The sequence below is a fragment of the Streptomyces sp. NPDC059010 genome, from assembly GCF_042740355.1.
GTDB lineage: Bacteria > Actinomycetota > Actinomycetes > Streptomycetales > Streptomycetaceae > Streptomyces.
Genome location: NZ_JBHYJA010000006.1, coordinates 97811 through 155481, shown reverse-complemented (window position 1 = coordinate 155481; position 57671 = coordinate 97811). Strand labels below are relative to the sequence as shown.

Here is a 57671-nt window from a genome sequence, read left to right as displayed (position 1 = left end):
CCAGGGCGATGCCGGGGAGGCGGAGCAGGGCGTGGCGGGTGACGGGTGGCAGTACCGCGGGCAGCAGTTCGTGGCGCAGGAGGTACCAGGGGCCGGCGCCCAGGGCTCGGGTCGCGGTCAGGTGGAGGGCGGCGCGTTCCTGGCGTAGCAGCGCGGAGGTGTGGGCGGCCAGCGGTGTCCAGGCGACGGTGGCCACGGCGAGCGCGGGTGTGGTGGTTCCGCTGCCGACGACCGCGGTGACGAGCAGGGCGACGAGGACCGGCGGCAGCGCGGTGACCGTGTCCACGAGCGGGCCGGACAGGCGGGGCAGCAGGCCGAGCGCGACGCCGGTGAGCAGGGTGGCGGCGGTGATGGCGAGGGCGAGGAGCAGGGTGTCCAGGGCGCCGTGCGCCACGCGGGCGAGCATGTCCCTGCCGAGGGCGTCGGTGCCGAAGGGATGCTGCAGGGAGGGGGCGGCGAGTCGCTCGGCGGTGTCGAGGGCCAGCGGGTCGCGGGGGAGGCCGAAGGCGATGACGGTGGTCAGCAGGCTGCCGTAGGCGAGGGGCAGGAGCCTGTGTGCGGGGGCCGGACGGCGGTGCAGTGTCGGCAGTGCGCCGTCCCGCAGGGCCGGGCCGATCAGCAGGCGGGTGAGGAGGTGGGCCAGTGCGGCGGCGGCTGCGGCGAGCAGGACGAGGGCGAGGGTGCCGGCCTGGAGGACAGGCAGGTCCTGGGCGAGGGCGGCCTGGAGGGTGGTGCGGCCGAGGCCGGGTATGTCGTAGATCTGCTCGACGGTGACCGCTGCGCCGGTCAGTCCTACGACGAACAGGCCGGTGTTGGGGAGCAGGCCGGGCAGGCTGCGGCGCAGGGCCTGGCGGGCGACCGTGCGGCCGGGCAGTCCGCGCGCGGTGGCGGCGAGCGCCCAGGGCTCGGCGAAGGCGCCGGGGAGCAGGTCGTCCAGGAGGCGGCCCAGGACGGCGCCGGCGGGCAGGCCGAGGGCGAGGGCGGGCAGGATCGTCCACTGGAAGCCGTACCAGCCGAGGGCCGGAAGCCAGCCCAACTGCACACCTACGACGGTGGCGAGCACGGACGCGGTGAGGAATTCGGGCAGTGCGGCGAGTACGGCGGAGCCGGTGCCTCCCGCGCGCCGTCCGTCGAGTCGCCGCCGCGCGCCGAGCCACAGGGTGCGGGCGCAGATCAGCGCGGCGGTGAGGGCGGCTACCGCCAGGGCCACCGCCATCAGCAGCAGGGACACGCCGAGCGCCTGGAGCACGGCGGGCGTGACCTCGCTGCCGGATATCCAGGACCGTCCGGCGTCCCCGCGCCACAGGCCGCCCAGCCAGTCGCCGAGGAGGTGGAACGGGCCGCGGTCCAGGCCGAGTTGGGCGCGGATGTCCGCCAGCACCTCGGGGGTCGGGTCGCGGTCCGCCGAGCGGGCCTTGAGGACGGTGAGCGCCGGGTCGGTGTGCGAGAGCCAGGGCAGCACGCCGATGGCACACACCAGGGCGGCCGCGATCCCCGCACGCCACAGCAGCGTGACTGCCTGCCGCCGCACGGGTCAGCGCCGCGTGCCGACACCGACGAGGGTGCGCTCGTACGGGTCGAGGAGCGCGCCCCGGATGTGGGTGCCGACGCCGGTGATGATGCGCTGGTGGACCAGCGGTACGACGGCGTCCGTGCCGAGGATGCGGGCCTCGGCTGCCATCGCCGTGTCCTGCCGCTCGGCGGTGTCGGCGGTGCCCTCGGCCTTGGCGACGGCCCGGTCGACGTCCTTGTCGCAGAGCCGGGCGATGTTGTAGCCGCCGTCGCAGGTGTAGTCGCTCGCGAGGACGGAGACGGGGTCGCCGGTGTCGACGAGGGTGTTGCGGGCGAGGACGAACGCGTCGAACTTGCCGGCCAGCGCGTCGCTCTCCAGCCGCGAGTACTCGCGCACCTCCAGCGTGACGTCGAACCCGGCCTTCTCCAGCTGCTGTTTCAGCACCTGGGCGACCTCGGGGAGTTCGGGCCGGTTGTCGTACGTGGCGAGCGTGAACCGTGCCCCGTCGGCCTTGGCCGCCTTCGCGCGCCCGACCGGCTCGGTCCGCTTGCCTGCGGCCCAGGTGACGGCGGGCCCGTAGATACCTGTGCCGGCGTCGGCGTATCCCTCGTAGACGCCCTTGGCGAGCGCGGAGGTGTCGACGGACTGCCGGGCGGTGGCCCGCAGCGCGGCGTCCTTGAAGGGGCCCTTCCGGGTGTTGAGGAGCAGGCTCGTGGTGCGGGTCGTGGCGGTCGCCTTGCGGGTGGCCTTGTCGAGGGTGGCGGCCTGGGAGACGGGGACGGCCTCGGCGAGGTCGACCTGGTCGGTGCGCAGGGCGCTGGCGCGGGCGGTGCCGTCGGCGACGAACTTGACGTCGATGCCGGGGGCCTGGGCGCGCCCGCCCCAGTAGTCGTCGTAGCGGTCGAGGGTGGCGGCGGTCGTGCCCATCACCTTGGTCAGCTCGAAGGGCCCGGTGGCGGTGCCGACCGGGTCCACCTCGCCCTGCTTGCTGTACGCCTTGTCGGCGAGCACGGCGAGGGAGGGGCTCGACAGACGCAGCGGCAGGATGGGGTCGGGGGACCCGGTGGTGATCCGTACGCCGGTGCCGCCGTCGGCCTTCGCCGTGAGGGTGACACCGACGAGGGCGGCCGGGACGGGCTTGGCCTGTGTGGCGTGGGTGAGGGCGGCGGCGACCGCGGCCGGGGTGACGGTGGAGCCGTCCTGGAAGGTGGCCTCGCGCAGGGTGAACAGCCAGGTGCGGTCGTTCTCCTGGCGCCACGAGGAGGCGAGGGCGGGTGCGGCGGCGCCGTTGGCGTCCAGTGCGGTCAGGCCCTCGGTGACACCGAGGCGGCTGAGGATGGTGGAGTCGGCGCCGTACGGCGAGAGGTTCTCGGCGGGCGGGAAGGCGAGGGCGACCCGGAGGCGGGATCCGGCGTCGGCGCCCTCGGCGGAGTCGGTGCCGCCACCGGAGGCGAAGCAGCCGGCGAGGAGGGGGGCCAGCGCGAGGGCGGCGAGGAACGGGCGGGTTCGGCGTCGCACGGTGGTCTATCGCTCCATCGGTATCTCGAAGTGGACGACGCCGTTGCCGCCGCCCGTGTCCTCACGTTCGTCGTGCACGACCTTGCCGAGCGAGCGCCAGAAGCCCTCGGCGCCCGGCACCTTCGGGTCGGTGTGCAGATATACGGCGCGGTAGCCGCCGTCCGCGGCCGCGAAGGCGAGCAGGTCCGCGACGAGCCGCCGGGCCAGACCGCGCCTGCGGTGCTCGGCGCGGACATAGACGCGGCGCAGCTGCGCGGTCTCGCCGGAGGGATAGCGCTCGGCGAGGTCGCGCGGGTTCGGCGGGTGGGCCGGGCCGCGGGAGTCCAGGGCGGCGGTGGCCACGACAGCGTTGTCGCGCGGGTCGAGCGCGACGAGGAGGGTGTGGCGGGGCGGGGCGAGGTAGGCGGCGGCCGGGTCGATGATGTCCGCATGCCAGCGGGGCACATAGCCGGTGCCGAAGTCGTGGTAGACGGTGTCGAGCATCAGGGCTCGCGCACCGTCGAGGTCGTCCGGGCTCGCCGCCCTGATGCTGTAGTCGCGCACTTGCACATCATATGCATTAAGCAAAAGGGGTGATCACCACAGCCCCCTTGATCCTCACAACCCCCTTACGGCCCAAGCGATTTGACAGCGATCATGAGCCGCGGTCAACCTGGCCACATGACATCCATTTTCAACAAGGGTACCCTGGTCCCGAAGGCGGTTCGCTGATGCGTATCGCCTTCGTCGGCAAGGGCGGCAGCGGCAAGACGACGCTGTCGGCGCTCTTCTCCCGCCACCTGGCCCGCTCCGGCGCCCCCGTGCTGGCCATCGACGGCGACATCAACCAGCACCTCGCCGAGGCGCTCGGCCATGACGGGGAGCCACTGGACGCCCCGCCCCTCGGCGCCCATGTGCGGGACATCAAGGAGTTCCTGCGCGGCACCAACCCGCGCATCCCCTCCGCCGACGCCATGATGAAGACCACCCCGCCCGGCCGCGGCTCCCGTCTCCTGACCCTCCTCGGCGACGACGAACTGCACACGCGACACGTCCGGCGCGTGGGCGAGGTGCCCCTGATGGTGACCGGCGAGTTCGACGAGAGCGACCTCGGAGTGGCCTGCTACCACTCCAAGCTCGGCGGCGTGGAGCTCTACCTGAGCCACCTGGTCGACGGCCCCGGCGAGTACGTCGTGGTCGACATGACGGCAGGCGCGGACGCCTTCGCGTCGGGCCTGTTCACCCGCTTCGACATGACCTTCCTGGTGGCCGAGCCGACCCGGAAGGGCGTCTCGGTCTACCGCCAGTACCGGGACCACGCCCGCGAGTTCGGCATCCGCATCGCCGTCATCGGCAATAAGGTGACGGGCGAGGACGACCTGCTCTTCCTCAAGGAGGAGGTGGGCGACGACCTCCTCACCCACCTGCACCACTCCTCCTGGATCCGCGCGGCCGAACAGGGCCGGGGACAGGGCGAGTTGGAATCCGAGAACGTCCACGCCCTGAACATCCTGCGCGAGACGGTCGACGGACTGCCGAAGGACTGGGCCACCATGCACGCCCACGCCGTCGAGTTCCATCTGCGCAACGCCCACGCCTGGGCGGACGACCGCACGGGCGGCGACCTGGCCGCCCAGGTCGACCCGGACTTCGTACCGGGCCCCGCGGCACTGGCCTGACCTCCCCCCTCTCCCCTACGCCCCCCCGATCCCTGGACAGGAAGCCCCGCATGTCTCTCGACGTCTCCCCGAAGCTCCTCGCCGAGGCCGAACACGGTGACATCCGCGAGGAGGACTTCGTGGACACGGTCCGCACCTCGCTGCCGTACGCCTACGACCTCATCGCCTCCCTCGCGACCGAACTGCGCGGGGGCACTGCCGAGTTCACCGACAACCAGACCCCTCCCCCGTCGGAGCAGGAACGCGGCCAGCTCCTGCGCGCCCTGGCCAGCGACGCCATCCGGGGCAGCCTGGAGCAGCACTTCGGCGTGACCCTCGCCTTCCAGAACTGCCACCGGGTGGCGGCGTTCCGGCCGGAGGCGCGGGGTGGGGAGACGTATGGGCGGTTCACTTCTGTGCGGTCGCAGGTGTTGAACCAGTCGCCGGAGTTCCGGGACTGCTGAACTGACGCATCCCCATGCATGGCCGGTCTACTCGACGCCGGTCGCGTCGAGTAGACGAATCAGGTCCTCGCGGCCGTAGCCGAGCAGTGCGGCACGATGAACGGCCATCAGGAGCAGGTGGGCCACGATCTTCGCTCCGTATCCGTCCTTTCCGTCGCCGAACCACTCGTCGGGCTTCTCGATGCCGAGGCTGTTCATCACCAGTCCGTGCTGCCGGCGGATCTCGGCGACGGTATCGGCCACGGCCTCCAGGAGCGTCCTTCCTGGACGCTCGCACTGCAGGGCAAAGGAGCCCCAGTCGACGGGAGTACAGCCGTTCGGCGGGTTCTGACGCAGGCTCGCGTACCGCTCATCGTCAAAGCCTCCGTGACCGAACCAGTCGTCCACCAGCGCGAATCGGTGGTACCCCGGCGGCACGGAGGGTGGCGGAGGCGTGTAGTCCCAACCAGCGTCTTCGTACAGGCGCCGCTTGACCTCTTCCTCGTCGGTGTCCGTCACCGTGAAGCCGGTATCGGTGTTGCGGCCGGTGGTCGTGCCATCGGGGTTGCGGTGGAAGGACAGGCTCATGTGCACCTCGTCGTCTGCGCGGGGCGGTGACCATCAACGGTGGTTCCCCGGAAGACCGTAGGCACCGGGGAACCACAACCCACGACAGGTGAGAGACGTGTCATCCCTACGCGTGACGATCTCGCCTGGACGGCACCGTTCGACGCGGCCCCTCGCCCGTCAGCACACCGGCTGATCCTCGACAGTCGGGATGTCGACCACAGCCACCTCGATTCCGTGAGCGCGCAGTGCCCGAGCGGCCTGCAAGAGGGACATCTGCGCGAACGTGAAGAGGTTCTGCGTCGTCAGCGGCTTCCCGCTCTTCAGGGAGATCGCGTACACGACCTTGGTCGGAACGAAGTCGTCGCCGATGGAGTGAACGGGGTTCTCCTCGCGCACGCGTCGGACGAACTCGGCTCTCGCCTCGCTGTCGAACCGCAGGGCGTCGGCCGACACCCGCCCCTGGGCGAAGAGGTGGCTGAGCGGTGCCGAGGACTCGGCGCGCTTCACATGGACAAGAGTGCCGTCCGCAGCCACGAGATCCGCGGCCTCGATCCCGTAGGGATGCTGCGCGGTTCGGATGAGCTTGCGGTCCAGGCAGGCGTAACCGTGCTTGCGCGCCTCCTCGTTGTAGTGCTTCTCCTCCTTGAATTCGGAGGTCCAGTTGAAGAGCGTGATTCCCGCCGGTGCCGCCAGGAGGGACTCGACCTCGCTCCGTACGCCGTCCAGGTACTGGTCGCCGATCTCGAACCATCGGCCCTCGTGGTGGAAGTATCGACTGGAGCCGAGGGGAATCTCGGCCGCGAGCCACTTGTGGGCCTTCACCTGGCTGCTGATCGGGGATCTTCCCTGGTCGTCGTTGTGCATCTGTATGTACCCGTCCGTCAGCGCAGGGAGTCGCTTCCCGGACGGCACGTCCTCCAACAGATCGAGCACGTCGCTGAGTTCGAGCGAGGGGAACAACTCTCGGTGACCGCCGACCTTCACTCGGTACGACGAGGCGCCGTCCTCCTGATCCAGACAGGCCGCTGGCACCGCGAGTGCGAGGCTCCCGGCATCCGGCCCCGCGCCGAGGAGGTCGTCCAGCTTCTCCTCCAACGTCGCGCGTCGCGGGTCACCGGTCTTGAGCGGACGCACCCGGGCGATGGCCTCGAAGTCCGGCGCCGGAGACTTCCGCGAGAGGATGCCCTGGATCCCCCGGAGGTCCTGGAGGAGGTCTTCGGGCTCTGATCCCAGATGGATCTTCAACGAGTCGTTACCGGCGATCTGGACCGTCCGCCGACTCGCTCGGCTGATGGTCAGCTCGGTCTCCCCGATGATCCCGACCAGGCGACTGACCACCTCGCCGTACTCCTCGATGGGGAAGGCACGGATGTGCTGTCCCTGCGCGGCCGAGCTCCGGTCGGTGCGCCCCCGGGCGTCCATGAGGCTGTGAGTGACCTGGCGGATGGCGTCGGGCTGCGCGGCTCGTAGGACGAAGTTGAATCCGAATCCCGGGGAGATGCGGGCCTGTTCGAGGAGCAGCTGCCCCATGCCGAAGGTGAGCGCGAAGACCTCTCCGTCAACGGGGAGGAGGAGAGCGCAGGCCGACGTGCGGTTCTCCACCTGGGGCTTACGCCCGGTCAGGGCGTCAACGGCGGCGGTCCAGTCGGGCGGGCGGTGACGGCCGATGACGCCGTGGCAAAGGAGACCGGGCGCACCTCCGGTCGCGACCTCCTCCACCACGAAACCGTGGTCGCGCTCGTATCTGAGATTGAGGGCGGCCCGGAGATCGGCGGACGTGGTCCCCGTGTCCTGCAGGAGGTAGAGGGTGCTACGGCGGGTGCGGACGGCGCCGGCTGTGGGCTGGGCGATGTTCTGTATGAGCGTCACGGTGGTGATTGCCTTCCTGTTTCTTGAGGCGTCCGCCTGGTTGTTGTGAGTGCCGGCGCCTCCGGGCGCGAGCACCGGAGCGATCGCGGCATGAGGCAGCGGCGCACCGATTGCGGCCGAAGCCCCAATCGGAAGCAACTCCAGAGAAGCATGTCCATGAAAGCATCGTCAAACACATTGACAGATTTGACGACCGTTGTAGGGTGTTTACTGTTCACTACCGAGAGGCCAAGGACCCGCCATGCGCCAGCCATCCGCCCAGGTGACAGCCGCCGAGATCTCCCGCATCGCGGGGGTCACGCGCGCCACCGTCAGCAACTGGCGCCGTCGGCACGTCGACTTCCCGGCCCCGTCCGGCGGCACGGAGAGCAGCCCGCTGTACGACTTGGAGACGGTTCGCGCTTGGCTCGCCTCACGCGGTCAGGCATCCGCGGCCAACCCGAGAGAGGAACTGCGCACGACCCTGCGCCTTCACGCACAGGGCAGCGAGGGTGGCGGCGTGGCGACACTGCTCCCTTTGGTGCCGGCCGCAGCCCGCCGCACGACGGATGAGCTGACGGAACTGATGGAGCTGACGGACGCGGACCTTATCGCCCGTGCGGACAGGGCAGCGGCGGACCTCTCGGACACGGTCCCGGGCGCGGAGGCCGTGCACTTCACGGCTGCCGATGTCCCCGCGCTGCGTGCTCTGCTTCTCTGTGTACGCGACGAGGGCGGGCAGGCCGCGCTCGGCGTGCTCGCGGAGCGCGAACTTGAGGACAGCGCGGCCAGTGGCACCTATCAGACGCCGGCGCCTCTGGCCGACATCATGGCGCGCCTCGTCCCTGGTGGCCCGGCAGCCGTCTTCGACCCGGCCTGCGGAAGCGGCACCCTGCTGGCGGCTGCCGCCCGGCTCGGGGCGGGTGAGCTGTATGGCCAGGACACTCTGCCCGTGCAGGCCCAGCGCAGCGCTGTGAGCCTGATGCTGACAGCGCCGGACGCGGCGGTCAGCATCCGCACGGGCGACAGCCTGCGGGCCGATGCCTTCTCCGGCCTGACCGTCGATGCTGTGCTGTGCAACCCGCCGTACGGTGACCGCGACTGGGGCCACGACGAATTGGCTTACGACCCGAGGTGGGCGTACGGCGTCCCGGCCCGGGCCGAGTCGGAGCTGGCCTGGGTCCAGCACGCGCTTGCCCACCTTGCTCCCGGCGGTTACGCGGTGCTGGTCCTCCCGCCCGCGACCGCGTCGCGCGCGTCGGGGCGGCGTGTGCGCGCCGAGCTGGTGCGGAGCGGGGCACTGCGTGCGGTGGTCGCGCTGCCTGTGGGTGCGTCGGCGCCGCTGCACATCGGGCTTCAGATCTGGGTGCTGCAACGGCCTGAACCGGGTGGGGCGGAGCGGAAGTCGGTTCTGTTCCTCGATACGACGGAGACAGCGACGGCGCCGGCGACAGGGCGAAGCGGACCGGCTCAGTCCCGTACGCGGGGTGGAGGACGTGTCGCTCTGGACTGGGATGGGCTGACGCGACGCGTGCTGAACGCGATGGAGGCGTTCACGGCAGATCCGGACACATTCACGGACGATCCCGGGACGGCACGTGCGGTCCCTGTGGTCGACCTGCTCGACGATGTCGTCGACCTCAGTCCCGCCCGGCAGGTGCGTGTATCGCAGTCCAGCATCGACCCGACGGAGCTGGCCACACTTGTGGACGCGGCTCGGCTGGATCTCGTACTGGCAGCGAAGTCGCTGGGCGATGCGGCTGATTACAACGACTGGAGCGCGGCAGGGACTTCATCGCGTGAGTGGCGTACGGCGACGGCCTCGGACCTGACGAGGGGCGGGGCTCTGACCTTGCTCCGTACGGCGCCGGAGGGGAGGGAGCCGCGCGGTGATCGAGACTCGGATGTGGACTCGGAGGCGCGGGCGGTGCTGACGGGGGCGGACATCGCCCGGGGCACGGCCCCTTCCGGCGATCCGACGGAAGTTCGGAGCGACCTGGCCCCAGTCATCGCCGCGGGTGATGTTCTCGTACGCGCGGTGGCAGCCGGCTCGGGACCCATGGCCCGCGTGGCGAACGAGGACGACGTCGGCGCGCTGCTCGGCACACATGTCCACCTCTTCCGCCCGGATCCGGCTCGCCTGGACCCATGGTTCCTGGCCGGGTTCCTGGGGGCCGAGGACAACATCGCGGGTGCTTCGACGGGTAGCACGGTGCTGCATGTCAGCCCGGGGCGACTGCGGGTTCCGTTGCTGCCGCTGGAGGAGCAACGGGGGTATGGGGAGGCGTTCCGGCGGGTGCAGGAACTTCGGCTTCAGGCGAGTCGCGCGGCGCGCCTCGCTGAGGAAACGGCGAGGCTGTTGGGGGGTGGGCTGACGGGTGGGGGCTTGGTTCCGGGTGAGCCCGCTCGCACGGCAGGCGGCGCCTACTCGACGTCGGGCAAGGCTGACTCGCGTTCGGCCTGAACCGCCCTTGGATCTTCAAACATCGACCAGACTTGTCTCTGCTTCCGCTCGGGGCGGGCGGGACGTACGGAAGGAACTCGGGGAACCTCTTGAACAGCAGCAAGCACACGGAACTGGCGAACCACGCGTGGTCCGTCGCGGATCTTCTGCGCGGTGACTACAAGCAGTCGGACTACGGCAAGGTGATCCTGCCGTTCACAGTGCTGCGCCGCCTGGAGTGCGTCCTGGAGCCCACGCGGGAGAAGGTCACGGCGGTGGCCGAGCAGTACAAGGACAGCGAGATCGACCCAGACGACTGGCTGCGCCGCGCCTCAGGCCACTCCTTCTACAACAAGTCGAACCTAACCCTGAAGAAGATCGCGGCGGACCCACAGAACGCGGCGAAGAATCTCCAGGTGTATGTGGGGGCGTTCTCGGACAACGCGCGGGGGGTTCTGGACCGCTTCGAGTTCGCGCAGCAGGTGAAGCGGCTGGACAGTGCCGGTCTGCTCTACAAGGTCATCGGCAGGTTCACGGACCTGGCCCTGCATCCCGAGGTCGTGCCCAACCACAACATGGGCTACATCTTCGAGGAGCTGATCCGGCGGTTCGCGGAGCAGTCGAACGAGACGGCCGGTGAGCACTTCACGCCGCGTGAGGTCATCAAGCTGATGGTGAACCTGCTGATCGCGCCGGACGGGGATGCGCTGACGGTCCCGGGTACGGTCCGCAAGGTCATGGACCCCGCGTGCGGTACGGGCGGAATGTTGTCGGCGGCCGAGGATCACATCCTGTCGCTGAACCCGGATGCCGTGGTGGAGGTGTACGGGCAGGAGCTGAACCCCGAGTCGTGGGCGATCTGCCGGTCGGACCTGATGATCAAGGGGCAGGACCCGGAGAACATCGCTTTCGGCAACTCCTTCTCGGACGACGGGCATGCGCGGCGGAAGTTCGATTACCTACTCGCCAACCCTCCCTTCGGCGTGGAGTGGAAGAAGGTGAAGGAGGAGGTCGAGTACGAGCACAAGTCGCTGGGAGAGGCGGGTCGGTTCGGGGCGGGGCTGCCGCGTATCAATGACGGCTCGCTGCTGTTCTTGCAGCACATGCTCTCGAAGATGAAGCCGGTGGATGTCAACGGCGGTGGCGGGTCACGGGTGGCGATCGTCTTCAACGGCTCGCCTCTGTTCACGGGTGCGGCAGGTTCGGGTGAGTCGGAGATCCGGCGCTGGATCCTGGAGAACGACTGGCTGGAGGGCATCGTTGCTTTGCCGGACCAGCTCTTCTACAACACCGGTATCTCCACGTACTTCTGGATCCTCACGAACCGGAAGAGCCCTGAGCTGAAGCGTAAGGTCGTGCTGCTGGACGCGCGCGACCAGTGGCAGAAGATGCGCAAGTCCTTGGGCGACAAGCGCAAGGAGCTCGGCAAGGACCACATCGCGACGATCACGCGCCTGTACGGCGAAGCCGTCGCCGCCGCCGAGAACCCTGAGCACCCGCAGCACGCGAAGGTGAAGATCTTCGCCAACACGGACTTCGGGTACCAGCGGATCACTGTCGAGCGGCCGTTGAAGCTTCGGTTCGAGGTGACGGAGGAGACGCTGGCCGCGCTAGCCGCGTCCAAGCCTGTGCAGAAGCTGGAGTCAAGCGAGGAGTTCGTGGCGGCGGTGCGTACGCTGCTGGGCTCGTCGTGGGGGACGAAGCCCGACGCGCTGGTGGGTTTGAAGGACGCGGTGGTGGCGGCTGGGCTGCTCTGGCCGACGGGGGCGCCCTTCGCGAAGGCGGTACGGGAGGCCATCGGGGTGCGGGATCCAGAGGGTGAGGTGCAGCTGGTGAAGGGTGCCCCGGAGCCGGATTCGGAGCTGCGGGACTACGAGAATGTGCCGCTTGGTGAGGACGTCGAGGAGTACCTGAAGCGGGAGGTACACCCGCATGTGCCGGATGCGTGGATCGACGGCAGTAAGACGAAGGTGGGGTACGAGATCCCGTTCACGCGGCATTTCTATGTGTACGAACCGCCGCGGCCATTGGCGGAGATCGATGCCGAACTGAAGGCGCTGGAGGCGGATATTCAGGCGCTTCTTGGGGAGGTTACACAGTGACCGGCACACTTCACGCACTTCCTGATGGGTGGGCCAAAACTCGCCTGGATCGCGTCGCCACCATCAACGCCCGAATCGGTTGGAAGGCTCTGACAGCTTCGGAGTATCAGCCGGAAGGCTACGCCTTTTTGGCCACACCCAACATCAAGAGTCCTGAGATCGACTTTACGAACGTCAACTACATCTCAGAGTTCCGATACAACGAATCCCCCGAGCTGAAGCTGCAGGTCGGTGACGTACTCCTAGCCAAGGACGGCAACACCCTTGGCATCGTCAATATCGTTGACAACCTGCCGCGCCCCGCCACGGTAAATGGCTCGATCGCCGTGCTCCGGGCTTTCGACATGGACTCACGTTTTCTCCGCTATGCCATCCAGAGCAGCTTCATCCAAGGGCATATCGGTTCAGTCAAGGACGGAATGGGAGTACCTCATCTCTTCCAGCGAGATATCAAGCGCTTCCCCCTCCCCGTTCCTCCGAGGGATGAGCAGCGCCGCATCGCCGACTTCCTAGATACCGAGACTTCCAAGATCGACCGGTATGTAGAATTGCACAAAAGGCTCCAGAGTAAGCTGCGCGAGAAACACCAGAGCATCGCCGAGTCACTGCTATTGCATGGCAGCGTCGCTGTTGAGGGTGCGACATCACCCGCTGAGAGCATCCCGTTTCCGTCAAGCTTCCGAATCGGCAGACTCAAGAATGTGTCCACTCGAATCGACGTAGGAATCGCCGAAGCGGCAACTCACGCATACGCATCAACAGGCATTCCATTGATCCGCTCGATGAACATTCGACCGAATCGCCTTGAATTGGACGACCTCCTGTACATCGAATCCTGGTTTGCCGAGCGAAACAAGTCGAAGGTCGTACACGCAGGTGACATCCTGACTGTACGAACGGGCAACGCTGGTGTCAGCGCAGTGGTTCCGCAAGAGATGAATGGTTCGCAGACATTCACTCAACTCATCACGACTCTAAGAAGCGACGCTTCAGCGGAATACTTCTGCCAGTTCCTCAACTCTAGGGTTAGCCGCGCGTATTTCAAGCTCGTTAGCTGGGGAAGCGCACAACCGAACATCAGCGTCCCCCTCTTGGCGAACACACCTGTCCCCATCCCTCAGCCTCACGTCCAGGAAGCGATCGTTGCACAAGTTAAGAAAAACCAGGAAATGGCTAGTGCGCTGGATTCCAAGGTTTCCAGTGCTTGCAACCTGGCCGTCGAGCGACGCCAAGCCCTCATCACTGCCGCTGTAACCGGCCAATTCGACGTCTCCACCGCCAGCGGCCGCAACGTAACGGACGGAGTCCCGGCATGAGCCCAGCGCACAACGAGTCCGCCTTCGGCTCCGCCATAATCGCCGCCCTCCTGGAACGCGGCTGGCGTGAGGCAAACCCCGCCGACTACCGCCCCGACCTCGGCCTGGACACCAACGAGCTCTACACCTTCATCGGCGCAACCCAGCCCGACGAATGGCACGAACTCCGCACGGTCTACGTTGACCCCAACGAAGCCCAACGCGGCTTCGCTCAACGCCTCGACCGAGCCATCGCCGAAGAGGGCCTCCTCCACGTCCTCCGCAACGGCGTAAAGGACCGCGGAGTCCTGCTCCGCGTCGCCTACTTCAAGCCGAACCTCGTCGCAGACGACTCTGTCCTCGACGGCTACCGCGCCAACCGCCTCACCGTCGTCCGCGAACTCCCCTACGCGACCAAACAAGCCGACTGGGGCCACCGCCTCGACCTGACGCTCTTCCTCAACGGCATCCCAGTCGCCACAGCCGAGTTGAAGAACCCACTCACGGGCCAGGGCGTAGAGCACGCCAAGGAGCAGTACCGAACCGACCGCGACCCGACCGAGCTGATCTTCACGCGTCGGGTCATCGCGAACTTCGCCGTCGACCCGGACCTGGTCTTCGTGACGACCCAACTGCGTGGCAAGAGCACCCAGTTCCTCCCCTTCAACACGGGATCGAGCGGCCCCGGCCGCCCCGGCGGAGCCGGTAACCCGGAACCCACCGCCCACGGCACGTACGCCACCTCGTACCTCTGGGAACAGGTCTGGCAGCGCGACAACTGGCTCGACCTGCTCCAGCGATTCGCCCACCAGCAGAAGCGCAAGACACCCGGCGGCGGAACCACCAAGACCAGCATCTTCCCGCGCTTCCACCAATGGGACGTGGTCAAGAAGCTGACCGCACACGCGGCCACGCACGGCGCAGGCCAGAACTACCTCGTCATGGCCTCCGCCGGCTCCGGCAAGTCGAACACCATCGGCTGGCTGGCCCACCGCCTCAGCGATCTACACGCGGACACCGACCCCCGCGCCCTCGACACCGAGGCCCTCGCCAGCAAGCGCATCACCCCCGGTGATCCCGTCTTCGACAAGGTCATCGTCATCACGGACCGCCGCAACCTGGACGCCCAACTCCGCGAAACGGTCGGCAGTTTCTCGCAGACGGACGGCCTGGTCGTGAAGATCGACGAGAAGCACGGCGCGAAAAGCGAACAGCTCGCCCGCGCGCTCTCCCGCGATACCGGAAAGATCGTCACGGTCACCCTGCACTCGTTCCCGGCTCTCCTCGAATACATCAAGCGCAACCCCACCGAGATCAAAGGCACCCGCTTCGCGATCATCGTCGACGAGGCCCACTCCTCCCAGTCCGGCGACGCCGCCACCGCCGTGAAGTCCGCACTGCGCGACCTCGGCCTGGACTCCGACTCGGAGGACGCCGGCGCGACCACCGTCAATGTCACCGACAAGCTCAAAGCGAAGGCCGTCGAGCGCTCCCATGCTGCCAACCTCTCCTACTTCGCCTTCACGGCCACCCCCAAGGCGAAGACGCTCGAACTCTTCGGCACCGAGGACACCGAGAACGGCAAGGCGGTCTACCGCCCCTTCCACACGTACTCCATGCGCCAGGCCATCGAGGAAGGCTTCATCCTCGACCCGCTGCGCCACTACGTCACGTACGACACCTACTGGAAGCTGGTGAACCAGAACCCCGAGGAGAAGGAGGTCGACCCCTCCAGGGCGAACAGCCTCCTCGCCCGGTTCGCGCTCACGCACGAGCACACGGTCTCCCAGCACGCCATGGTGATCGTCGAGCACTTCGTGACCCACAGCCGCGGCCGGCTCGGCGGACGCGCGAAGGCGATGGTCGTCACGGCCTCGCGGCACTCCGCCGTACAGATGGCCCGCGCCATCAAGAGCTACATCAAGGACCGCGACTACGACACCAAGTACCCCGACCTGGGCATCCTCGTCGCCATCTCCGGCTCCCTCACCATCGACGGCGAGGAAACCACCGAGGTCAAGGAGAACAACGGCCTCTCGGAGAGCGCACTGCCCAAGGCGTTCGCCTACACCCGCGCCGACGACAAGGCCGTCAAGGCGGGCGGCAAGGGCCAGCAGGAGTACAAGATCCTGGTCGTCGCCGAGAAGTACCAGACCGGCTTCGACCAGCCGCTCCTCACCACGATGTACGTCAACAAAACGCTGACCGGTATCGCAGCCGTCCAGACCCTCTCGCGCCTCAACCGCACCGCCGAGCGCAAGTCCCAGGCCGACCTCGCCGTCCTGGACTTCGTCAATGACGCTGAGGACATAAAGGACGCGTTCCGCCCGTACTTCGAAGAGGCCGAGACCCTCCCCTCCGACCCCAACCTCCTCTACACCACTCAGAGCCGCGTCATGTCCGCCCCGGTCATCTCGGAGCAGGACATGGACGAGTTCGCCACCGCCTACTTCGAGGCGAAGGAGAAGGCGGGCGGCTCACAGGCCAAGTGGGAGAAGCTCCACGCCGAGCTCTACCGGCTCCTCTCCCCCGCTGTCATCCGCTTCACCACTCTGATGGAGAGCGAGGATGACGACGACGTCGAGACCGCCGAGGACTTCCGCGCGAACCTCAACGACTACGTCCGCAAGTACGGCTTCCTCGCCCAGATCGTGCCGTACCACGACCCCGACCTGGAACGGCTCCACCTCTACGGCCGCTACCTCCTCAACCGTCTCCCCCGGCGCGCCGACGGCGGCGTCGACATAGGCGAAGTCGACCTCAGCCACCTTCGCGTCGCGAAGACCGGCGAGCACGACGTCTCCCTCAGCCCCGAGGGGCCGGCCGAACTCAAGGGCTTCGGTGACGGCGTGGGCGGCGCCAAGGAAGCTGAGAAGTCTCTTCTCTCCGAGCTCATCGACAAGTTCAACGCCAAGTTCGGCACCGAGTTCACCGAGGAGGACGTCCTCCCTGCCTTCAACGCCGCCAAGAACGACCCGAAGGTCCGTGCAGCCGCCGTCGTCAACGACGAGGACAACTTCGGCGTCGTCTTCGACAAGGCGTTCAACGGCTACATGATGGATCACGTCTCCACCATCGACACCCTCGGCAAGCGCTACTTCGGCGCCGACCGCAGCTTCAAGTCCAACCTGGACCGCAGTGCGCGGCGCGCAGCGTGGCGGATGATCCGCAACGAGGAGGGTCTGGACGACGTTTAGCCGTTCCTGAGGTGGCAGAGGGCCCCGCCGTGCGACGGGCCCTCTGTTCCCACGCTTAGCGGCCGGAGGCCAAGGCCACCAGACCTGCCCATGCCTGGGGCCCGACCGACATTACGGGCCCGGCCGATCGCTTCGAGTCTCGTATCAGGACAGCGGTGGGCGTTGCGGCGACTTCGACGCACTCACCGCCATCGCCGGTGCTGTAGCTGCTCTTGAACCAGGCAAGTTCGGGCACTGCCACCTCGTTCCGATCAACGCTCATGCCTCTCCCATCAACTGCTCGATGAACGCCGACGACTCGCTCGGCGTCAGCGCCTGAGATCGGAGAATGCCATAGCGGGCTTCGAGTTCTCGAACCCGTGGCGCTTCGGTGTAGAGGCGGCTGTCACCCTGTACTTCGGCGTACGCGATGCGATGGCCATTGTCCGTATCGATCAAAGTGAAGGGACCGTTCAACGCCGCGTTGTCCTCGCGTGCAGTTGGCATGACCTGCACCTCCACGTTTCGTAGCTGACCCGTCAGCAGGATCTGCTCCAGCGTGCCCCGCAGTGTCTTCCGACCTCCGATCGGCCGACGCAGGACGGCTTCCTCGATCACGAAGCTCATCAGCGGGGCAGGACGGCGGTTGAAGATCTCCTGTCGCACCATGCGAGCTGCCAGACGTTGCTCGATCACTTCGTCTTCAAGCAACGGTCGCTGCATCCGGAAGACCGCCCTCGCATACTCCTCAGTCTGCAACAGCCCCGGCACCGCGTACACCGCGTACACATTCAAGGCCGTGGCCTTGGCCTCAAGGCGCGCCGCGTCCCGAAAGAACGCCGGATACTGAGCCCGAGCGATTTCCTCCTTCAGCGCCTTCAACACACCCCCGGCGTCCAGCACTTCATCCGCCTGGTCGATGAACTTCGGCTGAGGAATCCGCCGTCTCTGCTCGAATGACGCAATCGACTCCGCCGCGTACCCCATCAGCTTCCCGAACGCCGCGCGGTCCAGCCCCGCCCGCACCCTCAGCAGCTTCAACTGCCGCCCGAACGCGGCCACAATGCCCGTGCCCGGCTCATCCTCCGGCCGCTGCCCGACCTCGTCCCGCGCCCGCTCGTCCCTCACACCCGCACCGCTTTTCCCCAGCACCGCACGTACACAGGCCACCCCGCCACGTACAACAGTCCCGCGACGGCGCGTCACCCCTGGTCACGCTACGCCACGGGGCACCACCTTGGAGTCATGACCAGCAAGCCCACAGCCACAACGCCCACCACATCCACCACCCAACTCACCGTGCCTACCGCCCACTTCGCCATGCGCTTCAGCTCAACCCCACGCGGTGCCCGCCTCGCCCGCCGTCTCTGCGCCGAACGGCTCGACGCCTGGGGCATCCCGTGCGGAAGTGACCCACACGACGCACTCACCCTCATCGCGGCCGAACTGTGTGCCAACGCCGTCCAGCACGGACGGGTCCTCGGCCGCGACTTCCACGTACAACTCACCGCCGACGACGAGACGACCGTACGCATCGAAGTGACCGACACCCGCGGCGAGCGGCTCCCTACCCCCGCGCCCGCTGGTCCCATGGCCCAAGTAACCAGTGCCGGTGGTCGGGGTCTGCTGCTCGTCGAGGCTCTCGCTGACACATGGGGCTTCTGCCCCCGTCACGACGGACCAGGCAAAACGGTCTGGGCACAGCTGTCAATCCCGCCAATCTGAGCGGCACACGCCACAGCCGCTGGACGGAAGATCGCCGCACCCGCAAGACTTGTCCCAACCAGTCGGACCGGCGCCGACCCACCGCACGCCGGCGAGAACACTCGACGGGGGCACGGGTGCCACAGAAGCCGGTCGCGGGACGTTACGAACTGCTGGAGGAGCTCAGCCACGGCGGCATGGGCGACGTGTGGCGCGGTTACGACGCCGTACTGGACCGGCCCGTCGCTGTGAAGGTGATCAGGGGACAGGCCGCCACCTCCCCGCAGCTTGCCGAGGAGCTGGCCAAGCGGTTCAAGCGGGAGGCGAGGATCACGGCACGGATCCGGCATCCTGGCGTGCCGCAGGTGTACGACGCCGTGCTGGACGAGTCGTACGAGCAGCTGTTCCTGGTGATGGAACTGGTCGACGGCGTCCCGCTGACCCACTACATCCACCCCGACCGACCGCTCCCTGTCAGCTGGGCCGTCGCCGTCGCGGCACAGGTGGCCACGGTGCTGTCGCACGCGCACGACGTCCCGGTAATTCACCGCGACTTGAAGCCGAGCAACATCATCGTGGCCCAGGACGGGACCGTGAAGGTTCTCGACTTCGGCATCGCGGCAATCCTGCGGACCGACGTCACCAAGCTGACCGCGACCGGCAGTCCTATCGGCACGTACCAGTACATGTCACCGGAGCAAGTGCGCGGCGGGCAGGTGACGCCGCAGGCCGACCTGTACGCGCTGGGATGTGTGCTGCACGAACTGCTCAGCGGGCGGCTGGTGTTCAGCGCAGACAGTGAGTTCCTGGTGATGTTCCAGCACGTCAACGCCGCGCCGACACCGCTACGGCAGCTGCGCGCCGAGGTCCCGGCCGAGCTGGAGGAACTCGTCCTGGACCTGCTCCGCAAGGCACCGGAGGCACGCCCGGCGGACGTACAGGAGGTGTACGAGCGGCTGCGGCCCTTCCTGCCGGCTGCCGGGGAGGAGCCGGCACCGCACGAGACGGGACCGGCCGGAGCGCCCGACCCGACCGGGGTGTTCCGTCGCCCGTACGCTCCCCGTCGACGCGGCGGAACGGTCGGGCAACCCGCCCCCGCAGTGCCCGGCGCAGCCGAAGCGGCGGCGCCGGTGCCCCTCCCGGAGACGCTGCGCGCGCAGATCAGGGAGGTACGCGAGCACTACGACGCCCTCATGGAGGAAGACCGGTTCGCGCAGGCGGCCGAGGTGGTCGGCGAGTTGGTCGAGCCCGCCGCGCGCGCCCTGGGCGCGGAGAACAAGGTGGTGCTCGCGCTGCGGATGCGGCGTGCGGTCAGCCGTCTGCTCGGCGGCGACTTCCGCGCCGCGCTGCCGGAGTTCGAGGCTCTCGCCGCCACGCACGCCAGGATCAGCGGGCCGACCAGTAAGGCAGCCCTCGACTGCCGTGCCCAGGCGGCCCGGTGTCGTGCGGAACTCGGCCAGGTCACCGACGCACTCGCGGCGCTCCGGGACGTACTCGACGTCGTCCGGTCCGTCGACAGCGACGTCAGCGAGGAGGCCGTCACACTGCGCCGGGACATCGGCATGCTGCTGCTCGCGCAGGGGCGGACGGCTGACGCGTTCGATGTCCTCGATCCGCTGCACGCGGACTTGTGCATGGTGTGGGGTCCGGACGACGAGCTCACGGCCGAGGTGGCCGAGACACTCGCGGTGATCCGTCTGGATCTCGACGGTGGCCCCGCCGGCTCGCCTGCCTGACCTGGCCTTTCCTCCGTACCGTAGCCCGCCCGGCCCTTAGGATCCATCCATGCCGCAACTTGCCTTCGACATCGGCTTCTTCGCCGAACTTCCCAAGCTCCAGCCCCCGGTCAGGAGGGGCGTCCTCGACGCCTGGGAGAAGTTCAGCCGGCTCACTCTCGATCAGCTCTTCAAGGATCCGGGACTGAAGCTGGAGAGCCTGACGAACGCGAAGGACAAACAGATCCGCACGATCCGCATCGACCAGTTCTGGCGTGGCGTCGTGCTGGCTCCGTCCTCCGGGGACACCTTCGTGCTGCTGCGGGTCATGCAGCACGACAAGGCCATCGACTGGGCGAAGAAGCAGAAGTCCAGCATCAACGAGGTGACACGGGCCGTCGAGATCCGGGACGCGGCCACCCTGGACGAGATCACGCCGGCGTACGAGCGGGTGGCGGAGACCTCGCCGAAGAAGCGGCTGTTCGCGAAATTCTCCGACGGGGACCTGACCGCCCTCGGTATCGACGCCGAGACGTTGCGGCAGGCCCGGTCGCTGGTGGACAAGGATCAACTGGAGGTGTTCGCACCGCTGTTGCCACAGGACCAGCGCGAGGTGCTGCAGTATCTCGCGGAGGGCTGCACGGTCGAGGAGGTGTGGCAGGACATCGTCGCGCCCGCCCTGCAGGCGTCTACGCAGCCGGTGGACACGCAGGACTACGAGACGGCGATCCAGCACACCCGGGCGCGTATCGCGCTGGTCACGGCCACCGAGGAACTGCGGGACATCCTCGAGAAGCCCTTCTCGGCCTGGCGGATCTTCCTTCACCCTTCCCAGCGCAAGGTTGCCTATCGGGCGTCCTACTCGGGGCCCGCCCAGGTCACCGGCGGGCCGGGCACCGGGAAGACCGTGGTGGCACTGCACCGGGTCAAGCACCTGCTGGGCCATCTGCGTGACGGGGACCGCATCCTGCTCACGACGTACACCAACGCTCTTGTCAGCGCGCTTCGTTCCGGTCTGGAGTCCCTGGTGGAGGATCCGGAGCTGTGCGAACGGGTTGACATCTCGACGGTGGACGGCTTCGCGAGCCGTGTTGTCGCCGAGGCGCCGGACGCGGTGGCACTCCGGCCGCTTATGTACAACCAGGAGGAGAGCCGCTGGGCGAAGGCTGCCAAGGCGACCGGGTTCACCGGCAGTGCCCAGTTCCTGGCGCAGGAGTACCGGCACGTCGTCCTCGCACAGAACATCAGGACCCTGGCCGAATACGAGGCTGCGGACCGGCGTGGCCGCGGGAGTCGGCTGGCCGCGGCACAGCGGCCGCTGGTGTGGGAGACGGTGGAACGGTTTGCGGCTGATATGGCCGCCGACGCGGCCCGTACCTGGCTGCAGACCTGCGCGCAGGCAGCACGCTTGCTGGAGGAGAAGGGACCGCAGTACCGGCACGTAGTGGTGGACGAGGCACAGGACCTCCACCCGACGCAGTGGCGGCTCCTGCGCGCGGCCGTCCCCGCCCGCCCGGACGACCTGTTTATCGCCGGCGACCCTCATCAGCGCATATACGACTCGAAGGTGTCCCTGAAGTCACTCGGCATCAAGGTCGCCGGGCGGTCGGTGAAGCTCCGCAAGAACTACCGCAGCACGCAGGAGATCCTGCGCTGGTCCACCTCACTGCTCGTCGGCCGCCCCATCGCCCAACTGGAGGACGAGGGGCGCGACGACACGCTGCTCGGGTACCGCTCCGCCCTCCACGGCGACGGACCCGCGGTGCACACCGCGGCGACCGAGGAGGCCGAACTGGACGCGCTCGTCGCTCAGGTGCGGGCGTGGCGGGAGGCGGGCGTCGGCGCCGGGGAGATAGGGGTCAGCACCCGGTTCAACAAGACGTCCGCCAGGGCGGTGGCACATCTCAAGACCGCAGGCATCCCCGCCGCACCACTGCGCGCCGCCATTACGCCTGGGGAAACGGAAGCCGTGCGCGTCGGGACCATGCACTCGTTCAAGGGTTTGGAGTTCCGCTGCGTCGCGGTCATCGGTGCCAACGACGGCGCTCTGCCCTTCCCGAAAGCGGTCACACCGCCCGACGTGGACCCCAAGCAGCACGAGACGGACATGATGTCCGAACGCTGCTTGCTGTTCGTCGCCTGCACGAGGGCACGGGACAGCCTGTACGTCTCGTGGTGCGGCGCACCCAGCCCGTTCCTGGTGGAGGCCGGCGTGTGAGGCCGGAGAGCCGTCTGCACCAGGCATCCCGCTACCGGATGCTCTGCAAGAGCGCCCCCGTGGCACTGACGGTCCAGAACGACCAGCCGTTGCGATTCGGATTGACGTGCGGGTTGAGGGCCTTCACCGCTGCGACTGCCGCCCCACTGGGAGTCTCGTACTCACCGCGTCCGGGGCCGGAGGGGATCGTCACGATGCGGGACGAAGGGTCGTAGTAGGCGTTGATGCGTCGGCCTTCGTAGATCGCGTGGATCTCGACGCCCTGCTCCGTCCGGAGGCCCTGGATCTCCGCACCGACAAGCGTGGGCGCGGCCGGATCCTCTGCGATCACCTCCTCGTCGGCAGGCAGCTCGTCGATGTCCTGGTGGGTGGCCTGCCCGGTGTACGCGGGAAGTCCCAGCAACTTGTTGAGGACGTTGGCCAGCGAGCGCCTTCGTGCGGCCAGGAAGTCGGGGAACCGTTCCATGGACCGTAGTTCCGGATCGCCGGGGATCCACTGTTCGGCCAGGCGCTCCGGCGCGATGCCGGCCATGTAGTCGACGGGCAGTCTGGCGGAGATCATCTTGTTGGTCTGACCGGTGACGAAGGCCAGATTGGCGAGACTGTTCCACTCCTCCTTCGCGTACGCCCCCTGGACTCGGGCGCGCGGGAAGACATGGTGATACTCGATCTTGGCACTGCTGTTCATCGGCTGGTCGCTGATGGCGATGTTGGTCGCCCAGTCCCGCGCCGTGCCGCGCAACGCGGCGATGTAGAGCAGCTTGAAGAAGGCGTGTGTGGAGTACTTCTGCTCCAGATCCCTGGGGTGGAGGGCGCTGTCCAGGGACCGGGTGCCGGACGCCCGGCGGATGAGCTCCGCGAACAGGTCCTCTCCCTGACGCGTCTTGATCAGCCGGGCCTCCGCGTCGAGCTTGCCCTCGACCTGCAGCGAGTAGTGACTGAACGCCATCGCCGTGTACACCCAGCGGCGCAGCAACTGGGCCTCCCCCGGGCGCAGTTTGCCGTCCCGGTGGTGCAGCAACAGAGCAGGCACGATGGTGACGTTCGGCGACGAGAGAACCTCGGACCGCGGGATGGAACACTCACCCTTCAGGAAGTCGATGGCGAAACGGAGAGCCCTCTCGGTGGCCTGCCAAGCTTCTTTCAGCGCCGCTTCGTCCACAGCCGCCCCGATGAGCTTGATGTGATGGGCGCCGGTTCCCGCCAAAAGGCTCATGAGGCGCAGGACCGCCTCCCTGTTCAGGGCGAAGTTGCTGTCCTGCAGCTCCTGATGGAAGGCGTCCATGGTGTCCAACCCGTCCGACCAGCGGGCTGCGATGGCGCTGTAGACGAGATCCCCCTTCGACAGCCGCCGGCCGCCTTTGTTCAGCCGAGCGAAGAGTTCGGCGACCTCCTCGTAGTCGTCGGACTCGTAGGTGATGACAGCGATTTGGTGCTGTCGGATGTTGTTCACCTTTTGCAGCCGCTGTGTCCAAGGGCCGAAGTCCGGGTCGTCAAACCGTACTCCGGCCTCATTGAGGACCTGGTAGAACTGCACGTTCTCCTGGAGCAGTAGCGACACCGGAAACAGCAGCGGATCCTTGCGCTGGATCGCGCTGGGGTTGACGAACTCCTCGGTACGCACGTCGAAGCGCAGGTCGATGAGCCTGCCGTCGGCCTTGGACTCAGGTCGGTAGACCCATGCAAGGGACGTCAACCGCTGCTGCCCGTCCAGCAAGTAGAGGAGTTGGTGTGTGGACTGGGCGGTCTGAACGACGGCCGCGGTCTTGAAAGGCACCGTCAAGTTAGTCTTCCACAACAGCAGCGCACCGACCGGATAGCCCCGGTAGAGCGAGTCGAAAAGATCGCGTACGTCGGGCCGCATCCAGACGAAGTCCCGCTGGATCGAGGGAATGACCCACCTTCCGAGCAGCAGGTCCTCCACCTTGGAGATGATCTTCTCGTTTGCCAGCCCCATGCCGCCCCCAACTTGCGAGTCCTCTACGGCAAACACAGTATCCACCGTTGGTGACAGCCGTCTCACTTCTGGTGATCAGGGGTTCCGGCGCGGCCCTCACCGCAAACGCGGCCGCAGCGCGGGATTCTGCATACCCTTCGTGCAGTCGTGGTCAGGCAGCCCGTCGCGCCCCGTCCCGGTGGCTTCGGATGATCTCCGCGTACCGTCGACCCGTGCCCTTGATCGTCCGCACCTGCGTCCGGTAGTCAACATGGACCAGCCCGAACCGCTTCGCATACCCGTAAGCCCACTCGAAGTTGTCCAGCAGCGACCACGCGAAGTACCCCGCCAGCGGCACCCCCTTGCGGGCGGCGGAGGCGCAGGCGGCGAGGTGCTGGAGCAGGTAGTCCTGGCGCTCGGGGTCGTCGATCGTGCCGTCGGGGCGTACGACGTCGGGGTAGGCCGAGCCGTTCTCGGTGACGTACAGCCTGCGTGCCCCGTACTCGTGGGTCAGGCGGAGCAGCAGTGTCTCGATGCCGCTCGCGTCGATCTCCCAGTCCATGCCGGTGCGCGGCACGTTCGGGCGGCGGACCGCGCGGGCGTACGGCGCCGGGCCCTCGGGGTCGTCGACGACGTGGGCCGGGAAGTAGTAGTTCAGGCCCAGCCAGTCCAGGGGGGCGGCGATCGTCTCCGGGTCGCCCGTGCGCTCCGGGAGGTCGACGCCGTAGGTCTCGACCATGTCGGCCGGGAAGCCGCGGCCGTGCACCGGGTCGAGCCACCAGCGGTTGACGTGGCCGTCCTGGCGGCGGGCGGCGGCTTCGTCCTCGGGGCGGTCGCCGGCCGCGTACACCGTCGAGAGGTTGTTGACGATGCCGATCTCGGCGCCGGGTGCGGCCGCGCGGATCGCCTGGGTGGCGAGACCGTGGCCGAGGAGGAGGTGGTAGGAGGCGCGGACCGCGGCCGTGAGGTCGGTGAGGCCGGGGGCCATCTTGCCTTCCAGGTGGCCGATCCAGGCGGAGCAGGACGGTTCGTTGAGGGTGGCGAAGTGGGTGACCCGGTCGCCGAGGCGTTCGGCGACGACCGAGGCGTAGGCGGCGAAGTGCTCGGCCGTCTCCCGCTGCGGCCAGCCGCCCCGGTCCTGGAGGGCCTGCGGCAGATCCCAGTGGTAGAGGGTGACGGACGGGGTGATGCCGACCTCCAGCAGCGCGTCGACCAGCTCGTCGTAGAAGGCGAGGCCCTTGGGGTTGGTCGGGCCGTCGCCGCCGGGTACGACGCGCGGCCAGGCGATCGACAGACGGTAGGCGTTCGTCCCCAGTCGACGCATCAGGGCGATGTCCTCGCGCCAGCGGTGGTAGTGGTCGCAGGCGACGTCGCCGTGGTCGTCGCCGGCGATCTTGCCGGGAGTGTGGGAGAAGGTGTCCCAGATCGACGGGGACCGTCCGTCCTCCGCCACGGCGCCCTCGATCTGGTACGCCGATGTGGCCGTGCCCCACAGGAAGTCGTGCGGGAGTGCGGCGAGGTCGATGCGGTCGGACACGGAGATCCCTTCGGAATGTGGGGTGTTGGTCACTTGACGGCGCCCGCCGTCAGGCCGGCGACCAGATAGCGCTGGAGGAGGAGGAAGCCCGCCACCACGGGGACGCTGACGACCAGCGAGGCGGCCATGATCTGGTTCCAGTACACGTCGTTGAGCGTGGAGTAGCCCTGGAGGCCGACGGCGAGGGTGCGGGTGGTGTCGTTGGTCATCACCGAGGCGAACAGCACCTCGCCCCAGGCGGTCATGAAGGCGTAGACGGCGACCGCGACGATGCCGGGGACCGCGGCCGGGACCACGACCCTGAACAGCGCGCCCAGCGGGCCGCAGCCGTCGACCAGCGCCGCCTCGTCCAGGTCCCGCGGCACCGAGTCGAAGTACCCGATGAGCATCCAGATCGAGAACGGGAGGGAGAAAGTCAGGTACGTCAGGATCAGGCCGCCGCGCGAGCCGAACAGGGCGATGCCGGTGGCGTTGCCGATGTTGACGTAGATGAGGAACAGGGGGAGGAGAAAGAGGATGCCCGGGAACATCTGCGTGGAGAGCACCGTGACCGTGAAGACCCGCTTGCCGCGGAAGCTGTAGCGGCTGACCGCGTACGCGGCGAAGACCGCGATCACCACCGAGCAGACCGTCGCCGCGCCCGCCACGATCAGCGAGTTCACGAAGTACTTCGCGAGCGGCACCGTCGACCAGATGTCGATGTACGGGCGGACGGTCAGGCTGCTGGGCAGCCAGCGGAACTTCCCCGTGACGTCCGCGAGCGGCTTCAGGGAGCTGGAGACCATCACGTAGACCGGGACCAGGACGAAGCCGGTGAGCAGCGTGAGGAAGATCCGCCGGGACCAGAGGAAGGAACTCGGCGGTGCCATCGGGGAGTTCTGTATGGGTGGCGCCATCGGGGAGTTACGCATCGGCGGTCCTCCGTCCGCGGCGTGAGGTGAGCCAGAGGTAGACGCCCGTCACCAGCAGCAGGAACAGCAGCAGGAGGACGGACATCGCCGAACCCGTGCCGAAGTTCCAGGTGACGAACGACGCCTGGTAGATGTGCACCGAGATGAGGTCCGCGGCGGCGGGTGCGGTCTTGCCGAACAGGACGTACGGCGTGTTGAAGTCGTTGAACGTCCACAGAAAGAGCACCAGGACGAGGACCTGGTTGACCGGGCGCAGGGACGGCAGGGTGATGCGGCGGATCTGCTGCCACATGCCTGCCCCGTCCAGGGCCGCCGCCTCGTACAGCTCCTTCGGGATGTTCTGCAGCCCGGCCATCACGATGAGGAAGGCGAACGGCCAGCCCTTCCACACCGACACCGTCAGCAGCGCGAGGAAGCTGTTGTCGCCGATGAGCCAGAAGGAGGGCTGGTCGGTGAGGCCGAGCTGGTCGTGCAGGACGTGGTTCACCAGGCCGTTGTCGTGCTGGAACATGAAGACCCAGGTGATGACGGCCGTGTAGACGGGCAGCGCGTACGGCACCAGGAACAGGGCGCGCAGCAGGCCCCGGCCGCGGAAGGTGTCCTGCATGCAGATCGCGGCCGCCGTGCCGATCAGCCAGCACAGGCCGACCGAGAGCAGGGTGAAGGCGATGGTGACCAGGAAGGAGTGGAGCAGCGCCGCGCCGACCGGGGCGTCGAAGTCCACCGACATCTCGTAGTTGGCGAGGCCGTTCCAGGGGGCCGTGGTCCAGTCGCGGATGTAGAACTGCGTGAGCTCCTTGAAGCTCATCGCGATGCCGATCACCATCGGCACGAGATGGACCAGGAGTTCGAGGAGCAGCGCGGGCAGGAGCAGCAGGTACGGCAGGCCGATGCGGCGGATCCGCCCGGGACGGCGGCGGGGGCCGTCCGCCGTCCCGGGGGAGCTCTTGCGCACGGCGGCCTCGGCGGGGGCCGTGGTGGTCATCGCGCTCACTTCGTCGGCATCTGCTGCTGGGCCTTCTCCAGCGCCGCCTTCACCGAGTCGGTGGTCACGGGGCGTCCGGCGGCGGCGTCGGCCCACAGCTCCTTGACGGCCGTACCGACGGCCGTCTCGAACTGCGACTCGTCGGCGACCTGCGGTGCCGCTACGGCGCTCTTCGCGAGGGTGTCCTTGAGGACCGCGTTCGCCGGGGTGCCGAAGGCCTGGTCCGACTGTGCGCCCTTGACCGGCGGGATCGAGCTGTAGGCCGCGTTGAGGATCTTCTGCTCCGCGTCGCTGGTCATGAACTTCACGAACTTCGTGGCGCCGTCGAGGTTGTCGGTGTTCTTGAAGACGGCCAGGTTGATACCCATGACCATCGAGTTGACGCCGGTGCCGGAGCCGGGGGCGCCGGACCCCACGGGCACGGGGGCGATTCCGTAGGAGTCCTCGCTCATGCCCTGCGACTTGAGGTTGGCGGAGGCGGACTGCCACAGCAGCATCGCGGTCCTGCCCTTGGCGAAGTCGCTCACCGACTGGTTCTGCGCGTACTCGGCGTTGCCCGGTGCGATGACCTTGTCCTTGGCCATCAGGTCGACGAACCGCTTGACTCCCGCGACCGCTCCGTCGGAGGTGAAGTCGGGCTTGCCGTCGGCGGTGAAGAAGTCGGCGCCGTGCTGCTTGGCGAAGACGACGGCGTGGTGGATGTTCTCCGCCGGGTTCGAACCCTCCGTGCCCAGGCCCCACTTGCCGCCCTTCGACAGCTTCTTCCCGTCGGCTGTCAGCTCGTCCCAGGTGGCCGGCGGCTTCGAGATGCCCGCGTCGGCGAACATCTTCTTGTTGTAGTAGAGCGCGTACGCCATCGAGTACAGCGGCACCGCGGCCGGGTCCTCGCCGTCGGCGCCGGTCGAGCCGAGCGCCGACTCCACGAACCGGTCCTTGCCGCCGATCCTGCCGAGGTTCTCGGCGTTCCACGGCAGCAGCGCCCCGGTGGCCTGGAGGGAGGCGCTCCAGGTGTTGCCGATGTTCAGGACGTCGGGGCCCTGGCCGGAAGTCGTCGCCGTCAGGATCCGGTTGAGCAGGTCCGACCAGGGCACGACCTCCAGCTTCACCTCGATGCCGGTCTGCTTCTCGAACTTGTCGAGTTCGGGCTGGAGGACCTTCTTGTCGACCTCGATACTGGCGCCCTGGTTGGAGGCCCAGTACGTGAGGGTCTTCGGCGAGTCGTCGGACCCGCCGCCCGTCGGCGAACCGCCTCCGCACGCCGAGGCGGCCAGAGCTAGGGACAGGGTGACGGCGCCTACGGCCGCGGCTCGGATGCTGCGCATGGCTCCAGATGGCCCTTCCGGGAAGTGCGTCACGGCTTAATTTAGAGCGTGAGTTAAGCCCTGGAACGCGGACGCGTCAAGGGTTTTGACACAGTCTCCGAACTTCGGGCGTACCTCTTGACTCACCCGTTCCACGGTTGAACCATTCAGCGACGAGAGAGCGCTCCCCGCACCCCACGACGTTCACTTCCTGAACCTGGAGAGCCGCCCGATGCCCACTTCCTCCCCGTCCTCCCAGTCCTCGGGGCCGCCCTCGGTCGGCCGCAGGGCCCTCATCGGCGCCGCGATCGCGTCGACGCCCACTGTGCTCGGCCTGTCGGCCGAGGCTTCCGCCGTCCCATCGGCCCGGAAGAAGCCGCGCCCCCTACCTGGTGGCGGTGACCTCGGCCCCAACGTCCTCGTCTTCGACCCGTCGACCCCGGGCATCCAGGCCCGCCTCGACGAGGTGTTCCGGCAGCAGGAGTCGGCGCAGTTCGGCACCGGCCGCTACGCCCTGCTGTTCAAGCCCGGCACCTATCAGGGCCTCAACGCCCAACTCGGCTTCTACACCTCGATCGCGGGCCTGGGCCTGTCGCCCGACGACACCACCATCAACGGCGATGTCACGGTCGACGCCGGCTGGTTCGACGGCAACGCGACGCAGAACTTCTGGCGTTCGGCGGAGAACCTGGCGCTCGTTCCCGCGAACGGCACCAACCGCTGGGCGGTCGCGCAGGCGGCCCCGTTCCGCCGTATGCATGTGCGCGGCGGCCTCAACCTCTCCCCCACCGGCTACGGCTGGGCGAGCGGCGGCTACATCGCCGACAGCCGTATCGACGGCCAGGTCGGGCCGTACTCCCAGCAGCAGTGGTACACCCGGGACAGCGCGATCGGCGGCTGGCTCAACGGCGTGTGGAACATGGTGTTCTCCGGCGTCGAGGGAGCCCCCGCGCAGAGCTTCCCCAACCCGCCGTACACCACGCTCGACACGACACCCGTCTCCCGTGAGAAGCCGTTCCTGTACGTCGACGGAGGCGGGTTCCGGGTCTTCCTGCCGGAGAAGCGGACGAACGCGCGCGGCGTGACCTGGGGCAACGGCACCCCGCGAGGGACCTCGCTGCCACTGACCCAGTTCTATGTCGCGCGGCCCGGCGTCTCGGCGGCCACGCTCAACCAGGCGCTCGCACAGGGACTGCACCTGCTGCTCACCCCGGGGATCTATCACGTCGACCGGCCGATCCAGGTGAACCGGCCGAACACCGTCGTCCTGGGCCTCGGCTACGCGACCCTCATCCCGGACGGCGGCGCCACGGCCCTGAAGGTCGCCGACGTCGACGGAGTCCGGCTGGCCGGGTTCCTGGTCGACGCCGGACCCGTCAACTCGGCGACCCTGCTGGAAATCGGGCCGCAGGGCGCGTCCAAGGACCACTCCGCCAACCCGACCACCGTGCAGGACGTGTTCGTCCGCATCGGCGGAGCGGGCGCCGGCAAGGCCACCACCAGCATGGTGATCAACAGCCGGCACACGATCGTCGACCACACTTGGGTGTGGCGCGCCGACCACGGCGACGGAGTCGGCTGGGAGACCAACCGCGCCGACTACGGCGTCGTGGTGAGCGGCGACGACGTCCTGGCGACCGGCCTGTTCGTGGAGCACTTCAACAAGTACGACGTCCAGTGGAACGGTCAGCGCGGCCGCACGATCTTCTTCCAGAACGAGAAGGCGTACGACGCCCCGAACCAGGCCGCCATCCAGAACGGCGCGGTCAAGGGGTACGCCGCCTACAAGGTCGGTGACCGCGTGACCTCGCACGAGGGCTGGGGACTGGGCAGTTACTGCTACTACAACGTGGACCCCACGATCGTGCAGCACCACGGCTTCGCCGCCCCGAACGCACCCGGCGTGCGCTTCCACGATCTGCTGGTCGTGTCGCTGGGCGGGAAGGGGCAGTACGAGCGCGTCATCAATGACACCGGGACGCCGACGTCGGGGACCTCTACGGTGCCGTCGACCGTGGTGTCGTATCCCTGAGAAGGCGTGCTGAGAAGGCCTGCTGAGTAGGCGTGGTGATGCTGCCGGTCGGGGCCCCTCCCGTGTACGGGGAGGGGCCCGTACGGGGAGGAGCCCCGCCGTCCTACCGCGGCGCCGCCGTCGTCACCGGTGCCGGTGCGTACCCGGTCGGCCGGGTCGTGAAGCTGCCGCGGCCCTGGGTGCGGCTGCGCAACCGGGTGGCGTAGCCGAAGAGTTCGGCCAGGGGCACGGTCGCCGTGACGACCGCCGCGCCCGCCCGTGCGGCCGAGCCCGTCACCCGGCCCCGGCGTGCCGCCAGGTCGCCGAGCACCGCGCCGACGGCGTCCTCGGGCACGGTGACCGTGACCTCGACGACCGGCTCCAGGAGGACCATCGCGCAGGTGCGCAGGGCGTCGCGGAGGCCGAGCCGGCCGGCGGTGCGGAAGGCCGTGTCGGAGGAGTCCTTCACATGGGTCGCCCCGTCGGTGAGGGTGACCCGCAGCCCGGTCACCGGGTGACCGCCGAGCGGACCCTCGGCGAGGGCGTCCCGGCAGCCTGCCTCGACGGCACGGACGTACTCCTGCGGCACGCGCCCGCCGACCACGGCCGAGCGGAACTCGAAGCCGCCTTCCGCGGGCCGCACATCCAGGACCACGTGCGCGAACTGCCCTGCCCCGCCGTCCTGTTTGACATGCCGGAAGACGAAACCGGTCACGCCCCGGCCCACCGTCTCCCGGTACGAGACCCGGGGACGGCCCACGTTGACCTCCACTCCGAGGTCCCGGCGGATCTTCTCCACCGCGACCTCCAGATGCAGTTCACCCATGCCGGACAGCACCGTCTGCCCGGTCTCGGCGTCGGTGCGCACGACCAGCGACGGGTCCTCCTCCGCCAGCCGTGCCAGCGCGGTGGCCAGCTTGTCGGTGTCGGTGGACCTGCGCGCCTCGACAGCGACGGACACCACCGGGTCGGCCACACTGGGCGGTTCGAGGACGAGCGGCGCGTCCGGTGCGCAGAGGGTGGCGCCGGGCCGGGCCGACTTCAGGCCGATCACGGCCACGATGTCGCCCGCGACGGCCCGGTCCAGCTGGGCGTGGCGGTCGGCCCGCACGCGCAGGATCCGTCCGATCCGCTCGGTGCGCCGCGCTGTCGCGTCGAACACCGTGTCTCCCTTCTCGATCGTGCCCGAGTACACCCTCAGGAACGTGAGCCGTCCCGTCGGGGTCGCGCTCACCTTGAACGCCAGTGCCGCGAACGGCGCCGACGGGTCGGCCGGCCTTTCCTGGTCCACACCGTCGTGCGGGCCGCGCACGGCCGGTACGTCGAGCGGCGAGGGCAGATAGGCCACGACCGCGTCGAGCAGCGGCTCGATCCCGCGGTTGCGGTAGGCCGAGCCGCACAGCACGACCACGCCGTCGCCGCTGCGGGTCAGGTCGCGCAGTGCTGTGCCGAGGGTCTCCGGCGAGAGCGTCGACCGCGCGCAGAACTCCTCCAGCGCGCCGGCATGCAGCTCGGCCACCGCCTCCTCCAGCAGCCGCCGACGCCGATCCGCCTCCTCCCGCAACTCCGCCGGCACCGGCTCTTCCACGGCCGTGTCGGCGCCGTCGGCCCACACCAGCGCCCGCATCCGTACGAGGTCCACGACACCGCGGAACCCGTCCTCGGCACCGATGGGCAACTGCACGACCAGCGGCGCCGGGTGCAGCCGTTCCCGTATCGAGGCGACCGCCGTGTCGAGGTCGGCCCCGGCACGGTCCAGCTTGTTGACGAAGGCGATCCTCGGCACACCGTGCCGGTCGGCCTGCCGCCACACCGACTCGCTCTGCGGCTCCACGCCCGCGACGGCGTCGAACACCGCGACCGCGCCATCGAGGACACGCAGCGAACGCTCCACCTCGTCGGCGAAGTCGACGTGCCCGGGGGTGTCGATGAGGTTGATCCGGTGACCGTCCCAGGCGCAGCTGACCGCCGCCGCGAAGATGGTGATGCCGCGGTCGCGCTCCTGCGGGTCGAAGTCGGTGACGGTGGTGCCGTCGTGGACCTCGCCGCGCTTGTGCGTGGTGCCGGTGGCGTACAGGATCCGCTCGGTGACGGTGGTCTTGCCGGCGTCGACGTGGGCGAGGATGCCGAGGTTGCGGACGACGGCGAGGGTGTTGGGGGTGAGGTTGGGGTTGGAGCTGAGGTTGGCGTTGGTGCGCACGGCCCTTGGCCTTTCGGATGATCCGGAACAGGGGGCAGCGCGATTCCCGTACGAGACACAGGGGCACCAGGAATCTGTCGGCACCGTCAACTGCGGGCTTGTAGACAGAAGTTGGTGTTGATCAGGCGTTCGTCACGGGCATCCGGTGCCGGCCGCGCAGCGGGCACCGGGCGGACGAGGACACCAGGATCACCTCGTACCGGCAGAGGGAGACGACGGCAGCGGTGTGGTCACGCATGGCCCGGCTCCCTTCGACTCGTCACGAGGACGCGCCGCCGAGTGGTGGGCGGCGCGTGAATGCGTGGTGAGTCTAGGGAGCCGGGCGGGGTCGATGCAGCCGGTTATTTACTGGTCGTCGCCCCTACTGGTTTTCGTCCTCTACTGCTCGTCGATCGTGATGGCCGCGGCGGGGCAGACCGCCGCCGCCTCGCGGGCGGACGCTTGCAGGTCCGCGGCGGGGCTCGGTTCGAGGAGCGTGACTATGCCGTCCTCGTCACGCTGGTCGAAGACCTCGGGTGCGATCAGCACACACTGGCCGGCGCCGCAGCAGCGGCCCTCGTCCACACTGAGTTTCACGGCGGTTGCCTTCCTTCCCGGTGATAGAGCCGTCACCACCGCACGGGAACCGTGCGCAGTCCGCCGACGAGGAGACCCTCGACGCGCTTCAACTCATGGGTGGACACGGCCAGTTGGAGGGTCGGCAGCTTGCGCAGTAGGACGTCGAGGGTGACCTGCAGTTCGGTGCGGGCCAGGCTCTGCCCGAGGCATGAGTGCGGTCCGACGCCGAACGTCAGATGGGGGTTCGGGGACCGGGACAGCACCATGTCGTCGGCGTCGGTGAACACGCTCTCGTCCCGGTTGGCGGACGGCATGCTGCACACGACGGTCGTGCCGCTCGGGAGCACCTCGACGTCGATCTCTACGTCCTCGGTCAGATAACGCCGCAGCCCGAAGCCGAGGTTGGCGTCGAAGCGCAGTGCCTCGTCGACCGCGGTGCGCACCAGGGCCGGGTCGGCGAGCAGCCGCTCCCAGCGGGTGCGGTCGGCGAGGAGCATGGCGACCATCTTGCCGATCATGTTCGCGGTGGTCTCGTGCCCTGCGACCAGGAGCCCCATGGCGGTGCCGAGCAGTTCGTCGTCGGTCAGCCCGTGGCCCTCCTCCTCGCTCTCCCGGATCACCATGCTGATCAGGTCCTCGCCGGGCTCGGCGCGTGTCGCCGCGATGTGCGCGCCCATGTACCCGGCGAACTCGTCGTATGCCGCCCGGGTCTGGCCGCCGGAATAGCGGCTGACGTTGAGAAAGGCGTCGGACCAGTGCGAGAACCGGTCCCGGTCCGCGGCCGGGACGCCGAGGATGTCGCAGATGACGTAGACGGGCAGGGGGAAGCCGAGGCACGCCTTGAGGTCGGCGGGCTGTCCGCCGCGCACCATGTCATCGACGAGGCTCTCAGCCATCCGCACCATGCCGGGGCGCAGCGCGGTCATACGGCGGGCGGTGAAGTACTTGCCCACCTGCCGCCGCCACTTGAGGTGCGGTTCGCCGCGGTCGGGCAGCGCCAGGGTGCTGCTTCCGTCGGCGGCGGGGCCGCCCGCGCCTTCGGGGGCGATCCGGGCGGCGCCGACGTCCTCGGCGGTCGGCCGGACGAAGCGGGGATCGGACAGCAGGGCTTTGACGTGGTCGTAGCGGGTCAGATAGGTCGCCTTGTCCCCGCTGGGGAGTTCGACCGTGGACATCGGGCACCGCCCGCGCAGTTGCTCCCATTCGGCGGGCGGATCAAGGGGGTTGTCGCTTAGCAGCGGCAGTCGCAGGAGGTCGTTCTCGCGCATCTTGCATCACCTTGTGTGGGGGGAGAGAGGCGGGTGAGAGGCGGGTGAGCGACGCGGAAGCGTGCACAGCACGGCACGTTACGCACGTTGTGCATCATGCATCAAGAGTGCATCATGCACTTTCGATGCATGGCGCAATCTCACCGTAGGGTGGGGACCTGGGAACCTGGGCCCGAGAGGTCGAGGAGTTGGCCTGGCGGCCGGGAAGGAGATCGACGTGGACGCCCGAGAGGCCGCGGAGCGCATCGAGCGGGAACTGCTGATCCTCACCCGCCACAAGGAGATGCGGGCACCCCGGGGGCCGCGCGGCGGCGACCCGCTGGACCAGAGCGCCTACGTCCTCCTCAACCGGCTGGAGACCCAGGGCCCGATGTCCATCCCGGACTTCGTCGAGGCCTTCGGACTCGCCGCGTCGACGTTCACCCGGCAGACCTCGGCCCTCCTGCGCAACGGGCTGGTGGAGCGCACGCTCGACCCGGCCGGCGGGGTGGCGCGCAAGTTCCGTATCACCGAGGAGGGCCACCGGCTGCTCTCGGAGCAGCGTGAGGGCATCGTCACCGGCCTGTCCTCGGTCGTGGCCGACTGGACGCCCGAGCGGCTGGGCCGGTTCATCGCCGATCTACGGCAGTTCAACACCGACATCGAGCGCATCACGGGGCGCCCCTGGCCGCGAGGCCCGGAGGACACGGACGGCACGCCCGATGTGAACGGCACGGACGGCAGGGCGGCGGGGCCTTCCGACACGGCCGACGGCGCGGACCCGGTCACCGCGTCCGCACTCGGCGCGGCGACGGCCGACCGGGGCTGACAGGCCTGACGGGGACCAACGAGCACTGATGAGGACTGACAGGGACTGACGGGGACTGACGGGGACTGACCGCAGCTGACGGCGACTTACGAGGTCAGTCCGCGCCGGGTGCGGCGCGCAGTCCGCCGAGCAGGACGTCGACCAGCGCCGCGGCCCTTCGCTCCGACTCGGCGGCATGTCCCGTCAGGAGTTGATAGAGCAGCGCGCCGGTGACGGCGTCGGCGACCGCGTCCAGGTCGGCGTCGGCGCGCACTTGGCCGGCGTCCACGGCGCGGCGCAGCCGCTCCACGAGAGCCGTGTGCCGGGGGCCGGTGAGCTGCTGGTAGAGGACCTCGGCGTCCTGCGGGTTCTCCGCGGCCGCAGCGGTCAGGGCCAGGACGAGGGGGCTGTGGCGGGGGTCGGCGGCCAACACCGCGTATCCGCGCAGCCATTGACGCAGGTCGGTCTCGACGTCGCCGGTGTCGGGCGGGTCGACGCCGTGTCCGGGGGCGGCGGCGAGGAACCCGTGGTGGACCGCGTCGGCGACGAGGGCGCCCTTGGAGGGCCAACGCCGGTACACGGTCGGCTTGCCCACCCCGGTCCGCGCGGCGACGCCCTCCATGGACAGCGCGGCGTAGCCGTTCTCGACGAGCAGCTGCCGGGTCGCTTCGAGGATGGCCCGGTCGGCGGTCGCACTGCGGGGCCGGCCTCGCCGACGTACCTCTTCCATGGCGTCCATCGTAGATGGCTGAGGTAGCCTTCAATTACGGAACGGTTCGTAATGTAATAGCCGATGAATGCCCACAGGGAGAGCGTCGTATGAGCATGAACGTGCTGGTCGTCATCGGTGTCGGCGGTATGGGGCAGAGCATCGCTAGGCGCCAGGGGGCCGGAAAGCGGGTGCTGCTCGCCGACTTCGACGAGCAGGTGCTCGGCGCCACGGCCGAGTCGTTGCGCGGCGAGGGATACGACGTCGTCACCTCACCCGTCGACGTCGCCTCCCGCGCTTCGGTGGCCGCACTCGCCGGCCGGGCGGCGCAGCTCGGCCGTGTCACCGAGGTCGTGCACACCGCGGGCCTCTCCCCTGTGCAGGCGGCCGCCGCGGCGATCCTCGCGGTCGATCTGCTCGGCGTGGCCCTGGTGTTGGAGGAGTTCGGGCGCGTCGTCGCCCCGGGCGGTGCGGGGGTCGTGATCTCCAGCATGGCCGGGTATCTCGCGGCGCCGCTCGACGCCGAGCAGGAGCGGGCGCTCGCCCACACCCCGGCCGACGAACTGCTCGATCTGCCGTTCCTCGGCCAGGTGACCTCCGGTGCCGTCGGCTACGGCCTCGCCAAGCGCGCCAACCACCTGCGGGTCCAGGCGGCCTCCGGGGCGTGGGGGCGGCGCGGTGCCCGGATCAACTCGATCAGTCCCGGTGTCGTCTCCACGCCCATGGGCCGACAGGAACTGGCGGGCGACAGCGGCGAGTTGATGCGCTCGATGATCGACGCCTCGGCCACCGGCCGGCTGGGCACACCGGCCGACATCGCCGCCGCGACCGCGTTCCTGCTGGGTCCCGATTCGGCCTTCGTCAGCGGCACGGACCTGCTCGTCGACGGCGGAGTCGTGGCGGCCCTGCGCACCGGCGCACCGAGCCCGGCGGCCTGAGCGGTGTACCGACCGCCTGACCGCCTATCCGGCAGCCCGCCGACGGGCCCTGCCCGGCTGCCCACCGACCGCCTGACCGGCGGCCCGACCGGTCGCCGGCCGAACGCCCGACGACCGGCTGATCGACCGCCTGACCAGCCCTTCTGCGACTCCGCGGGCCGGTGCCGTGCGATCCGCACAGACGGGCCGTGCACATCTCACGGTCGGCCGATGACAGTCGATCGATGTCCCTGGCCTGCAGTTCTGCCATCGTGGGACGTGAGAGGCGCGGGCCAGGCGGCCCGACCATCCGTCAGACCGTCCCCCGCGGGAGGCTTTCCGTGGACAAGCGGTACGAGGTCTACTGCCTCACCCACTCACAGTTCTACGACACGCCGTCCCAGGGCCGGGCGCGTGGCCGCTTCCGTCAGACCCTGCGTCCGCTGCCCGCCTCGTGGTCGCGCGAGGAGCTCGGCGACTGGGTGGTCCGCCGCCCGGTCGACGCGGAACTTCCCCCGCAGGGCTGGAAGATCCACGCCTCGGCCTGCCCGGACGACGCACAGCAGATCCTGGACGTCGTGTGGGACTACTGCGTCCCGCGCCGCATCGCCTTCAAGTTCCTGCCCGACCTGGAAACCCTGTTCCTGGCCAACGCGAAGTACGCGCACCGGGGTTCCAGCGGGAAGTTCGTGACCATCTACCCCGTGGACGAGGCCCAGTGCGAGCGGATCCTCGCCGAGCTCGGCCCCGCGCTGGACGGCTGGCAGGGGCCGTACATTCTCAGCGATCTGCGCTGGGGCGCGGGGCCGCTCTATGTCCGGTACGGCGCCTTCGCGGACCGCTACTGCGTCTCGGCCGACGGGATCCTGGAGCAGGCGGTGGCCGACCCCTCCGGCCGGCTGGTGCCCGATGTCCGGGGTCCCACCTTCCAGGTGCCGGAGTGGGTGCGGATGCCCGGGTTCCTGGAGTCGCAGCTCGCCGAGAGCCGCCGGACCACCGTCGCCGACCTGCCCTACCGGTTCGAGCGGGCGCTGCACTTCTCCAACGGCGGTGGCCTGTATGCCGGGGTCGACACCCGCACGGGAGAACGCGTCGTCCTCAAGGAGGCCCGGCCGCACGCGGGGCTCACTCCCGACGGCGCCGACGCGGTCATCCGGCTGGAGCGCGAGCGGGCGGCCCTGGAGCGGCTGCGCGGGCTGAGCTGCGTACCCGCGCTCCACGACCACTTCGAACTGGGCGGCCACCACTTCCTCGTCGAGGAGTTCATCGAGGGAAGAGCCCTGCACGAGGTGTTCGTCGAGAAGTATCCGCCGACCGATCTGGACGCCGACGCGACGGCCTTCGCCGACTACACCGCCTGGGCGCTCGATGTGCACCGGCAGGTGGAGGAGGCGGTCGCCGAGGTCCACCGGCGGGGCATCGTGATCGGCGACGTGCACACGTACAACGTCCTGATCCGCCCCGACGGCAGGGTGGTGCTGATCGACTTCGAGGGCGCGTCGGACGTGACGCAGGCGGGGCACCAGGTCCTCGCGGCCCCGGGGTTCATCGCCCCGAGCGGGGCCACCGGCTTCGACATCGACCGGTACGCGCTGGCCTGTATGCGGATCTTCCTCTTCCTGCCGCTGACCGGCCTCATCGACCTGGACGGCGGCAAGGCCGGGCAGCTCGCCAGGGAGGCCGCCCGGCTGTTCCCGGTCCCCCGGCGGTTCCTCGACGATGCCGTCCGCACGCTCACCGGCGACGGTGGCATGGCGACGGGCACGGACGACGGACCCCACCTGGAGCCCGACCAGGCCGGCTGGCTGCGCGCCCGTGACTCGATGGCCGACGCCATCCTGGCCGCCGCCACACCCGAGCGCCACGACCGGCTCTTCCCCGGCGACATCGAGCAGTTCACCGTCCAGGGCGGCGGTCTCGACCTGGCCCACGGCGCGGCCGGCGTGCTGTACGCGCTGGACGCGACCGGTGCCGGACGCCACCCGGCCCACGAGGACTGGCTGGTCCGGCACGCACTGCGCCCGGAACCGGGCACCCGCCTCGGCTTCTACGACGGTCTGCACGGCGTCGCCCACGTGCTCGACCACCTCGGGCACCGGGGGGAGGCCGCGCAGGTCCTCGACATGTGCCTGGGCGAACGCTGGGAGGCGCTGGCCTCGGACCTCAAGGGCGGGCTGTCCGGCATCGGGCTCAACCTGCTGCACTTCGCGACCACCCGCGGCGACACCGCATGCCGTGACGCCGTCCAGCAGGTGGCGCAGACCGTGGCCGACCGTCTCGGCCCGGCCGACGGCGTGCCCGAGACCAGCGGCGGCGCCCATCCGAGAGCGGGGCTGATGTACGGCTCGTCCGGGCCCGCGCTGCTGTTCCTCCGTCTGTACGAGGTCAGCCGCGACCCGGCCCTGCTCGACCTGGCCGCCACGGCCCTCCGCCAGGACCTGCGCCGCTGCCTCGTACGCCCGGACGGATCGATGGAGGTGAACGAGGGCTGGCGCACCATGCCGTATCTCGCCGACGGCAGCGTGGGCATCGGCATGGTCCTCGACGAGTACCTGACCCACCGCGCGGACGAACGGTTCGCGACCGCCGCCGACGCGATCCGCCGGGCCGCGAGAGCGTCGTTCTACATCGAACCCGGGCTCTTCGACGGCGTGGCCGGGATGATCCTCCACCTCAGCCGCGCCCACGCGCCCGGTACGGCCGCCGTACGCGATCCGGTGATCGCGGACCACGTACGCCATCTGGAGCGCCACGCCTGCGTACTGGACGGCCGACTCGCCTTCCCCGGCGAGCAGTTGCTACGGCTGTCCATGGACCTGGCCACCGGCACCGCGGGAGTCCTGCTGGCGCTGGGCGCCGCCTTCCACTCGCGGCCCACCGGACTGCCGTTCCTGACCCCGGGCCTGGAGCCCGCTCATGACCTTCCCGTCCCCACGCGAGTCGGAGAGAGGAGGTGAGGACATATGTCGCTCCTCGACCTGCAGGGTCTGACAACCGAGACCGAGACCGGTTACGCGCCGCCGCCGGGCAGCCGGGCCAGCAAGGGTTGTGGCGGAGGCAGCCGGCTGAGCCTGCTGCTCTGCTAGTCCAGGCAGACAAGTTCTGCCAGTTCGGACAGACACGTCTGCCGGTCCGGAAAGACACGTCTGGTCCGGACAGACAAGGCGGGGGCTCACCGCGCGCCCCCGCCCCTCCCGGGGCACTCCCGCCCCTCCTCCTGAACCGTGCGACGACGGGAGCAGTCGGTGGACCGACGCGCGGCCGACCGTCTGCTCCTGGAGACGGTCCGGCGAGGCGGTGCATGGGGCGGGGTCCAGGCCGCCGTGTCCCTCCTGCTGGCGTGCGTCTACGTGCTTCTGCCCGCCGTCCTGGGCCGCACGGTCGACGCCGTGCTCGGGCGGGGTGACACCGCACTGTGGCTGACGCTCACCGCCGTCACGGTCGCGCTGCTGGTGGTGTGCGACACCGCGGACGACTACGCGGGCGCCCTGGCCAACGCCCGCTGCACGGCCTGGCTGCGGCACACCCTGCTCGGCCATGTCCTCGACCTGGGCGCCCGCGCCGCCCGCCGGCACACCCCCGGTGACCTGGTGGCCCGGCTGGTGGGCAACACCGCCCGGGCCGGCAGCGCCCCGTCGGGCCTGGTGTGGGCGGTGACCGAACTGGTCCCGCCGATCGGGGCCGTCGTGGCCCTCGCCCTCATCGACCCGTGGCTGTGCCTCACCTTCGTGGCCGGGCTGCCGCTGGTCGTCCTCATGGTCCGCGCCTTCGTCCGCGACGTCTCCGACCTCAACGACCGCTACTTCGCCACGCAGGGCCGCATCGCCACCCGGCTCGTCGACGCCCTCACCGGCATCCGCACCATCGGCGCCGCCGGCACCACGTCCCGTGAGGCCGAGCGGGTCCTTGAGCCGCTGCCCGAACTGCACCGCCACGGCCTGGGCATGTGGCAGGCGTTCGCCCGGGTCTCCGCACGGGACGCGGCGATCGTGCCCCTGCTGGAGATCGCCGTGCTGGCCGTGGCCGGACTGGGGCTCGCCCAGGGCCGCATCACACCGGGTCAGATGCTCGCCGCGAGCGGATACGTACTCCTGGCCACCGGCGTCAGCTCACTGGTGGCCTCGGTCAACCGGCTGGCCTTCGCACGCGCCACCGCGGGCCGGATCGCCGAGATACTGGGCGAGCCGACCGTCCCGTACGGCGCCGCGCACCTGCCCTCCGGGGGCGGCGGGCGGCTGGAGTTCCACGGGGTCACGGTACGGACCGCCGACGGCGGCACCGCGCTGGACGGCATCGACCTGGACCTGCCGGCCGGCGCGCTGACCGCCGTCGTAGGCCGCTCCGGATCCGGCAAGTCCCTGCTGGCCGCGCTGGCCGGACGGCTGGCCGACCCCGACGAGGGCGAGGTACGGCTCGACGGGCAGCCACTGTCCGCCATGGCCCGCCCGGAGCTGCGCCGCGCCGTCGCCTACGGCTTCGAACGCCCGGTGCTGCTGGGCGACACGTACACCGACGCGATCGGCTTCGGGCCCCGCACGCCTGACGCCGGCGAGGTGCGCACGGCGGCCACCGCGGCACGCGCCGACGCCTTCATCCGGACCATGCCCGACGGATACGGCACCCGGCTCGCCGCTGCCCCGCTCTCCGGCGGCGAGACCCAGCGCATCGGCCTGGCCCGCGCCTTCACCCAGTCCGCCCCGGGCGGCCGCCTCCTGATCCTGGACGACGCGACAGCCAGCCTCGACACCGTCACCGAACACCACATCGGCCAGTCCCTGACCGGTACCGGCCCCCTGGCCCACCACACCCGCCTCATCATCACCCACCGCGCCTCGACGGCGGCCCGCGCGGATGTCGTCGTATGGCTCGACGGGGGGCGAGTGCGGGGGGTGGGGACACATCGCGAGTTGTGGGCGGAGGCTGGGTATCGAGCGGTTTTCGGGGCGGGGGTGGGGTATCGGGCGGGGGTCGGGGCTGGGGTTGAGGCGGAGGCGGACCATCGCGCGGGGTTCGAGACGGAGGTTGGTGCTGAGGCGGAGCATCGGGCGGGGGCCCAGACCGGGGTTGGGGCGGAGGCGGAGCATCGGGCGGGGGCCCAGACCGGGGTTGGGGCGGGGGCGGAGCATCGGGCGGGGGCCGAGACCGGGGTTGGGGCGGAGGCGGGGTTCGAGGCTGGGTTCGAGGCGGAGGCGGGGTGTTGGGCCGGGTTCGAAGCGAAGGCGGAGCAGCGGGCCGCGTTCCGAGCGGAGGCCGGGTTCGAGGCCGGGGCGAGTGGCCGGGCTGTGTGGGGCCCGGATCTGGCGCCGGAAGGCGACGGAGGCGTGGGGTGAGCCCGCGGCCGGGAGCCCTGCTGCGGTCCACGCTGCGCACACGGCGCCGGGATTTCCTACGGCTCACCGGCTGGTCGCTGGTCGAGGCCGTACCCGCGCTGCTGTCCGGCTGGCTGGTCGCCCGTGCCGTCGACGACGGCTTCCTCGCCGGCCGCAGCGCCGACGGCTTCGGCTGGCTCGGCCTGCTGGCCTGCGCCGTCCTCGTCGGCGCCTGGGGCACCCGGCAGGCCACGCTCCAACTCGCCGGGGTCGTCGAGCCGTTCCGCGACGACCTGGTCACCCTCGCCACCACCGGCACACTGCGCCGCTCCGCCCGCGCCGGCCAGTCCGTCGACACGGCGGGCGTGGCACGGCTCACCGAGCAGGTGGAGATCGCCCGCGAGTCCTACGGCGCGGTCGTGATGTTCGTGCAGACGTTCGCGGTCACGGCGGTCAGCGTGCTGCTCGGGCTGGCCGCGCTGGATCCCGCCCTGCTGCTGTTCGTCGTACCGCCCCTCCTGACCGGGCTGGTGCTCTTCCTGCTGGCCCTGCGGGCGATGGCGGCCCGGCAACGGGCGGTCGTCCTCGCCGACGAGGCCATCGCCGAGCAGGTGAGCGCGGTGGCCGGCGGGCTGCGGGACATTACGGCGTGCGGCGCCGAGGATGCCGTACGCCGTCGGGTCGGCACCCGCATCGACGAGGCGGCTCGCGCGGCCCGCGCCCTGGCCCGGCTCACCGCGTTGCGCACCGCCGCGCTCGGGGTCGGCGGCTGGCTGCCGATCGTGCTCATCCTGGCCGGGGCGCCCTGGCTGGTACGGAACGGTGTGACGACCGGCGCGATCCTCGGCGCGCTGACCTATGTCTCCCAGAGCCTGCAACCAGCCCTGCGCGGCTTCGTCCAGGGGCTCGGCGGCAGCGGGCTGTGGCTGCTGGTCACGCTGGGCCGGATCCTGGAGGCGGCGGGGGCGAGCGCACCAGGGACGACGGGTACTCCTCAAGCGGCGGGGGCCTCGGAGGCCGCCGCGAGCCTCGAACCGCCGAGCCCTCCGCTCGCCCCCGGGCCGGGAGGACCCCGCGCCGACGGTGCCGCGCCTCCGGCGAGGGCGACGGCGACTGCGACAGACGCATCGGCGAGCCCTCGGCCCTCGGACGGCCGCGTCGAGCTGCACGACGTCACCTTCGGCTACGCCCCGTCCGCAGCACCGGTCGTCCAGAACCTCGACCTCTCCCTCGCTCCCGGCACCCACCTGGCCGTCGTCGGCCCGAGTGGCGCAGGCAAGTCCACGCTCGCCGCGATCGTCGCCGGGATGCTCGAACCGCAAGCCGGCGGCGTGCGCCTGGGCGGTGTCCCGGTCCACTCCCTGGACAGCAGCCGGCTCTCCGGATCCCGAGTGCTGATCCCACAGGAGGCGTACGTCTTCACCGGCACCCTGCACGAGAACCTCACCTACCTGCACCCGACGGCCACCCGGCCCGCCCTCGACGCCGCGGTCCACGCCATCGGCGCCACCCCGCTGGTCGAACGCCTCGGCGGCTACGACGCCCCCGTCGAACCGGCCCTGCTCTCGGCCGGGGAACGCCAACTGATCGCCCTCGTCCGAGCCCTGCTGCCACCTGTCGCACTGGTCCTGCTGGACGAGGCCACCTGCCACCTCGACCCGGCCGCCGAGGAGGTCGCCGAACGGGCCTTCGCCGGCCGCCCCTCCACCCTGATCGTCTGCGCCCACCGCATCAGCTCCGCCCTACGCGCCGACCTCGTCCTCGTCATGGACGGCCCCCGTTGCACCCTCGGCACGCACGAACAGCTGCGGACCGACTGTGCCCTGTACCGGGAACTGATCGGGCATTGGGACCAGGTGGGGGCCGATGCCCGGCGCTGATGCCTGGCGGGGGTGACTGCCCCGAGGGGCTGACGTGGGATCGCCGGCGCTGGCGGCTGATGCGGGACGGTCGCCGAGTGGGAAGGGGGAGCCGCAGCCCGACGGTGTCCGGCCGAGCCCGCCACACGCCCCCCTACATCCAGCCCGACTCCCGAGCGATCCGAATCGCGTCGATCCGATTGCGTGCCCCGGTCTTCCTGGAGACCGCGTTCAGGTGATTGCGCACCGTCCCCACACACAGCGACAGCCGGTCGGCGATCTCGCGCGTGGGCGTACCCTCCGCCGCCAGCCTCAGCACCTCACGCTCCCGCTCGGTCAGCGGGTTCTCCGCCGCGGAGAGCGCCAGCAGCGCCAGCCTGGGGTCGATGAACCGCTCTCCCGCCGCCACCTTGCGAACCCCCTGGGGCAGGATGTCGCTGGGACTGTTCCTGCCGACGACGCCGGCGACCCGACGCTCCAGTGCCCGCCGCAGATAGTCCGGGCTCGCCGAGCCGATCACCAGCAGGGTCCGGCACTCCGGCAGCCGCGAGGCCAGCTCCACCGAGGTGCCGAGGGCGACCTCCTCACCGCCGTCGACGTCGATGACGACCACGTCGGGCCGGTACGTCAGCGCCTGCGAAACCGTATGGCCGTGCTCCGCCGGCCCCGGGACCACTTCGATGTCCTTCTCACGTGTGAGCAGGGCGGCGAGTGCCCCGCGCACCAGGTCTGCGTCCTCGACGAGAAGAACACGGATCAACATCCCTCCTTGCCAGGCCGACCACGGCCTCCATGACGTACGGGCCCCGGACAATCCGACGACGCCTCACGAAGTATCTCCAGGTATCGACCCAATTGCCGGGAGCCGCGTCAGCAGGGCAACGGCAGGGACGCAAAAACAGCTCATGCGGACCGAGGCAACCCTCGACCCGCATGAGCTGGAAGTGATCTGTTGATCTGTATCTGTGTCCGAGGGGGGACTTGAACCCCCACGCCCGATAAAGGGCACTAGCACCTCAAGCTAGCGCGTCTGCCATTCCGCCACCCGGACTAGGCGTCTGCCGCCTTACCGAGGGTGTTCCCCGCGGCGACATGGACAACAATACCAAGGTTTCGGAGTGCCTTTCACCTGCATATCCGTGCGCTGGGCCGCCACCTGGAGCCGTGCGAAGAGGCCCCCGAGACGCTTCACCGGAGGTGACTTCGGAGTCACGCACGGGTGAGATCGGCCGGTGCCGGTGGCGCCCACGCACGGCGGGCGCCACCGGTCCCGTCAGGGCATGAGGTGATACTCCGGGAAGTTCCCGGGCGGCCGCTCCCCCGCCGGCCCCTGCGTCACCGCACGCACCAGCAGGTCGCCGCCGACGAACGCCCCGCGCCACGACGCGCCGAAGCCGCCGAACAGCTCGTCCCGGTCACCGCGGGAGCGCGGCTTGCCGTGACCGACCTTGAACGCCCGGATCTGTGGCGCCAGACGGTCGTACGTCGCCCGGTCGTCCGTGGACAGGGTGGCGACCAGCGCGCCATTGGACGCGTTCATCGCCGCCAGCAGTTCCGCCTCCGTGTCGACCAGAACGATCGTGTCGACCGGACCGAACGGCTCCGCATGGTGCAGCGGCGAGGACGGCGGCGGGTTCAGCAGCGTGACGGGCTGGACGTACGCCGAGGTGTCCTGGCCGGGCAGGAAGCGGGCGTCTGACAGCTTGCCCCGGTGCAGCGGGACGGCGCCGCGGTCGATCGCCTCGGCGACCTGGTCGTGCAGCTCCTTGGCCTTGGCCGCGTTGATCACCGGCCCGAAGTCCAGCTGCGGGTACGGTTCGTCGCGGTTCTCGACCGCCAGGGGGTGGCCGACCCTCAGCGTGCGCACCGCCGGGAGGTACGCCGCCAGGAACTCGTCGAACAGCTCACGCTGGACGACGAAGCGCGGGTACGCCGTGCAGCGTTGTTTGCCGTAGTCGAAGAGCTTGGGGATGACCGTCGTGAGCGCGTCCCAGTCCGTGTAGTTCCAGATGCCCCAGGTGTTGAGCCCTTCCTGTTCGAGTACGTGTCGTTTGCCGAGGTCGGCGACGGCCGTGGCCACCGCGGCGCCGGTGTCGCGGCCGCCGACGAAGGAGACGCAGCCGATCTCGGGCGCCCGCACCAGCGCCTCCGACAGCTCGCCTCCGCTGCCGCTGACGAGGGTGACGGGAATTCCCTCGCGGGCGGCGAGGGCGCAGGCCAGGGTCAGACAGGCGACACCGCCGTCGGTCGGGGTCTTGGCGATGACCGCGTTGCCTGCCAGTGCTTGTACCAACACTGCGTGAACGAGCACGCTCATCGGGTAGTTCCAGCTCGCGATGTTGGAAACCGGACCGTCCAGCGGGGCCCGGCCGACGACCATCGGCTCGATGCCGTCGACGTACCAGCGCACGCCGTCGATGGCCCGGTCGACGTCCGCCCGGGCGAGCCGCCAGGGTTTGCCGATCTCCCAGACGAGGAGCAGGGCGAGCAGGTCACGGTGCTGGGTCAGGGCGTCGAGGGCGGCCGCGACGCGCGCCCGGCGCTCGTCCAGCGGGATGTGGCGCCAGGCGCGGTGCTGGTCGAGTGAGGCACGTACGGCCTGGCGGGCGGTGGCCCGGTCCAGGCGCGGCGGGCCCGCGATCGGGCTGCCGTCGACGGGGGTGGTGGCGGGAAGGGCGCGGCCGTCGGCCTGCCAGGTGGAGTTCCAGAGGTTGAGGACTCGGTCGTCCCGGAATGCCTCCGGGGCGACGGCGAGGCAGCGCTGCCAGGCGTCGGCCCAGGAGGTGCCGGATTTGAGGGTGAGGGTGGTTGCCATGGGGGCTCCGCTCTCGGTGCACAGTCGGGGGCGGTCGTTGATGGCTACGGCGGAAGTTAGCGGCGTGCGGCAACTCCTGAAAGTGACCTCGCGCCGACTATGAGTGACGTCACGCCTCGACGCCCAGGCGGTCCAGCACCAGGCGCGCGGTCTCGGTGGGCGTGCTGCCGACTCCCACGCCGACCGCCTCCAGGGCTTCCTGCTTCGCCGCCGCGGTGCCGGACGAGCCGGACACGATCGCGCCCGCGTGCCCCATCGTCTTGCCCTCGGGTGCGGTGAAACCGGCGATGTAGCCGACGACCGGCTTGGTGACGTGGTCGCGGATGTACGCGGCCGCGCGTTCCTCCGCGTCGCCGCCGATCTCTCCGATGAGCACGATGAGTTCGGTGTCGGGGTCGTCCTGGAAGGCGGCCAGGCAGTCCATGTGGGTCGTGCCGACGACCGGGTCGCCGCCTATGCCGACGCAGGTGGAGAAGCCGATGTCGCGCAGCTCGTACATGAGTTGGTAGGTGAGCGTGCCGGACTTGGAGACCAGGCCGATGCGGCCGGGCTTGGTGATGTCGGCCGGGATGATGCCCGCGTTGGACTGGCCGGGGGTGATCAGGCCGGGGCAGTTGGGGCCGATGACGCGGGTGCCGCGCGCCTTGGCGTGGGTGGTGAAGGCGACGGAGTCGTGGACGGGAATGCCCTCCGTGATCACAACGGCGAGTCCGATGCCGGCGTCGGCCGCCTCGATGACGGCCGCCTTGGCGAAGGCGGGTGGCACGAAGACGACGGTCACGTCGGCGCCGGTGGCGCGTATCCCGTCGGCGACGGAGCCGAAGACGGGGACGGCGCGGTCGTCGAAGTCGACGGTGCGGCCCGCCTTGCGCGGGTTGACGCCGCCGACGACGTCGGTGCCGGCGGCGAGCATGCGCCGGGTGTGCTTCATGCCCTCGCCGCCGGTCATGCCCTGGACGAGGACCTTGCTCTCCTTGGTGAGGTAGATGGCCATGTCGTCGTGTCTCCTCAGGCTGCGGCGGCGAGTTGGGCGGCCCGCAGCGCGGCGCCGTCCATGGTGGTGGCCTGCTGGACCAGCGGGTGGGCGCGGCCGTCGAGGATGGCGCGGCCGCGGGCGGCGTTGTTGCCGTCGAGGCGTACGACGAGCGGCTTGGTCAGCTGGACGGTGTCCAGGGCCTGCACGATGCCGTCGGCGACCGCGTCGCACGCGGTGATCCCGCCGAAGACATTGACGAAGACCGATTTCACGGCCGGGTCGGAGAGGATGACGGAGAGGCCGTCGGCCATGATCTGGGCCGACGCGCCGCCGCCGATGTCGAGGAAGTTGGCGGGGCGGGCGCCGCAGCCCGCGACGACGTCGAGGGTGGACATGACGAGGCCGGCGCCGTTGCCGATGATGCCGACCTCGCCGTCGAGCCTGACGTAGTTGAGGCCCTTGGCGGCGGCGGCCGCCTCCAGCGCGTCGTCGTGCTCGACATCGTCGGCGCCCCAGCGTGTCTGCCGGAATCGGGCGTTGTCGTCGAGGGTGACCTTGCCGTCGAGGGCGAGGATCTGGCCCTGCCTGGTGAGTACGAGCGGGTTCACCTCGACCAGGAGGGCGTCCTCGCGGACCAGTACCTCCCACAGCCGTACGAGGACGTCGACGGTCTGTGGTGGCAGTCCGGCGGCCGTGGCGATCTCGCCCGCCTTGGCGGAGGTGACGCCCTCGGCCGGGTCGATCGGGATGCGGGCCACGGCTTCGGGCCTGGTGGCGGCGACCTCCTCGATCTCCATGCCGCCTTCGGCGGAGGCGATGGCCAGGAAGCCGCCCTCGGCACGGTCGAGTACATTGGAAACGTAGAACTCGGCCTCGATGTCCACGGGCTGGGCCAGCATCACCTTGCCGACCGTGTGGCCCTTGATGTCCATGCCGAGGATCTGACGGGCCGTGAACTCGGCGGCGGCCGGGTCCGCTGCGAGCTTCACACCGCCCGCCTTGCCGCGGCCACCCGTCTTCACCTGCGCCTTCACCACGACGCGACCGCCTAGTCGGCGTGCGATCTCGCGGGCCTCCTTGGGTGAGTCCGTCACCTCTGCCCGCGGCACCAAGATGCCGTGTTCCTCGAAGAGTTCCCTTGCCTGGTGTTCGTACAGGTCCATTTCGGCTCCTGACTCAAAAGTGCCGCACGCCCCCTGGACACCACCCACCGGATGCGGGATAACAAGGTTCATACAGTATTCGTCGACTGTATGCAATGTACTGCCGACGGCCGACGACATACCGCTGAGTGCGTTCCCCACCCCCTACGAAGGGACAGGACCTCGCCATGCCCGACGACACCCAGGACGTCATTTCCGGTGGTCATCTCGTTGCCAAGGCGCTGAAGGCCGAGGGGGTCGACCGTATCTACACGTTGTGCGGCGGCCACATCATCGACATCTACGACGGCTGCGTCGACGAGGGCATCGAGGTCGTCGACGTCCGACACGAGCAGGTCGCCGCCCACGCCGCCGACGGATACGCCCGTATCACCGGCAAGCCCGGTTGCGCGGTCGTCACCGCCGGCCCCGGCACCACCGACGCCGTCACCGGTGTCGCCAACGCCTTCCGCGCCGAGTCACCGATGCTGCTCATCGGCGGCCAAGGCGCCCTCACCCAGCACAAGATGGGGTCCCTGCAGGACCTGCCGCACGTCGACATGATGACGCCGATCACCAAGTTCGCGGCGGCCGTGCCGGACACGGCTCGCGCGGCGGACATGGTGTCGATGGCGTTCCGCGAGTGCTACCACGGCGCGCCCGGGCCCTCCTTCCTGGAGATCCCGCGCGACGTCCTCGACGCCAAGGTCCCGGTGAGCAAGGCACGCGTGCCGAAGGAGGGCGCCTACCGTGCCTCCACCCGCTCGGCCGGCGACCCCGAGGCGATCGAGAAGCTCGCCGACCTGCTGGTACACGCCGAGAAGCCGGCCATCCTGCTCGGCAGCCAAGTGTGGACGACGCGCGGCACCGAGGCGGCCATCGACCTCGTCCGCACCCTCAACATCCCCGCGTACATGAACGGGGCCGGCCGCGGCACGCTCCCGCCCGGCGACCCGCACCACTTCCAGCTGTCGCGGCGCTACGCCTTCTCCAACGCCGATGTCATCGTGATCGTCGGCACTCCCTTCGACTTCCGCATGGGCTACGGCAAGCGGCTGTCCCCGGACGCGACCGTCGTGCAGATCGACCTCGACTACCGCACCGTCGGCAAGAACCGCGACATCGACCTCGGCATCGTCGGCGACGCGGGACTCGTCCTGAAGGCGGTCGATGAGGCCGCTTCCGGACGCGTCAACGGCGGTGCGTCCAAGCGCAAGGAGTGGCTCGACGAGCTGCGCGCGGCCGAGCAGACCGCCATCGAGAAGCGGCTGCCGAGCTTGAAGTCGGACGCCTCGCCGATCCACCCGTACCGGCTGGTCAGCGAGATCAACGACTTCCTCACCGAGGACTCGATCTACATCGGCGACGGCGGCGACATCGTCACCTTCTCCGGGCAGGTCGTGCAGCCCAAGTCGCCCGGGCACTGGATGGACCCGGGTCCCCTCGGCACCCTCGGCGTCGGCGTCCCCTTCGTGCTCGCGGCCAAGCAGGCGCGGCCCGACAAGGAGGTCGTGGCGCTCTTCGGCGACGGCGCGTTCTCCCTCACCGGCTGGGACTTCGAGACGCTCGTCCGCTACAACCTCCCCTTCGTCGGCATCGTCGGCAACAACTCCTCCATGAACCAGATCCGCTACGGCCAGGCCCAGAAGTACGGCCTGGAGCGCGAGCGGGTCGGCAACACCCTCGGCGACGTCCACTACGACAAGTTCGCGCAGATGCTGGGCGGTTACGGCGAGGAGGTCCGTGACCCCGCCGACATCGGCCCGGCGCTCAGGCGCGCCCGTGAGTCGGGCAAGCCGTCGCTGATCAACGTCTGGGTCGACCCGGACGCGTACGCCCCCGGAACCATGAACCAGACCATGTACAAGTGAGGAGGCCTTCATGACTGGTACGTCCACCAAGGCTCTCGAAGGCATCCGCGTCCTGGACATGACCCACGTCCAGTCCGGGCCCTCCGCGACGCAGTTGCTCGCCTGGCTCGGCGCGGACGTCGTCAAGCTGGAGGCGCCGACCGGTGACATCACGCGGGGGCAGTTGCGCGATCTCCCGGACGTCGACTCCCTCTACTTCACGATGCTCAACTGCAACAAGCGGAGCATCACCCTCAACACCAAGACCGAGCGCGGCAAGGAGATCCTCACCGAGCTGATCCGGCGCTCCGACGTCATGGTCGAGAACTTCGGACCGGGCGCGATCGACCGGATGGGCTTCACCTGGGACCGTATCCAGGAGATCAATCCACGGATCGTCTATGCCTCCATCAAGGGGTTCGGCGAAGGCCCGTACACCAACTTCAAGGCGTACGAGGTCGTCGCTCAGGCCATGGGCGGGTCGATGTCGACCACCGGTTTCGAGGACGGGCCGCCGCTGGCGACCGGAGCCCAGATCGGGGACTCGGGGACGGGTGTGCACGCCGTCGCGGGGATTCTCGCGGCGCTGTTCCAGCGCGAGAACACCGGGCGTGGGCAGCGGGTCAACGTGGCCATGCAGCACGCTGTACTCAACCTGTGCCGGGTGAAGCTGAGGGACCAGCAACGCCTGGCACATGGGCCGCTTGCTGAATATCCGAACGACGACTTCGGCCGGGAAGTTCCCCGCTCGGGAAACGCGTCCGGCGGCGGTCAGCCCGGCTGGGCGGTCAAGTGCGCGCCGGGCGGCCCGAACGACTACGTGTACGTCATCGTGCAGCCCGTCGGCTGGCAGCCGATCAGCGAGCTCATCGGCCGGCCCGAACTCGCCGACGACCCCGAGTGGGCGACGCCGCAGGCCAGGCTGCCCAAGCTCAGCAAGATGTTCCAGCTGATCGAGGAGTGGTCCTCGACCCTGCCCAAGTGGGAGGTGCTGGAGAAGCTCAACGCCCACAACATCCCGTGCGGGCCGATCCTGTCCACCGAGGAGATCATCCAGGACTCGTCGCTGGTCGACAACGAGATGGTCGTCACCGTGCCGCACCCCGAGCGGGGCGACTTCGTGACCGTCGGCAGCCCGCTGAAGCTCTCCGACTCCCCGGTCCAGGTGACCAGTTCGCCGCTGCTCGGCGAGCACAACGAAGAGGTCTACATCGGCGAGCTCGGCCTCGGTGACGAGGAACTGCGCCTGCTCAAGTCGAACGGAGTGATCTGACGTGATGGCAGAAGACCGCGTCCTCAGGGTGCGGACGCTCCTCGACTCCGTGCGGACCGAGGGACGCACCGCGCTGACCGCGCCCGAGGGCAAGGTGATCGCCGACGCGTACGGGATCGCCGTACCGGGCGAGGAGCTCGCGACGGACGTCGACGAGGCGGTGGCCTACGCGGCGCGCTTCGGCGGGCCCGTGGTGATGAAGATCGTCTCGCCGGACATCCTCCACAAGACCGACGCGGGCGGCGTGATCGTCGGCGTCGAAGGGGCGACGGACGTCCGGGCCGCCTTTCACAAGATCATCGACAACGCGCGCGCGTACGACGCGGATGCCCGCATCGAGGGCGTGCAGGTGCAGGAGCTGCTCCCGCAGGGGCAGGAGGTGATCGTCGGCGCGGTCACCGACCCGACGTTCGGCAAGGTCGTCGCCTTCGGGCTCGGCGGGGTGCTCGTCGAGGTCCTCAAGGACGTCACGTTCCGGCTCGCGCCGGTGAGCGCCGACGAGGCGCTGTCCATGCTGGACTCGATCCGCTCGGCGGAGATCCTGCGCGGCGTGCGCGGCCAGGCGGCCGTGGACCGCTGGGCGGTCGCCGAGCAGATCCGCCGGGTGTCACAGCTGGTCGCGGACTTCCCGGAGATCGCCGAGGTGGATCTCAACCCGGTGATCGCCACCGCGGAGGGCGCGGTCGCCGCGGACATCCGCGTGATCCTCTCCGAGGCACCCGCGAAGCCACGCCGCCGCTACTCGCGCGAGGAGATCCTCACCTCGATGCGCCGTCTGATGCAGCCGTCGTCGGTCGCGGTCATCGGTGCCTCGAACGAGCAGGGCAAGATCGGCAATTCGGTCATGCGCAACCTCATCGACGGTGGTTTCGCCGGGGACATCCACCCGGTGAACCCCAAGGCCGATGACATTCTGGGCCGCAAGGCGTACAAGAGTGTCACGGACGTTCCCGGTGAGGTGGATGTGGCGGTCTTCGCTATCCCCGCCAAGTTCGTGGCCTCGGCCCTGGAGGAGGTGGGACGCAAGGGGATCCCCAACGCCGTCCTGATCCCCTCCGGGTTCGCGGAGACCGGTGAGCACGAACTCCAGGAGGAGATCGTGGCCATCGCCGAGCGGCACGGCGTCCGGCTGCTCGGGCCGAACATCTACGGCTACTACTCGACGTGGCAGGACCTGTGCGCCACGTTCTGCACGCCGTACGACGTCAAGGGCGGGGTGGCGCTGACCTCGCAGTCCGGCGGCATCGGGATGGCGATCCTGGGCTTCGCGCGGACCACGAAGACGGGTGTGTCGGCGATCGTGGGCCTCGGCAACAAGTCGGACCTGGACGAGGACGACCTGCTGACCTGGTTCGGCGAGGACCCGCGCACCGAGTGCATCGCGATGCATCTGGAAGACCTCAAGGACGGGCGCGCCTTCGTCGAGGCCGCGCGGGCGACCGTACCGAAGAAGCCCGTCGTCGTCCTCAAGGCGGGCCGTACCGCGGCGGGCGCCAAGGCGGCCGGCTCGCACACCGGAGCCCTCGCCGGCGACGACGCCGTGTACGAGGACATCCTCAAGCAGGCCGGCGTCATCCGGGCGCCCGGGCTCAACGAAATGTTGGAGTACGCGCGCGCGTTGCCGGTGCTTCCCACCCCCAAGGGCGACAACGTCGTGATCATCACCGGGGCCGGCGGCAGCGGTGTGCTGCTGTCGGACGCCGTGACCGACAACGGCCTGTCCCTGATGGAGATCCCGCCGGACCTGGACGAGGCGTTCCGGAAGTTCATCCCGCCTTTCGGGGCCGCGGGCAACCCGGTGGACATCACAGGTGGCGAGCCGCCGTCGACGTACGAGGCGACGATCCGGCTCGGTCTGGAGGATCCGCGCATCCACACGCTGGTCCTGGGCTACTGGCACACGATCGTCACTCCCCCGATGGTCTTCGCGGAGCTCACCGCGCGCGTGGTGGCCGAGTTCCGGGAGCGCGGCATCGAAAAGCCCGTGGTGGCATCGCTCGCGGGTGACGTCGAGGTCGAGGAAGCGTGCCAGTACCTGTACGAGCGGGGGGTCGTGGCGTACCCGTACACGACCGAGAAGCCGGTGGCCGTACTCGGCGCCAAGTACCGGTGGGCGCGGGCGGCGGGGTTGTTGGGGGGCGGTTCATGAGGTGAGGCAGCGGGGGGGGGGGGGGGGGCGCGGGGGGGGGCGGGCGGGGGCGCGCCCGCCCCCCGCCCCGGGACCCGCGCGCGCACGAAAGGCATTGGACAGGGGGCGCTGGCCAGAACTTTCGACGCAAGGGGTGCAACTAACGTGACAACCACTGACGTTCCACGGGTCGCCGCCTATCGGGAGGTGACCGACAAGAACGGACGCGTCTATCGCGTCGGTGAGTCCGACATCGACATCATGGGGCGCAAACGCAAGTGGATGGTGATCCTGCCCTGGATCGGCATGATGGGCATCTCCTCCGCCGAGTACGCGTTCGCGTCCGCCGAGGACACCCTGCACACGGCGCATCAATGGAACAGCATGCACATCTTCTGGATGATGACCGTGTGGGTCTTCTTCCAGGCCGCGGTGGCCTTCCCCGCGGGCAAGCTGCGTGAGATCGGGAAACTGCCGGCCCGCTGGGCGATGATGTGCGGCGCCGCGGGCACGTTGCTCGGCTATCTGTCGCTGGCCTTCGCTCCGCATGTCGTCTTCGCCTACATCGGCTTCAGCATGTTCAGCGGCATGGGCGCGGGCATGGTGTACGCCACCTGCGTCAACATGGTCGGCAAGTGGTATCCGGAGCGCAAGGGCGGCAAGACGGGCTTCGTCAACGGCGGTTTCGCCTACGGCTCGGTGCCCTTCGTCTTCATCTTCAACGGCTACATGGACCTGACCAACTTCCGCTGGGTGCTGGTCTCGGTGGGTGTGTTCCTGGCCGGGATCGTCGCGTTCTCCGGCTACTTCTTCAAGGACCCGCCGAAGAACTGGTGGCCCGCCTCGATCGACCCGCTCAATCCGCCGAGCGACCCGCGCGCGGCCCGCTCGCTGCGGATGAACCCGCCGGCGGTCCGCCAGTACTCCCCCAAGGAGGCGTGGAAGACCGGCCGGGTGGCCCTGATGTGGTTCTGTCTTGCGTGCACGTCCGGCGTGAACATCTTCGGCATCGCCTTCCAGGTGGACATCGGCGAGGAGGCCGGGTTCGCCGGCGGGATCGTGGCCACGGCCATGTCCCTGAAGGCGGTCGTCAACGGTACCGGCCGCGGCGTGATCGGCTGGCTCTCCGACCTCTACGGCCGTAAGCGGTGCCTGCTCTTCGTCTGTCTGATCCTGGGTCTCGCCCAGTACGGCATCCTCTGGTCGGCCGAAGCGAAGAACCTGACGCTGTTCCTGATCTTCTCCGCGATCTCCGGTTTCGGCGGCGGCGCCATCTTCCCGATGTTCGCGGCCCTCACCGCCGACTACTTCGGCGAGAACAACAACGCGTCCAACTACGGCATGGTCTACAGCGCCAAGCTCGTCTCCGGCCTGGGCGCCGGCATGGGTGCCGTGGTCGTCGGCGCCTGGGGTCACTCCGGTGCCTTCATCCTGGCCGGCTCCATCTCGCTCTTCGCCGGCTGCATGGCGCTGTTCCTCAGCCCACCGGGACGCGACAACGAACCGCGCCGTATCGCTCCCAACCCCCAACCTCTCGGCGAGGACATGGCCTGACATGACGGCAGATCCGTACGCAGCAAACAGCTCGTCCGCCCGATCCGACGCCGCACACCGTCCCTACCGCGAGGTGACCGACGCGCGCGGGCGCGTCTACCGCGTCGGCGAGACCGACCGGGACATCCTCGGCCACTCCCGCAAGATCATGGTGTACCTCCCATGGCTCGCCATGATGGCCATCAGCGTCTTCGAGTACGCGTACGGCTCCGCGGAGGACACCCTGTCCCACGCGCACGGCTGGACGCAGAGCAACACCTTCTGGATCCTCAGCGTCTGGGTGTTCTTCCAGGCCGGCATCGCCTTCCCGGCGGGCTGGCTGCGTGAGAAGGGCATCCTGACGGCCCGCAAGGCGATGTACATCGGCTCCGGCATGTGTCTGCTGGGATTCCTCGCGCTGTCGCACCTGAACAATGTGTGGCTCGCGATCCTCGGATTCGGCGTCATCGGCGGCATCGGTGCCGGCCTGATCTACGCGACCTCCATCAACATGGTCGGCAAGTGGTTCCCCGAGCGGCGCGGCGCCCGGACCGGTTTCGTCAATGGCGGGTTCGCGTACGGATCGCTGCCGTTCATCTTCATCTTCAACTACGGGTTCGACACCGCGAACTACCACCGGGTGCTGGACCTCATCGGCTGCTACATCATGATCGTCGTCCTCGGGTGCGCGTTCTTCTTCAAGGACCCGCCGAAGAACTGGTGGCCCGCGGACATCGATCCGCTGTCCTTTGCGGGCAGCCAGAAAAGCGCGGTGAGCCTGGCCAAGAACCCTCCGGCGGTGAAGCAGTACACACCGCGGGAGGCCATCAGGACGGGCATGCTGCCACTGATGTGGCTGTCCGTGGTGCTGACCGCCGGGGTGTCGATCTTCGGTATCTCCTTCCAGGTCGACTACGCCAAGGAGGTGGGCTTCGGACCGCTGGTCGCCGCGTCGTCGATGGGGGTGATGGCGGTCATCAACGGCATCGGCCGCGGTGTCGTGGGCTGGCTTTCGGACCGGTGGGGCCGCAAACCGACGCTGGTGTTCGTGATCGTCGTGCTGGGTCTCGCCCAGTTCGGCGTGATCTGGGCCGGCGACCTCGGGAGCGAGTGGCTGTTCCTGTTCTTCGCGTTCCTCTCCGGCTTCGGCGGCGGCGCCTTCTACCCGCTGTTCGCGGCGCTCACCCCGGACTACTTCGGGGAGAACTACAACGCCACCAACTACGGCCTCGTCTACAGCGGCAAGCTGATCAGCGGCCTGTTCGGCGGCGGCCTGGGCTCCATGGTGGTCGCAGCCTGGGGCTACGACGGCGCGTACGCGCTGGCCGGCGGCGTGTCGATCGCGGCGGCGGCGATCGCGTTGCTGCTGCGCCAGCCGGGACGGACGGCGACGCCGTATCCGGCGGGTTGAGGGGCCGCATCCGGCGAGTTGAACTGTCGCGAACTGCCTGTCGCGAACATGAGGAGGGCCTCCCCGTCTCGGG

40 protein-coding genes, 1 tRNA gene and 1 pseudogene (1 of these 42 cut by a window edge) are annotated in these 57671 nt (G+C 69.3%); 21 read left to right on the top strand and 21 right to left on the bottom strand.

What is annotated here, in order from left to right; all coding sequences use genetic code 11:
• The 3 genes in view from ACFWYS_RS08210 to ACFWYS_RS08200 are tightly spaced (at most 6 nt apart) and all read right to left on the bottom strand, a layout consistent with a single transcriptional unit that may run on beyond the window.
• Positions 1 to 1531, bottom strand: partial view of an ABC transporter permease subunit gene (locus ACFWYS_RS08210; RefSeq protein WP_384764890.1) — the 5' portion only. It extends 257 nt beyond the left edge of the window; only the first 1531 of its 1788 coding nucleotides appear in the window; the start codon lies at positions 1529 to 1531; its stop codon lies beyond the left edge, outside the window.
• Between the two features lie 3 nt (positions 1532 to 1534).
• Entirely contained in the window at positions 1535 to 3031 is a 1497-nt protein-coding gene (locus tag ACFWYS_RS08205; RefSeq protein WP_384764888.1) for an ABC transporter substrate-binding protein, read from the bottom strand.
• Positions 3032 to 3037: 6 nt separating this feature from the next.
• Positions 3038 to 3574: a GNAT family N-acetyltransferase gene (locus ACFWYS_RS08200; RefSeq protein ID WP_384764886.1), complete on the bottom strand. Its 537-nt coding sequence runs from the start codon at positions 3572 to 3574 to the stop codon at positions 3038 to 3040.
• A 167-nt stretch (positions 3575 to 3741) separates the two neighbouring features.
• Here ACFWYS_RS08200 and ACFWYS_RS08195 point away from each other — a divergent pair, with 167 nt between their 5' ends.
• Together ACFWYS_RS08195 and ACFWYS_RS08190 are read left to right on the top strand one after the other, a co-directional pair.
• Entirely contained in the window at positions 3742 to 4689 is a 948-nt protein-coding gene (locus ACFWYS_RS08195; RefSeq protein ID WP_384764884.1) for an ATP-binding protein, read from the top strand.
• A gap of 50 nt (positions 4690 to 4739) precedes the next feature.
• Entirely contained in the window at positions 4740 to 5132 is a 393-nt protein-coding gene (locus tag ACFWYS_RS08190; protein ID WP_384764882.1) for an SCO5389 family protein, read from the top strand.
• Positions 5133 to 5159: 27 nt separating this feature from the next.
• Here the strand turns inward: ACFWYS_RS08190 and ACFWYS_RS08185 are convergent, their stop codons facing one another.
• Both ACFWYS_RS08185 and ACFWYS_RS08180 read right to left on the bottom strand, forming a co-directional pair.
• Entirely contained in the window at positions 5160 to 5699 is a 540-nt protein-coding gene (locus tag ACFWYS_RS08185) for a hypothetical protein (protein WP_384764880.1), read from the bottom strand.
• A 159-nt stretch (positions 5700 to 5858) separates the two neighbouring features.
• The gene (locus tag ACFWYS_RS08180) at positions 5859 to 7550 is read right to left on the bottom strand and encodes a DUF6119 family protein (RefSeq protein ID WP_384764879.1); all 1692 of its coding nucleotides are present in this window, start codon (positions 7548 to 7550) and stop codon (positions 5859 to 5861) included.
• Between the two features lie 241 nt (positions 7551 to 7791).
• On the opposite strand from ACFWYS_RS08180, the gene ACFWYS_RS08175 reads away from it, so the two are divergent.
• From ACFWYS_RS08175 to ACFWYS_RS08160, 4 genes are all read left to right on the top strand, one after another.
• Positions 7792 to 9993 (top strand): N-6 DNA methylase, encoded by a 2202-nt coding sequence (locus ACFWYS_RS08175; RefSeq protein ID WP_384764877.1) that lies wholly within the window; start codon positions 7792 to 7794, stop codon positions 9991 to 9993.
• An 89-nt stretch (positions 9994 to 10082) separates the two neighbouring features.
• A complete protein-coding gene (locus ACFWYS_RS08170) occupies positions 10083 to 12074 on the top strand; it encodes an N-6 DNA methylase (RefSeq protein ID WP_384764876.1) in 1992 nt (663 codons plus the stop codon).
• Positions 12071 to 13390 (top strand): restriction endonuclease subunit S, encoded by a 1320-nt coding sequence (locus tag ACFWYS_RS08165; RefSeq protein WP_384764874.1) that lies wholly within the window; start codon positions 12071 to 12073, stop codon positions 13388 to 13390. The genes ACFWYS_RS08170 and ACFWYS_RS08165 overlap by 4 nt, the downstream gene beginning before the upstream one ends.
• Entirely contained in the window at positions 13387 to 16566 is a 3180-nt protein-coding gene (locus ACFWYS_RS08160) for a type I restriction endonuclease subunit R (RefSeq protein ID WP_384764873.1), read from the top strand. Before ACFWYS_RS08165 ends, ACFWYS_RS08160 begins: the two co-directional genes overlap by 4 nt.
• A 55-nt stretch (positions 16567 to 16621) precedes the next feature.
• On the opposite strand, the gene ACFWYS_RS08155 is transcribed toward ACFWYS_RS08160, so the two are convergent.
• Both ACFWYS_RS08155 and ACFWYS_RS08150 read right to left on the bottom strand, forming a co-directional pair.
• Entirely contained in the window at positions 16622 to 16828 is a 207-nt protein-coding gene (locus ACFWYS_RS08155; RefSeq protein ID WP_384764871.1) for a DUF397 domain-containing protein, read from the bottom strand.
• Entirely contained in the window at positions 16825 to 17697 is an 873-nt protein-coding gene (locus ACFWYS_RS08150) for a helix-turn-helix domain-containing protein (protein ID WP_384765106.1), read from the bottom strand. Before ACFWYS_RS08150 ends, ACFWYS_RS08155 begins: the two co-directional genes overlap by 4 nt.
• 93 nt (positions 17698 to 17790) lie before the next feature.
• Here ACFWYS_RS08150 and ACFWYS_RS08145 point away from each other — a divergent pair, with 93 nt between their 5' ends.
• From ACFWYS_RS08145 to ACFWYS_RS08135, 3 genes are all read left to right on the top strand, one after another.
• On the top strand, positions 17791 to 18270 hold the full coding sequence (locus ACFWYS_RS08145; RefSeq protein ID WP_384764870.1) for an ATP-binding protein: 480 nt from the start codon (positions 17791 to 17793) through the stop codon (positions 18268 to 18270).
• A gap of 116 nt (positions 18271 to 18386) precedes the next feature.
• Positions 18387 to 19985, top strand: coding sequence for a protein kinase (locus ACFWYS_RS08140; RefSeq protein WP_384764868.1), 1599 nt, complete (start codon positions 18387 to 18389; stop codon positions 19983 to 19985).
• Between the two features lie 49 nt (positions 19986 to 20034).
• Positions 20035 to 22182, top strand: coding sequence for a UvrD-helicase domain-containing protein (locus ACFWYS_RS08135; RefSeq protein WP_384764866.1), 2148 nt, complete (start codon positions 20035 to 20037; stop codon positions 22180 to 22182).
• A gap of 31 nt (positions 22183 to 22213) precedes the next feature.
• Here ACFWYS_RS08135 and ACFWYS_RS08130 read toward each other — a convergent pair whose 3' ends face one another.
• The 5 genes from ACFWYS_RS08130 to ACFWYS_RS08110 form a co-directional block, all read right to left on the bottom strand.
• Positions 22214 to 24139, bottom strand: a complete 1926-nt coding sequence (locus ACFWYS_RS08130) for a DUF262 domain-containing protein (RefSeq protein WP_384764864.1) — start codon at positions 24137 to 24139, stop codon at positions 22214 to 22216.
• 151 nt (positions 24140 to 24290) lie between these two features.
• Positions 24291 to 25655 carry a GH1 family beta-glucosidase gene (locus ACFWYS_RS08125; RefSeq protein ID WP_384764862.1) on the bottom strand — a complete coding sequence of 455 codons (1365 nt, stop codon included), beginning with the start codon at positions 25653 to 25655 and terminating at the stop codon, positions 24291 to 24293.
• A 29-nt stretch (positions 25656 to 25684) separates the two neighbouring features.
• Positions 25685 to 26524 carry a carbohydrate ABC transporter permease gene (locus tag ACFWYS_RS08120; RefSeq protein WP_384764861.1) on the bottom strand — a complete coding sequence of 280 codons (840 nt, stop codon included), beginning with the start codon at positions 26522 to 26524 and terminating at the stop codon, positions 25685 to 25687.
• 34 nt (positions 26525 to 26558) lie between these two features.
• Positions 26559 to 27551 (bottom strand): carbohydrate ABC transporter permease, encoded by a 993-nt coding sequence (locus ACFWYS_RS08115; protein ID WP_384764860.1) that lies wholly within the window; start codon positions 27549 to 27551, stop codon positions 26559 to 26561.
• 5 nt (positions 27552 to 27556) lie between these two features.
• A complete protein-coding gene (locus ACFWYS_RS08110; RefSeq protein ID WP_384764858.1) occupies positions 27557 to 28873 on the bottom strand; it encodes an ABC transporter substrate-binding protein in 1317 nt (438 codons plus the stop codon).
• A 211-nt stretch (positions 28874 to 29084) separates the two neighbouring features.
• On the opposite strand from ACFWYS_RS08110, the gene ACFWYS_RS08105 reads away from it, so the two are divergent.
• On the top strand, positions 29085 to 30884 hold the full coding sequence (locus tag ACFWYS_RS08105; protein WP_384764856.1) for a coagulation factor 5/8 type domain-containing protein: 1800 nt from the start codon (positions 29085 to 29087) through the stop codon (positions 30882 to 30884).
• Between the two features lie 103 nt (positions 30885 to 30987).
• Here ACFWYS_RS08105 and fusA read toward each other — a convergent pair whose 3' ends face one another.
• The 3 genes from fusA to ACFWYS_RS08090 form a co-directional block, all read right to left on the bottom strand.
• The gene (gene fusA / locus ACFWYS_RS08100; RefSeq protein WP_384764855.1) at positions 30988 to 33063 is read right to left on the bottom strand and encodes an elongation factor G; all 2076 of its coding nucleotides are present in this window, start codon (positions 33061 to 33063) and stop codon (positions 30988 to 30990) included.
• A gap of 378 nt (positions 33064 to 33441) precedes the next feature.
• Positions 33442 to 33639 carry a ferredoxin gene (locus ACFWYS_RS08095; RefSeq protein ID WP_384764854.1) on the bottom strand — a complete coding sequence of 66 codons (198 nt, stop codon included), beginning with the start codon at positions 33637 to 33639 and terminating at the stop codon, positions 33442 to 33444.
• Between the two features lie 32 nt (positions 33640 to 33671).
• Positions 33672 to 34889, bottom strand: coding sequence for a cytochrome P450 (locus ACFWYS_RS08090; protein ID WP_384764853.1), 1218 nt, complete (start codon positions 34887 to 34889; stop codon positions 33672 to 33674).
• A 217-nt stretch (positions 34890 to 35106) separates the two neighbouring features.
• Between ACFWYS_RS08090 and ACFWYS_RS08085 the strand changes: the two are divergent.
• Positions 35107 to 35565: pseudogene (locus ACFWYS_RS08085) on the top strand (MarR family winged helix-turn-helix transcriptional regulator); the annotation flags it as partial.
• A 226-nt stretch (positions 35566 to 35791) separates the two neighbouring features.
• Here ACFWYS_RS08085 and ACFWYS_RS08080 read toward each other — a convergent pair.
• Complete coding sequence (locus ACFWYS_RS08080) at positions 35792 to 36406, bottom strand: TetR/AcrR family transcriptional regulator (RefSeq protein WP_384764851.1); 615 nt, start codon at positions 36404 to 36406, stop codon at positions 35792 to 35794.
• A gap of 89 nt (positions 36407 to 36495) precedes the next feature.
• Between ACFWYS_RS08080 and ACFWYS_RS08075 the strand changes: the two genes are divergently transcribed.
• The 5 genes from ACFWYS_RS08075 to ACFWYS_RS08055 all read left to right on the top strand — a co-directional run bounded on the left by ACFWYS_RS08075 (position 36496) and on the right by ACFWYS_RS08055 (position 44491).
• Complete coding sequence (locus ACFWYS_RS08075) at positions 36496 to 37323, top strand: SDR family oxidoreductase (RefSeq protein WP_384764849.1); 828 nt, start codon at positions 36496 to 36498, stop codon at positions 37321 to 37323.
• A 320-nt stretch (positions 37324 to 37643) separates the two neighbouring features.
• Positions 37644 to 40259 carry a class III lanthionine synthetase LanKC gene (lanKC, locus tag ACFWYS_RS08070; protein WP_384764847.1) on the top strand — a complete coding sequence of 872 codons (2616 nt, stop codon included), beginning with the start codon at positions 37644 to 37646 and terminating at the stop codon, positions 40257 to 40259.
• A 6-nt stretch (positions 40260 to 40265) separates the two neighbouring features.
• Positions 40266 to 40388, top strand: a complete 123-nt coding sequence (locus tag ACFWYS_RS08065) for a SapB/AmfS family lanthipeptide (protein ID WP_272124521.1) — start codon at positions 40266 to 40268, stop codon at positions 40386 to 40388.
• A gap of 159 nt (positions 40389 to 40547) precedes the next feature.
• Positions 40548 to 42632 (top strand): ABC transporter transmembrane domain-containing protein, encoded by a 2085-nt coding sequence (locus ACFWYS_RS08060; protein ID WP_384764845.1) that lies wholly within the window; start codon positions 40548 to 40550, stop codon positions 42630 to 42632.
• Complete coding sequence (locus ACFWYS_RS08055; RefSeq protein WP_384764843.1) at positions 42629 to 44491, top strand: ATP-binding cassette domain-containing protein; 1863 nt, start codon at positions 42629 to 42631, stop codon at positions 44489 to 44491. The genes ACFWYS_RS08060 and ACFWYS_RS08055 overlap by 4 nt, the downstream gene beginning before the upstream one ends.
• A 133-nt stretch (positions 44492 to 44624) precedes the next feature.
• Here the strand turns inward: ACFWYS_RS08055 and ACFWYS_RS08050 are convergent, their stop codons facing one another.
• The 5 genes from ACFWYS_RS08050 to sucC form a co-directional block, all read right to left on the bottom strand.
• Positions 44625 to 45230: a LuxR C-terminal-related transcriptional regulator gene (locus ACFWYS_RS08050; protein ID WP_384765104.1), complete on the bottom strand. Its 606-nt coding sequence runs from the start codon at positions 45228 to 45230 to the stop codon at positions 44625 to 44627.
• Positions 45231 to 45436: 206 nt separating this feature from the next.
• Positions 45437 to 45521, bottom strand: a tRNA-Leu gene (locus tag ACFWYS_RS08045).
• Between the two features lie 222 nt (positions 45522 to 45743).
• Positions 45744 to 47285, bottom strand: coding sequence for an aldehyde dehydrogenase family protein (locus ACFWYS_RS08040; RefSeq protein ID WP_384764841.1), 1542 nt, complete (start codon positions 47283 to 47285; stop codon positions 45744 to 45746).
• Between the two features lie 109 nt (positions 47286 to 47394).
• On the bottom strand, positions 47395 to 48279 hold the full coding sequence (gene sucD / locus ACFWYS_RS08035; RefSeq protein ID WP_384764839.1) for a succinate--CoA ligase subunit alpha: 885 nt from the start codon (positions 48277 to 48279) through the stop codon (positions 47395 to 47397).
• 14 nt (positions 48280 to 48293) lie between these two features.
• Entirely contained in the window at positions 48294 to 49424 is a 1131-nt protein-coding gene (gene sucC / locus ACFWYS_RS08030; RefSeq protein ID WP_384764838.1) for an ADP-forming succinate--CoA ligase subunit beta, read from the bottom strand.
• A gap of 167 nt (positions 49425 to 49591) precedes the next feature.
• Between sucC and ACFWYS_RS08025 the strand changes: the two genes are divergently transcribed.
• The 5 genes from ACFWYS_RS08025 to ACFWYS_RS08005 all read left to right on the top strand — a co-directional run bounded on the left by ACFWYS_RS08025 (position 49592) and on the right by ACFWYS_RS08005 (position 57598).
• The gene (locus ACFWYS_RS08025; RefSeq protein WP_384764836.1) at positions 49592 to 51274 is read left to right on the top strand and encodes a thiamine pyrophosphate-binding protein; all 1683 of its coding nucleotides are present in this window, start codon (positions 49592 to 49594) and stop codon (positions 51272 to 51274) included.
• A gap of 10 nt (positions 51275 to 51284) precedes the next feature.
• Entirely contained in the window at positions 51285 to 52526 is a 1242-nt protein-coding gene (gene frc, locus ACFWYS_RS08020; protein ID WP_384764834.1) for a formyl-CoA transferase, read from the top strand.
• 4 nt (positions 52527 to 52530) lie between these two features.
• Entirely contained in the window at positions 52531 to 54675 is a 2145-nt protein-coding gene (locus ACFWYS_RS08015; RefSeq protein ID WP_384764832.1) for an acetate--CoA ligase family protein, read from the top strand.
• 144 nt (positions 54676 to 54819) lie between these two features.
• Positions 54820 to 56208 carry an OFA family MFS transporter gene (locus ACFWYS_RS08010; RefSeq protein WP_384764830.1) on the top strand — a complete coding sequence of 463 codons (1389 nt, stop codon included), beginning with the start codon at positions 54820 to 54822 and terminating at the stop codon, positions 56206 to 56208.
• A 1-nt stretch (position 56209) separates the two neighbouring features.
• Positions 56210 to 57598: an OFA family MFS transporter gene (locus ACFWYS_RS08005; RefSeq protein WP_384764828.1), complete on the top strand. Its 1389-nt coding sequence runs from the start codon at positions 56210 to 56212 to the stop codon at positions 57596 to 57598.
• Positions 57599 to 57671 lie beyond the last annotated feature (73 nt).

Excerpts from the sequence above, each read along its gene's own strand:
- ACFWYS_RS08135 (WP_384764866.1), top strand. The coding sequence starts at position 20,035 with ATGCCGCAACTTGCCTTCGACATCGGCTTCTTCGCCGAACTTCCCAAG.
- ACFWYS_RS08130 (WP_384764864.1), bottom strand. The coding sequence starts at position 24,139 with ATGGGGCTGGCAAACGAGAAGATCATCTCCAAGGTGGAGGACCTGCTG.
- ACFWYS_RS08005 (WP_384764828.1), top strand. The coding sequence starts at position 56,210 with ATGACGGCAGATCCGTACGCAGCAAACAGCTCGTCCGCCCGATCCGAC.
- ACFWYS_RS08110 (WP_384764858.1), bottom strand. The coding sequence starts at position 28,873 with ATGCGCAGCATCCGAGCCGCGGCCGTAGGCGCCGTCACCCTGTCCCTA.
- ACFWYS_RS08040 (WP_384764841.1), bottom strand. The coding sequence starts at position 47,285 with ATGGCAACCACCCTCACCCTCAAATCCGGCACCTCCTGGGCCGACGCC.
- ACFWYS_RS08105 (WP_384764856.1), top strand. The coding sequence starts at position 29,085 with ATGCCCACTTCCTCCCCGTCCTCCCAGTCCTCGGGGCCGCCCTCGGTC.
- ACFWYS_RS08115 (WP_384764860.1), bottom strand. The coding sequence starts at position 27,551 with ATGACCACCACGGCCCCCGCCGAGGCCGCCGTGCGCAAGAGCTCCCCC.
- ACFWYS_RS08160 (WP_384764873.1), top strand. The coding sequence starts at position 13,387 with ATGAGCCCAGCGCACAACGAGTCCGCCTTCGGCTCCGCCATAATCGCC.
- ACFWYS_RS08075 (WP_384764849.1), top strand. The coding sequence starts at position 36,496 with ATGAGCATGAACGTGCTGGTCGTCATCGGTGTCGGCGGTATGGGGCAG.
- ACFWYS_RS08015 (WP_384764832.1), top strand. The coding sequence starts at position 52,531 with ATGGCAGAAGACCGCGTCCTCAGGGTGCGGACGCTCCTCGACTCCGTG.
- ACFWYS_RS08065 (WP_272124521.1), top strand. The coding sequence starts at position 40,266 with ATGTCGCTCCTCGACCTGCAGGGTCTGACAACCGAGACCGAGACCGGT.
- ACFWYS_RS08155 (WP_384764871.1), bottom strand. The coding sequence starts at position 16,828 with ATGAGCGTTGATCGGAACGAGGTGGCAGTGCCCGAACTTGCCTGGTTC.
- ACFWYS_RS08195 (WP_384764884.1), top strand. The coding sequence starts at position 3,742 with ATGCGTATCGCCTTCGTCGGCAAGGGCGGCAGCGGCAAGACGACGCTG.
- sucD (WP_384764839.1), bottom strand. The coding sequence starts at position 48,279 with ATGGCCATCTACCTCACCAAGGAGAGCAAGGTCCTCGTCCAGGGCATG.
- sucC (WP_384764838.1), bottom strand. The coding sequence starts at position 49,424 with ATGGACCTGTACGAACACCAGGCAAGGGAACTCTTCGAGGAACACGGC.
- ACFWYS_RS08175 (WP_384764877.1), top strand. The coding sequence starts at position 7,792 with ATGCGCCAGCCATCCGCCCAGGTGACAGCCGCCGAGATCTCCCGCATC.
- frc (WP_384764834.1), top strand. The coding sequence starts at position 51,285 with ATGACTGGTACGTCCACCAAGGCTCTCGAAGGCATCCGCGTCCTGGAC.
- ACFWYS_RS08090 (WP_384764853.1), bottom strand. The coding sequence starts at position 34,889 with ATGCGCGAGAACGACCTCCTGCGACTGCCGCTGCTAAGCGACAACCCC.
- ACFWYS_RS08080 (WP_384764851.1), bottom strand. The coding sequence starts at position 36,406 with ATGGAAGAGGTACGTCGGCGAGGCCGGCCCCGCAGTGCGACCGCCGAC.
- ACFWYS_RS08025 (WP_384764836.1), top strand. The coding sequence starts at position 49,592 with ATGCCCGACGACACCCAGGACGTCATTTCCGGTGGTCATCTCGTTGCC.
- ACFWYS_RS08190 (WP_384764882.1), top strand. The coding sequence starts at position 4,740 with ATGTCTCTCGACGTCTCCCCGAAGCTCCTCGCCGAGGCCGAACACGGT.
- ACFWYS_RS08185 (WP_384764880.1), bottom strand. The coding sequence starts at position 5,699 with ATGAGCCTGTCCTTCCACCGCAACCCCGATGGCACGACCACCGGCCGC.
- ACFWYS_RS08120 (WP_384764861.1), bottom strand. The coding sequence starts at position 26,524 with ATGGCACCGCCGAGTTCCTTCCTCTGGTCCCGGCGGATCTTCCTCACG.
- ACFWYS_RS08145 (WP_384764870.1), top strand. The coding sequence starts at position 17,791 with ATGACCAGCAAGCCCACAGCCACAACGCCCACCACATCCACCACCCAA.